The sequence below is a fragment of the Anabaena sp. FACHB-595 genome (assembly GCF_048568275.1).
Lineage (GTDB): Bacteria > Cyanobacteriota > Cyanobacteriia > Cyanobacteriales > Nostocaceae > Trichormus.
The window spans coordinates 3,946,785-4,004,455 of sequence record NZ_CP183473.1 but is presented as its reverse complement, the minus strand read 5'-3'; the positions used below and the strand labels follow the sequence as shown (position 1 = coordinate 4,004,455).

General features: G+C 42.4%; 40 protein-coding genes and 1 pseudogene (2 of these 41 cut by a window edge). 18 read left to right on the top strand and 23 right to left on the bottom strand.

The features are described from left to right. From ACN222_RS16590 to ACN222_RS16580, 3 genes are all read left to right on the top strand, one after another. Positions 1-1,791, top strand: the end of a protein-coding gene (locus ACN222_RS16590; protein ID WP_010997466.1) for a hypothetical protein. The gene continues 2,217 nt to the left of window position 1, outside the view; the window shows 1,791 of its 4,008 coding nt (coding positions 2,218-4,008); the start codon falls outside the window, past its left edge; the stop codon is at positions 1,789-1,791. A 69-nt stretch (positions 1,792-1,860) separates the two neighbouring features. Beyond that, positions 1,861-6,291: a hypothetical protein gene (locus ACN222_RS16585; RefSeq protein ID WP_010997465.1), complete on the top strand. Its 4,431-nt coding sequence runs from the start codon at positions 1,861-1,863 to the stop codon at positions 6,289-6,291. A gap of 14 nt (positions 6,292-6,305) precedes the next feature. After that, positions 6,306-7,988: a contractile injection system tape measure protein gene (locus ACN222_RS16580; RefSeq protein WP_010997464.1), complete on the top strand. Its 1,683-nt coding sequence runs from the start codon at positions 6,306-6,308 to the stop codon at positions 7,986-7,988. Positions 7,989-8,042: 54 nt separating this feature from the next. Here ACN222_RS16580 and ACN222_RS16575 read toward each other — a convergent pair whose 3' ends face one another. Both ACN222_RS16575 and ACN222_RS16570 read right to left on the bottom strand, forming a co-directional pair. Further along, positions 8,043-8,363, bottom strand: a complete 321-nt coding sequence (locus tag ACN222_RS16575; protein ID WP_010997463.1) for a hypothetical protein — start codon at positions 8,361-8,363, stop codon at positions 8,043-8,045. Between the two features lie 42 nt (positions 8,364-8,405). After that, positions 8,406-12,428: an eCIS core domain-containing protein gene (locus tag ACN222_RS16570; RefSeq protein WP_010997462.1), complete on the bottom strand. Its 4,023-nt coding sequence runs from the start codon at positions 12,426-12,428 to the stop codon at positions 8,406-8,408. Positions 12,429-13,076: 648 nt separating this feature from the next. On the opposite strand from ACN222_RS16570, the gene ACN222_RS16565 reads away from it, so the two are divergent. Then, complete coding sequence (locus ACN222_RS16565; RefSeq protein WP_010997461.1) at positions 13,077-15,173, top strand: TonB-dependent receptor plug domain-containing protein; 2,097 nt, start codon at positions 13,077-13,079, stop codon at positions 15,171-15,173. Between the two features lie 280 nt (positions 15,174-15,453). On the opposite strand, the gene ACN222_RS16560 is transcribed toward ACN222_RS16565, so the two are convergent. Beyond that, complete coding sequence (locus tag ACN222_RS16560; RefSeq protein WP_010997459.1) at positions 15,454-15,750, bottom strand: hypothetical protein; 297 nt, start codon at positions 15,748-15,750, stop codon at positions 15,454-15,456. 63 nt (positions 15,751-15,813) lie between these two features. After that, positions 15,814-16,995 (bottom strand): FAD-dependent oxidoreductase, encoded by a 1,182-nt coding sequence (locus ACN222_RS16555; protein ID WP_010997458.1) that lies wholly within the window; start codon positions 16,993-16,995, stop codon positions 15,814-15,816. 333 nt (positions 16,996-17,328) lie between these two features. Here ACN222_RS16555 and ACN222_RS16550 point away from each other — a divergent pair, with 333 nt between their 5' ends. Both ACN222_RS16550 and ACN222_RS16545 read left to right on the top strand, forming a co-directional pair. Then, entirely contained in the window at positions 17,329-18,084 is a 756-nt protein-coding gene (locus tag ACN222_RS16550) for a pentapeptide repeat-containing protein (protein ID WP_049942470.1), read from the top strand. Between the two features lie 246 nt (positions 18,085-18,330). Continuing rightward, the gene (locus ACN222_RS16545; RefSeq protein WP_044521716.1) at positions 18,331-19,800 is read left to right on the top strand and encodes a pentapeptide repeat-containing protein; all 1,470 of its coding nucleotides are present in this window, start codon (positions 18,331-18,333) and stop codon (positions 19,798-19,800) included. Positions 19,801-19,816: 16 nt separating this feature from the next. On the opposite strand, the gene ACN222_RS16540 is transcribed toward ACN222_RS16545, so the two are convergent. The 7 genes from ACN222_RS16540 to ACN222_RS16510 form a co-directional block, all read right to left on the bottom strand. Then, positions 19,817-20,080 (bottom strand): hypothetical protein, encoded by a 264-nt coding sequence (locus tag ACN222_RS16540; RefSeq protein WP_049942468.1) that lies wholly within the window; start codon positions 20,078-20,080, stop codon positions 19,817-19,819. Between the two features lie 665 nt (positions 20,081-20,745). After that, positions 20,746-22,128 carry a hypothetical protein gene (locus ACN222_RS16535; protein ID WP_010997455.1) on the bottom strand — a complete coding sequence of 461 codons (1,383 nt, stop codon included), beginning with the start codon at positions 22,126-22,128 and terminating at the stop codon, positions 20,746-20,748. A gap of 22 nt (positions 22,129-22,150) precedes the next feature. Beyond that, a complete protein-coding gene (locus ACN222_RS16530; protein WP_010997454.1) occupies positions 22,151-23,137 on the bottom strand; it encodes an ATP-grasp domain-containing protein in 987 nt (328 codons plus the stop codon). Next, positions 23,131-23,838 carry a hypothetical protein gene (locus tag ACN222_RS16525; RefSeq protein WP_010997453.1) on the bottom strand — a complete coding sequence of 236 codons (708 nt, stop codon included), beginning with the start codon at positions 23,836-23,838 and terminating at the stop codon, positions 23,131-23,133. Before ACN222_RS16525 ends, ACN222_RS16530 begins: the two co-directional genes overlap by 7 nt. 11 nt (positions 23,839-23,849) lie before the next feature. Continuing rightward, positions 23,850-24,683 (bottom strand): hypothetical protein, encoded by an 834-nt coding sequence (locus tag ACN222_RS16520; RefSeq protein WP_010997452.1) that lies wholly within the window; start codon positions 24,681-24,683, stop codon positions 23,850-23,852. Between the two features lie 203 nt (positions 24,684-24,886). Further along, positions 24,887-25,963 (bottom strand): magnesium-protoporphyrin IX monomethyl ester (oxidative) cyclase, encoded by a 1,077-nt coding sequence (gene acsF, locus ACN222_RS16515; RefSeq protein ID WP_010997451.1) that lies wholly within the window; start codon positions 25,961-25,963, stop codon positions 24,887-24,889. 286 nt (positions 25,964-26,249) lie between these two features. After that, positions 26,250-26,534 carry a hypothetical protein gene (locus ACN222_RS16510; protein ID WP_149028799.1) on the bottom strand — a complete coding sequence of 95 codons (285 nt, stop codon included), beginning with the start codon at positions 26,532-26,534 and terminating at the stop codon, positions 26,250-26,252. Between the two features lie 74 nt (positions 26,535-26,608). Here ACN222_RS16510 and ACN222_RS16505 point away from each other — a divergent pair, with 74 nt between their 5' ends. Beyond that, positions 26,609-27,103: an NINE protein gene (locus ACN222_RS16505; protein WP_010997449.1), complete on the top strand. Its 495-nt coding sequence runs from the start codon at positions 26,609-26,611 to the stop codon at positions 27,101-27,103. 45 nt (positions 27,104-27,148) lie between these two features. On the opposite strand, the gene ACN222_RS16500 is transcribed toward ACN222_RS16505, so the two are convergent. Then, complete coding sequence (locus tag ACN222_RS16500; RefSeq protein ID WP_010997448.1) at positions 27,149-27,778, bottom strand: DUF2996 domain-containing protein; 630 nt, start codon at positions 27,776-27,778, stop codon at positions 27,149-27,151. A 233-nt stretch (positions 27,779-28,011) separates the two neighbouring features. Then, a complete protein-coding gene (locus ACN222_RS16495) occupies positions 28,012-29,049 on the bottom strand; it encodes a low specificity L-threonine aldolase (RefSeq protein WP_010997447.1) in 1,038 nt (345 codons plus the stop codon). Positions 29,050-29,200: 151 nt separating this feature from the next. On the opposite strand from ACN222_RS16495, the gene ACN222_RS16490 reads away from it, so the two are divergent. Continuing rightward, a complete protein-coding gene (locus ACN222_RS16490) occupies positions 29,201-29,545 on the top strand; it encodes a hypothetical protein (protein ID WP_010997446.1) in 345 nt (114 codons plus the stop codon). A gap of 76 nt (positions 29,546-29,621) precedes the next feature. Here the strand turns inward: ACN222_RS16490 and ACN222_RS16485 are convergent, their stop codons facing one another. Together ACN222_RS16485 and thrC are read right to left on the bottom strand one after the other, a co-directional pair. Then, entirely contained in the window at positions 29,622-29,897 is a 276-nt protein-coding gene (locus ACN222_RS16485) for a MoaD/ThiS family protein (RefSeq protein ID WP_010997445.1), read from the bottom strand. A 73-nt stretch (positions 29,898-29,970) separates the two neighbouring features. Continuing rightward, positions 29,971-31,275, bottom strand: a complete 1,305-nt coding sequence (thrC, locus tag ACN222_RS16480; protein ID WP_010997444.1) for a threonine synthase — start codon at positions 31,273-31,275, stop codon at positions 29,971-29,973. 601 nt (positions 31,276-31,876) lie between these two features. Between thrC and ACN222_RS16475 the strand changes: the two genes are divergently transcribed. The 5 genes from ACN222_RS16475 to ACN222_RS16455 all read left to right on the top strand — a co-directional run bounded on the left by ACN222_RS16475 (position 31,877) and on the right by ACN222_RS16455 (position 43,865). Next, positions 31,877-34,456, top strand: coding sequence for a beta strand repeat-containing protein (locus ACN222_RS16475; protein WP_010997443.1), 2,580 nt, complete (start codon positions 31,877-31,879; stop codon positions 34,454-34,456). A gap of 86 nt (positions 34,457-34,542) precedes the next feature. Then, entirely contained in the window at positions 34,543-35,085 is a 543-nt protein-coding gene (locus ACN222_RS16470; protein WP_010997442.1) for a DUF11 domain-containing protein, read from the top strand. Between the two features lie 161 nt (positions 35,086-35,246). After that, positions 35,247-36,776: a DUF11 domain-containing protein gene (locus tag ACN222_RS16465; protein ID WP_010997441.1), complete on the top strand. Its 1,530-nt coding sequence runs from the start codon at positions 35,247-35,249 to the stop codon at positions 36,774-36,776. Continuing rightward, positions 36,773-40,642: a hypothetical protein gene (locus ACN222_RS16460; RefSeq protein ID WP_010997440.1), complete on the top strand. Its 3,870-nt coding sequence runs from the start codon at positions 36,773-36,775 to the stop codon at positions 40,640-40,642. Before ACN222_RS16465 ends, ACN222_RS16460 begins: the two co-directional genes overlap by 4 nt. Before the next feature lie 67 nt (positions 40,643-40,709). Beyond that, on the top strand, positions 40,710-43,865 hold the full coding sequence (locus ACN222_RS16455) for a DUF11 domain-containing protein (RefSeq protein ID WP_010997439.1): 3,156 nt from the start codon (positions 40,710-40,712) through the stop codon (positions 43,863-43,865). Between the two features lie 3 nt (positions 43,866-43,868). On the opposite strand, the gene ACN222_RS16450 is transcribed toward ACN222_RS16455, so the two are convergent. Beyond that, entirely contained in the window at positions 43,869-44,441 is a 573-nt protein-coding gene (locus ACN222_RS16450; protein ID WP_010997438.1) for a nitrate transporter, read from the bottom strand. Positions 44,442-45,108: 667 nt separating this feature from the next. On the opposite strand from ACN222_RS16450, the gene ACN222_RS16445 reads away from it, so the two are divergent. Beyond that, positions 45,109-45,981 (top strand): N-acetylmuramoyl-L-alanine amidase, encoded by an 873-nt coding sequence (locus ACN222_RS16445; protein WP_010997437.1) that lies wholly within the window; start codon positions 45,109-45,111, stop codon positions 45,979-45,981. A gap of 133 nt (positions 45,982-46,114) precedes the next feature. Here ACN222_RS16445 and ACN222_RS16440 read toward each other — a convergent pair whose 3' ends face one another. Then, positions 46,115-47,038, bottom strand: coding sequence for a nucleoside hydrolase (locus ACN222_RS16440; RefSeq protein WP_010997436.1), 924 nt, complete (start codon positions 47,036-47,038; stop codon positions 46,115-46,117). A gap of 16 nt (positions 47,039-47,054) precedes the next feature. On the opposite strand from ACN222_RS16440, the gene ACN222_RS16435 reads away from it, so the two are divergent. Beyond that, entirely contained in the window at positions 47,055-47,486 is a 432-nt protein-coding gene (locus ACN222_RS16435) for a nucleoside deaminase (protein WP_010997435.1), read from the top strand. Positions 47,487-47,689: 203 nt separating this feature from the next. Here the strand turns inward: ACN222_RS16435 and leuS are convergent, their stop codons facing one another. After that, the gene (gene leuS / locus ACN222_RS16430; RefSeq protein WP_010997434.1) at positions 47,690-50,308 is read right to left on the bottom strand and encodes a leucine--tRNA ligase; all 2,619 of its coding nucleotides are present in this window, start codon (positions 50,306-50,308) and stop codon (positions 47,690-47,692) included. Positions 50,309-50,395: 87 nt separating this feature from the next. Here leuS and ACN222_RS16425 point away from each other — a divergent pair, with 87 nt between their 5' ends. Beyond that, a complete protein-coding gene (locus ACN222_RS16425) occupies positions 50,396-50,863 on the top strand; it encodes a gamma-glutamylcyclotransferase family protein (protein WP_010997433.1) in 468 nt (155 codons plus the stop codon). On the opposite strand, the gene ACN222_RS16420 is transcribed toward ACN222_RS16425, so the two are convergent. The 3 genes from ACN222_RS16420 to ACN222_RS16410 form a co-directional block, all read right to left on the bottom strand. Then, positions 50,860-51,465 carry an anti-sigma factor family protein gene (locus ACN222_RS16420; RefSeq protein WP_010997432.1) on the bottom strand — a complete coding sequence of 202 codons (606 nt, stop codon included), beginning with the start codon at positions 51,463-51,465 and terminating at the stop codon, positions 50,860-50,862. The genes ACN222_RS16425 and ACN222_RS16420 overlap by 4 nt on opposite strands. Before the next feature lie 155 nt (positions 51,466-51,620). Then, positions 51,621-52,277, bottom strand: a complete 657-nt coding sequence (locus ACN222_RS16415; RefSeq protein WP_010997431.1) for a sigma-70 family RNA polymerase sigma factor — start codon at positions 52,275-52,277, stop codon at positions 51,621-51,623. A gap of 800 nt (positions 52,278-53,077) precedes the next feature. Continuing rightward, positions 53,078-53,272: a hypothetical protein gene (locus ACN222_RS16410; RefSeq protein WP_010997430.1), complete on the bottom strand. Its 195-nt coding sequence runs from the start codon at positions 53,270-53,272 to the stop codon at positions 53,078-53,080. Positions 53,273-53,502: 230 nt separating this feature from the next. Between ACN222_RS16410 and ACN222_RS16405 the strand changes: the two are divergent. Next, positions 53,503-54,322: pseudogene (locus tag ACN222_RS16405) on the top strand (L,D-transpeptidase). A 70-nt stretch (positions 54,323-54,392) separates the two neighbouring features. Here ACN222_RS16405 and ACN222_RS16400 read toward each other — a convergent pair. Both ACN222_RS16400 and ACN222_RS16395 read right to left on the bottom strand, forming a co-directional pair. Further along, positions 54,393-54,932 (bottom strand): late competence development ComFB family protein, encoded by a 540-nt coding sequence (locus ACN222_RS16400; protein ID WP_010997428.1) that lies wholly within the window; start codon positions 54,930-54,932, stop codon positions 54,393-54,395. 128 nt (positions 54,933-55,060) lie between these two features. Further along, complete coding sequence (locus tag ACN222_RS16395) at positions 55,061-55,999, bottom strand: M23 family metallopeptidase (RefSeq protein ID WP_010997427.1); 939 nt, start codon at positions 55,997-55,999, stop codon at positions 55,061-55,063. A gap of 433 nt (positions 56,000-56,432) precedes the next feature. On the opposite strand from ACN222_RS16395, the gene ACN222_RS16390 reads away from it, so the two are divergent. Next, positions 56,433-57,671, top strand: partial view of an MASE1 domain-containing protein gene (locus tag ACN222_RS16390; protein ID WP_010997426.1) — the beginning only. 1,431 nt of this gene lie beyond the right edge of the window; 1,239 of the gene's 2,670 nt are visible here — the first part of the coding sequence; its start codon is at positions 56,433-56,435; its stop codon lies beyond the right edge, outside the window.

Sequence of the window (57,671 nt, the reverse complement as noted above, 5' to 3'; positions counted from 1 at the left end):
ACAGATGAGGACTTATATTCCTTCCGCTTACAAATTCCCCTCAACTCTGGCGTAATTACCTTTACTGGTGTACAACGCTATTTTTCCCGCACCGAAGCCGTAGACGCTGGGGTTATTAGCTTGAGGCTAATTCAAGACGTGCAGAATTACCGCAATATTACGTTAGGTCAGGATCAAGGGACGACTCCGCAAAAATTCACCTATTACGGCTACGGCTTAGTTGATCATCAAGGCAGTCTCCTTAGTGAATATACTCACCATTTCCCAACTGAGTTAGAAAGAGAACTAAGCTTACAACGCTGGTTAACTCACATTCAAGCGAATCAGAATCAATACAAGTTTGCCATAGAGACTATCACCAATGGTTATGTCTTTGTTATCAACGACATTACTAATAGTCAAACTTTATTACGCGGTATTAGTTCATACGCAACAGAGTATTTGGCTTGGCAAGCTGCTAGTGAGTTCGCCGAAAACCTCCGCTACCTCAACCGCTACCTCAGCCCAGCCAAGGATCACACTGGACAGACCTATAGTTTAGGAATTACCGACAAGACAGGCAAACTTTTAGCAGTAACAACCACAGAAAGCGATCGCTTGCTTACCTTCCAGCGCCTAAATGCTCTTGAACCATTTTTAGTTATAGAAGCAGCAACAACACCCACCTCTGGCTACCGTTATCGCCTCGTAGACCGCCAGGAAACAACTATACTGCAAAGTATCCAAATATATGGTGATGAGACTACAGCCCGCGATCGCTTTTACCAAGATGTTTTAGGTACACTATTTGAAACAGGGGTAATTAATCCTACAACAACTAATAAGGAGTTTGGCTTTCGGATTTTGAGCCGTCCCCGCGATACTAACAGTGTAGCCGCTATCCATACCCAAACCTATACATCAGAAGCAGAAAGGGATGCAGCGATTGAGCATTTATTATTGTTGGTTCGCACGGCTCGTTTAAGGATTAGTACCAATTCATTAGATTCATTAGCATACATAAGTCAAATTTACAACCCAGACAACCAGTTGATTTTGCAAGGAACACAGCGTTACACCAGTGAGGATATCGCATGGGAACAGGGTAACACCTTGATGGAACTGGCTCAGGATGAAGAGAACTTCCGACTGATTGATAGTGATGATGGTGTTTACGGCTGGGAACTGACCAATGAAGGTAAAGACGAAATTTTTGCGGCGCAATATTACAACAGTAGAGAAGAACGCACCGCAGCGATCGCAGAAATTCAAAAATACAGCAATGACGAAGGCTTCCATCTCCTAGAGCATATTCTTTTACGTCCCCGAACCAAGCTCCCCGACTTAACAGCCGGCGATGGCTTTTTACCCATTTTGGTAACGCCGGAGGATGTCAATACAGAACCAGACGACCCCTATCTTTTAGCGAGAACAGATCCTTATTCTTTTTGGGTGACAATCGTTTTACCCTACTGGCCGCAACGCTTTCGTGATATTCCTTTCCGCCGATTTGTTGAACGCACTCTGCGTCTAGAGGCTCCAGCACACATCGCTCTGAAAATTGCCTGGGTGAATGTCCGCCAAATGCGAGATTTTGAGCTTGCTTATCGTCACTGGTTAGAGCAATTGGCGCTGGAGAGTTGCGAAAACGCCGCCTGTGATTTGACAGGGACGCTTAACCGTCTGTTGAAAATCCTGCCTCAACTGCGGAATGTGTACCCCAAAGCTACGTTACATGATTGCGAAGAAAGTAGTGCTGATAATAATCCCGCTATCCTCAATCAGACTGCGTTAGGAACTGCTAATGATTAATAACATTGCTGGGTGGAAGAGTTGAGAAGAGTTGAGAAAAGTTGAATTTTGAATTTGGAGCGAAGCGACGTGACTACTACCATTACCATCCCTAACAGTTATCCTATTTTTACGCCTAATCAGGTTTTGACTAATAAAGACCTGAATCGTGTTGTTACCTATCTTGATGAGCAGAATCGGTTAACTCGTGTTTATCTGATTGGTATGGGAATTGTGGCTGGGATGGAGGTGAGTAGCATCTATCAGCCGGGGGATGTGAACATAGTTGTTGCGCCAGGGTGTGGTATTACTTCTGAGGGATATATAATTTCTCTGGCGGAAACAAAATTAACTCATTATCAAAGTGGAGTGTCTGTACCCTCGGCTTTGTTCGCGCCTAGTGAAGAACAAACAGCCGCATCAACTGATCAACTTGTAGAACTCTTTGAACAGGAAGGGAATAATCGGTTAGCGCTCAAGAATTTACCAGATGAGAATGCTTTTGCTAGGTTTCTGGCTGACCAGACGTTAGTAGTAGTATATGAACTTCAGGATCAGCAACGGGACTCTTGTTTACTCGATTGTGATGATACAGGTAAAGACAGGAATTTCCGCCTACGCTATTTTCTCTTACCCCGTTCTGTACCGGAGAAGTTGAGCGCTGAGGCTTTGCTGCAACAAGGGTTTTCCAGAGAGCCTTTACCCCAACAGTGGCGAGACTTCAGCATTAATGACATATTCCAGGCTCAATCTTCTTTCTTCCAGAATTTCTTTCCCCAAGTGCGACGCTTCGGTTATACCCTGGAGACACCACCTGTCATTCGTTTATCGAATATTGTTGACTACGATGCCTTTCTTAAAGGCTACCAACAAGTATGTCTGCAAGCAATTGATGAGATTGATCGTACATTCCCAAATCTTTTCCGGCTGTTTTCGCCTTTTTTCTCGTCTTTTAATCCTGCACCCTCTGATTTCACCGGGTTGAAAACCCTACTTAATCAACGTCTCAGCGATATTGTGTCTGGCTCGTCGGCAGAAAATAGGCGATCGCCTATTTCCCAAATCGAAGCCCAGTACGCCTTACAATACTTCTATGACTACCTCAGTCAGTTAGTATCTGCTTTTCGGGAATTAGCAGAGTCGGCTTTTGACTTGATGGACGACGCTACACCAGATACCCGACGCTTTCCCAAGTTCCTCATGCTGGGACTAGTCCCACTTCCCAACCAAAAGCCAGAGGTATATGCCCTAAATTCTCCATATCGGAGCAATTTTAGCCAATCCCCCATTTATAACGGCAATCAGTTACGTGTCAAACAAGTACGCTTCCTTTACGATCGCCTCGTACGTCTGTGCGCTGCGGATAGTTTTTATCTGTTACCCTTTTATGACACGCCCCTAAAAATCACCCCCAGTAAAGACCGTGCTGCAACCTTGAGCCAACAGGCAATTCCTTATTACCTCAATTATCCACAGTTGTATCAATACTGGAGTTATGATACTTACCGTAAAGGGCGCAGTCAGTCCCATCCGGCTTACTTTTATCCCAACAACGCCAATATCACCCCCAATTCTGACTTACTGCACCGTTTAGATGACTATTCTTTTTACCGCATTGAAGGACATATTGGGGAAGCCAACGCCACGGCTTTGCAACGGATTCTCGACTATCAGCAGCGCTACAATTTAGCTTTTGATGTCATTACCCTGAAGATTGGCAATCTGCAAAGTTTTCAAGATATCAATATTTCTGGTCAGTTCGATGATTTGAATGCAGACTTTGGACGCATCAAAGATACCTTTGCAAAACTTTGGCAAAGATATGAGGAAAGCTGGTCACGGAATGTTTTTCTTTACACACTCAAACGAGTTTTCTTTGACAAGACTAGTTTGGCGGAAATTAAAAGTGACCAACTATTTAACCCCATTGTGGCTAGAGCCAGCGTTAAAGAAGCTTATGAATTTGTCAAGGAAAGCGGTGACAGCTATCGCCTATATCTGCGTAACGCCGCAGGTATTCGCATTGCGCGTTTTGAGACAGTAATTAACTTTTCTGGGTTATCAGGCGACAGTCTGACCCAAGAACAGGAGCGCATTATTGGAGATTTATTGGCTTGTCTGCCTTTGGGGAAAATTACTTATGGGGTAGAACCTGAGTCAGCCAACAACCCCCTCAGCTATTATCTGCGATTTTCCTTAGCTGATGAACTGGACTTACCAGCAAATAGAGGGACGGCAGACATTAGCTTTATTTCGCTGAATTTCTTTACTGTTAATTTTGAGGGTAATAGCCCCATTATCAACCAACCAGAGTTTCAAGACTTTGAAACCCTCTATAGTTTGCTGCGGGATGTTCCAGAATCCTCCATCCGCGTCAATCGACTGGAGTTGAGGATGGGCGATCGCCTAGCCGCCGATACGCTCAATTATTTTGAACTCAAGGGGCTGATGACAGCTTATCAGCAACGTTTGGCACAGATCATGGAATTGCAACTATTCCATAAATTCGCACAAAATAATCCGGGGATGGAACACTTGGGAGGTGTGCCGAAAGGCGGTACATTCGTTTTGGTCTACGTCGATGGACGGGAATTAGTGAGAAACCTGCTAAGTGCCGATCGCGATCCTACTTATCAAGCCCGCACCGAGGTAATCAAGAAATACGCTTCCTTACCCCCAGGTTCACCCCAGGAACTAGCGACTAGTCGAGAATTACTCAACCGTGAAGATATCGTTGTTGGCGATTTTTGCCTACCCTATCGTTTTAGCAGCAAGACCCCCACTGTTAGTTATGTACTAACTCAGCCTCGCCCCATCGTGTTGCTAGATAGAACTACTTTCTGTGCAGGCGATGAAACTCGCTATGAATTTATTCTTGACCCGACAGGTGGCACACTGAAAGGCGAAGGTAGCTTTTTTGCAGACGGCAAATATTATTTCCAACCCAGCCGCATTACCGACGATATTACTTCGGAAACAGCCATCACTTTTACCTACGTTGTTGAAAGCAGCTACGACACCCTGAGCGTTACCGTCTATCCCTTACCAGATGCCAGTTTCCAAATCAAAACAAATTTCTGTAGTAACGAAAACCCCGTAACCCTCAGAGCCACACAACCAGGCGGCAATTTCCGGGCTTTTGATAGTGAAACAGATATTTCCGCCAGTGTCATTAATAACCAAGAATTTAACCCCAGTGCTGTTAATTTGGGAGGAGCAACAGAAAAAGTTATTACCTTGGTGTATACCATCACCAGTGACCAAGGCTGCACCAATGAGTTAAGCCGAGATATAACGATTTTTGCTGTACCCAATGCTACCTTCCAAGTTGGGCAAGGTAAAACCAGATTCTGTAGTAATGATGAACCCGTAGACCTGATAGCCAGAGTACCGGGCGGGACTTTCCAAGTGCGCGATGGTGCAGAAGATATCTCGGCAGATGTCATTAATCGCCTGACAACACCCCCACAGTTCGACCCAAGTGCAGTTAACTTGGGTGTAGCCAGAGAAAAAGTCATTACATTGGAATACAGTATTAGCAACCAAGGCTGTAGTAATAAGTTCACCCAAGAACTGAGGATTTTTGCTGTACCCAATGCCAACTTCCGATTATCAACAGGAAACCGGGACACCTTCACCAATAATGATCCGCCTGTAGGGCTGATCGCTACACAACTAGGCGGAACTTTCCAAGCCTTTGACGGTGAAGAAGATATCACAGCAGATGTAATTAGCCCTACAACTCCCCCACAATTCAATCCCAGTGCAGTGAACTTGGGTGATGAGGAAGAAAAAGTTATTACACTGAGATATACAATCAGCAATCAAGGCTGTAGCAATAACACGGAACGCCGAGTTACCATCGTCCCACCACCAGAAGTGCCAGTGAGAGACGTTGAAGATACCTCTAACCCTGATAGCGGAGATGCGCCGACAGAAAACCCGATTCCTCATCCTGAAGTTCGTGCAGTAAATTTACTGGCAATTAGTAATAATGAAGTAATAAATAGTACTAATTTGGATGGCGATCGCACCTTCAATCTCTCAGACTTCAATCCTAATAACCAGTACACCTTTGAGGCGATGACTGTGCCAGAAAAGGTTAATAGTGTAATTTTCACCTACACCAAACCCAATGGCAGCCGCCAAGCACTCACCGCCAACACTGCACCTTACCGGATGCCTGATGACTGGCAACCGAGTATAGGTATCCATGAGATTCAAGCACAAGCTATCAGAGAAGTAAATGGCGATCGCCTAGAAGGAGCTACCATCAAAGTTATCATCCGGGTTATCGACGCTGACACCGACACTAGCCCATCCCGTAGCACCAACCCAGATAACCTATTCACACGCATACAAAACCTCTTTCCCCTCAACCGAGGAGAAATCATCACCAAAATCAAACTACCCCAGCTACTAGCCATGAGTACTGCCATTTTCATGTTAATCGTCGGTTGGACTTACTCATCATCTAAACAAGTTGGCTCAACCCCACCTTCTGTAATTAAGCCCCGTTGAAAAAGCAGTAAGCTATGACACAACAACGCCACATCATCGGACGAACCGTACTGGAGCTAAATACTGGGCAACTAGCTGATGTCTGGAGCTTGCAAGAAGATATGAGTCGCTTATTGCAACAACAGGGCATACCAGCAATGGCACAACTTTTTGAACAGTTGGTAGCAGCTGATGAGGTGGTGCGATTGGATCAAGTGGTTGTAGATTTAGGCGTTATTCATCCTCAATTTATTCAAGATGAATTTATACCTAAATTAATCAGTGCTGTGAACCAAACGCTAAGAGATTATCTAGCGAATCGCCTAACTACTAAGACAAATTCCCCAATACTCAGCCAAAATCGGAGTGCGGCAGATTGGGAGATATTGTTATATTTTTTACGGTATGGTCGCTTACCTTGGTGGGTAGAGGCTAATAACTGGCAACAGTGGATACCCCGTTGGCAAGCAGCCATACAAAATGAAACGACATGGCAGCAACCTTTACGAGAATTGCTAGCCACAAATCCGCAAGTCAGACAGCGCTTGGTTTCCCAGTTCCCAGAAAGCTTTTGCCATCAGTTAGTCTTGCAATTGCAACCCACTTGGATTGATTGGTCTACTCTACTCACCCAAGGACAACAAATTATCCAAGCGTTGAGTTTAAATCAAAATGGCGATCGCCTACAGTGGGCTGAATGCCATCGCTTCTATGAGTTCCTCAACACACAAGCTTGGCTGTTACTACTAGCAGAAATCCCTCAAACTAGCTCCTCAACAAGACCCTTACCCAAGACTGTGTGGATACGCAACTGGCTAACTATTCTCGTCCAAACTTGGCAACAGCAAGCCACCATCACACCCGAAGCATCCCCAAACCAATCTCAAATTACTCCTACCACCCCCGAACCCAATGAATCACAAACACAACTACCCGATTCCGGGATATATCAACGGTTGCGAACTATCCTAGCCACAATCCCCACCAACTCCAGAACACCTTGGCTAACAACACTCAACCAAATTCTACCCCCAGCACCTGAAACCACAACCTCAACAAACCTCAACGACCCTTTGCGTAAACCTCAGATCCCCTCTGCGTTGAGAAACTCAATATCCTCTCCCAAAGCCACACCCGAATCAAACAACCAACATCAACAAATCGATTCTCAAAACAACCCGCAAACTTCCATCTTGTCACCAGAAGAAGAAATCACCGGTATCTACATCAATCAAGCTGGCTTAGTCCTACTGCACCCATTTCTGCACATATATCTCAACGATGTCGCACTAGTAGACCAAGAAAGCTTCCGTGACGAATCAGCACAGCAAACGGCAATTTATCTCTTACATTACCTAGCAACTCGCCAAACCGATGCCCCCGAATATGAGTTGGTATTACCGAAATTACTTTGTGGCTGGCCATTAAATCAAGCGATCGCCTGTAACATTGATTTACCCACCACCGCCTTAAATGAAGCTGAACATCTATTACAAACAGCGATCGATTACTGGCAAGCCCTAAAAAATACCAGCCCCGACGGTCTACGCGAAGGCTTTTTACAGCGCGAAGGCAAACTCACCCGTAACGATAATGGTGCGTGGAAACTCCAGATTGAGCGTCAATCCATTGATATCCTTCTCAGTCGTCTACCGTGGGGACTGAACATAGTTAAATTCCCTTGGATGGAAGATATGCTGATAGTAGATTGGATTTGATTTTTTGTGTTTATCTCTCATCCATTTTTGCGATTATCTTAGATAATTTTGTTTTTAACTAGCAACTTGAGTCTGTATTTCTTCAGGTTCTTCTGACTTTTGCAGTATGGATGTTTGCGTCATATCCTCTTCTGTGGCGAGACGCTGTATGTTGGGTTCGCTGACATTATTAGCTACAGCGTTTGCTTCTTGTTCATATACATCATTAGGCTGTCCTACATTTAGCTTGGGTTGTATGGTGACTTTGCTGCTAAAGAAAGGTGATGGAGTTGGGCGATCGCCTCTGGTGGCGCGTAGCTGATCGCCTGGAAAGAATGGTTTTTCTGTTTCCGGGGAGACAGGAGGTTTACGGGGGTGCTTGAATTTAAAAGACATAATTTTTGGTTGTTATATTCGATATTTGCTTTGTCATGATGATTAAACCCTGGTTCTTACTCCACCGCTCCTAGAACTACTACTCGCAGGTGGATGAATAACGACTGCTCTATCATTAGGATTAAATCCTGGTTCATACTCTAATACTCCAGGTAATTCTTGCAAGTTACTGTCCTCGATTCCTTGGATCGGTAACTGATTTTGGGGGGCGTGCAAAGTCCAACCGCTTGCTCGCAATATAGTAATGTCGCTAGCGCTGGTTGGTGACTCACCTAAATGGCGTTTTGTCCAGTAAAGGTGTGCTTCTTCTAGATAAACCTGCCCTGCGGATGTTTGTTTCTCTCTAATTTCTCTTATTAGATGGGCTAATTGATTTGAACAAGCTCCACAAGGACTTTCATTAATATTTTGGATTTCCAGCTTTTTCAGTTTTAGTAAAACGTTTTCTTGACTAGGATTAGTAATCCAATTCATAAATTGACGTTCGGCATGAGTGATATTGTTTCGACGATTTGCTCCAGAGGTATTCCAGGTAACTGCACGAATTTCTGTCGTAAGATTTTCAGGTTGCCACGCTTCACCACCTCTACCAATGTTCTTTTCAGTGGATTCAACCAAAGGAATATTTTGACGATTAAACCCTATAGAATCAACTAACGTTAGACGAATAGCTGAATGCAGCATTTGTTCACTTTCTGCTTGTGTCATATTTGCTTCTTTTTGGAATATGCCTAGTGGATACTTCGGACTTGCTTTTGCATACAGAATAAATCCAGTTCCATTAGAGTTTGGTTCTAAAAAGAGGTCGTCTAATCCTTGTGCCTGGAATTGAGAACGGATTCTAGCGATAATACTCTCTGTCTCTGCACCTGTATGCTCTTCCGCAAAAGCTTGTTGTACTGCGAGAGCAACTTCTTGTTTAAGAGCTTGACTTTCTGGTGTATCTGGCTCACCTGTTGTTTCTTCTAAATTATCTTCTCCAAGTCCGATCGCGTTAAGCAATCCCTGTCCCAGATTCACAGCCCGATCAATCAGCCAATCTAGTGCCTGATCAATCAATCCCTGAATCCCGGCAATAATTTCTTGTAACTTGTCGCCAATATTACCTAAACCCACTTGATTAGCCAAAAAGCCGATCGCCACTGGTAAACTTTGCGCTAGTAGGTTTTCTAAAAACTGTGCGGCTTGATCAATGCTACCACTGGCAATTTCGGCAACCATCCCCACGAAGGAGTCTACGATTTCTAAAATTTCGCGGAAGTACTCAATTGCCGATTGCACTGCGTTAAAGAAGGCAATGAAACTGTTGACGACAGCCATGATACCTGTGGGGTCGAGCATACTGACAATTTTGGCGATGACGCGATCAATGATGCGCGATACAATCCAACTGCGGACTTGCTCTAGTACCATATTCCACAGGTTGCTAATTTGGGTTTGGATGTATTCCCAAATAGCGGCGATACCTCGTTGCTGGACATCGCGGACAAAGTTCCAAATACCTGATAGGCGGTCAATTGCGCCGCGAATCCGGGCAACATTTTCTTGACCGATGCGATCGCCTAGTTTCGACCAGATCCGATCCATCGAAACGCCTAGTACCTGCAATACTAAATTCAAAATTGACTCTAGGGTAATTTCTGTTGGTGGTTCAATCCCGGCTTTGCGTACTTGACCAAAGAGCCAATCGGTAACGCCACTGAGCAAATGCTGAAGGATATTGTCGAAAAAGTTAGTAAAGCCTGTTTTAACTGCTCTGAGCAGGTTGAGTAGAAAGCCTACGGGGTCTTGTTGAATATCATCTAAGGCTTGTAAGGCATTATTCATGATATTACCGATGATATCGCTGGGGAAATTCATTATCTCCAGCAGGAGTTCCAGCACAATCTTGACTACTTCAATGACGAAGGTGAGGAGACGATTCAGGGGTTCGCGGAATTGCTCTAGAACTCTAATAAATGTATCGATGGGGGTGACCATATCTTCAATGGTGAGGGTGTTCCAAATATTCAGGAACAACTCCTGCACAAACGGCCAAGAAATGCCCAATTCACCCATCAGGGCTTCAATACGTTGGGCGGCGCGAGGAATCACTCCAGTTTCCTGCATCTGCTGAAACTTCTGTTCACCGTTTGGTAACAGGCTCATGAAGCCGCGAATGATATTTATCACTGTGCGGGGTACGGATTGCTCAGTAAAAATATCTTTGCCCATAATCACGGTGAGCAAGTGATACCCAGGAATATCGATGGCGAAGGAACTCAACCAACCAAGTAGGGCTTGTTTGATTAGTTCTAGTACTTTGGCTGCTACAGTGATGGCGAAATCCCATACCCGTTGTAGGAAGCCGATAGTCTGGTTGATAATACTTTCTAAGTTAGTCGAGAGATTGGGCAAGTTTTCTGGTTGAATTGCATCCCAAGCGGAGGTAAATAAACTGCCTAATTCACCTAATAATGATATAAATGTGCCAACTTGGGTATCTAACCAAGCTGCTGTTTGTTCCAGGGTTCCCCGTTCCTGCATTTGCTCTAGTTCTTGCTCTTTACCGATGAGGCGGAGAAAGTCTTCCAGGATTTCTACGGTGGTGGCGGCGACTGGTTGATTCCTGAGAGGGTCATGTTTGAGGATTTTTTTAATTAAAGCCCAGGCTTGATTATTAGCTAATAAACCTTCTGCTAAGTTAATGGCTGCATCTTTGATTAATTGAATGATTTGGTTGATGAGCGATCGCGCAAAGGCTTCCACATCTTGATAAAGTTGCTGGAAATTTTGCCGCAATACCGCCAAATTATCATCAAATCCTGCTACCAAGTGGATATCTTCCCAAGCGGCTTCTAAAGTGCGCTCAATCCTACCTACGGATAAATCTAAGCGTCCTAGTTCTCCCTCTACCCAAGTAAATGCTGACTGGAGAATACCCATCTCCCGCAATTTATCGAAAATAAACGTGCCAAAAGGCACTAGTCCCATGAGTCCTTCTAGGAGATTGCTGGCATTGCGTTCTACTGCGTTACCTGTAAGGGGGTTAAAGCCGATAACGACGGTAAACAATGTATATCCAGGAATATACCGAGCATAATCATTGATTTGTCCTATTATAGATTCCGGCAACATTTGGACTGTATGGGAGGTTGATGATACTGCTGGCTGTCGTTGTATAGCTGCATCCTGTTGCAAAGTGTGTGTTAATTCGTGAGCCAGGAGATTTCTGCCAGTCGCGGATGCGGGTTGGTATTGATTTGTGTTGAAGAAAATATGATTGCCAGTGGTGAACGCCACCGCCCCTAGCGATCGCGCCAGAGATGCTGCATCTTGTCCTGTGTGAACCCGTACTTGGCTGAAATCAGCGCCAAAGCCTGCTTCCATGTTCAGGCGGGTTTGGGTATCTAAAGGTGTACCACTGCTTTGGGCTTGTTGCAGCCGACTTTCTAAGTTGGTGGGGATTGGTGAGCCTGGCTGTTCATTATTGGCGCGCTGAAGCTGTGTTACCGCAGGATGAGTAGTTGGTTGCTGGCTTGGTTGTGGTTGGGAAACGACTTGATGAGCGATCGCCTCAGCTTCTTTTTCGTAGCGATCGCCAGGCTCACCTACTGTCAATTTCGCTTGAAAAAATGGGGTTTCCGTATCACTGCGAAACGAATTATCCCCATCCCCAGGAGGAATACTTCCATCCCCTTTTGACTGAATCACCGGAGAAGCCAAATCACCTGATGTTTCCTCCAATTCTGGTGTTGCTTCTTCCTGCGGTTGAAGATAGGTAACAGGTGCAGTATCACTAGTAGTAGCTTGGCGTTGTAAATGAGATTGTGTCTCTACATTCTCACTTTCAAAAATTGGTTGACGTTGAATCTGTGGAAGGGGTTGTCCTTGTTGCTCAATTCCACAATCCCTGCACTGACGCTGAATTCCCAATTCTGAAGATGTATATTGTGGTTGAAAAAATAGTTTTGTCTGTACTATTCCCGCCCCAAAGAACTTCTGCTCATGATTGGCATCAAAAAACGGCTTTGCAGAATTACCTTGATGCTGATGAGAAGTTGTTTTGGTTTCGGCGGTTTTCATGGTTTTATTTCCAGAGCATAATAATTCGTAATATGGGTTCTAGGCTTAAATTTGTTGTCAAATGTTAAGGAGTTAGTATTATTCCCGCCCAGATATTTTTATCTGTTCCTAGAAAATTGAGAATATAAATAAAGTGAGGAATCACAGATAGCTTATGTTAGAAGACTTATTTTGGTTGATTGTTTTCCCTTTCGCGCTAGCCTTTACTATTGGATTTATGAGCTATGGATTAAAGGAAACTACTCAAAAGTAGTGGGGGTAAGGATTAGGTACTAGAAATTATTAACTTACCCAGATATAGAAGATATGGGATTCATGCCATAGCTGCACAGCAGTCTGTAAGAAGAGGCGTTTAAATATTATGTCACAGCACTTAAAAGTTCCGTGACATATTTAATTCCCCGCCTAAGTAGGTCGGTGTAAATAATTATTGTTGGAAGAAGGTAGGGAGCAGGGGGAGGAAAAGCTTGAGCCTTATTTACTTCTCTTCACATAGTTTGGTTTTATTGCACCGACTTACTTAAGAGCCTATTTCTCAAAGCCATTCGCAATAAACTAGGGGAAATACGACAGCGTGTCTTTTGACACAATTTTACAAAAAAAGTAACAATACCACTTAGTGATTGTTATTACTTGGTGTGAGACGAAGTGAGAAAGAGCTTTTTTTGGCTGCCTGTTGCTTTTCCTAGTTTATTTTTAGCATTTCCGGCTTTGGGTAGTGATACGGAAATTACTCAAACAGTAGATAATTCTGATATTCCGTATTTGAGTGAAATTGAGTTACCCACCACCAGTGCTGAATTATTAACTCAATCGACACCAGGGGACTTAAATCCAGAGGGTGAACCTAGCGAACAGCCGGAAATTGAGGAAACTTCTAGTGACGATGCAGATATTACCATAGAAGCGATCGCCGAACCAGAAACCCTGCCAGCATCTACTCCCACTTACGTCATTGACCAAGAAGAAATTCAAAAACAAGGTGCTACCAGTGTCGCTGATGTCTTAAAAAGAATGCCTGGTTTTGCCATTAATGATGTTGGTCATGGTGCAGATATACACACAGGTACTTATTATCGGGGAGCCTCAATTAATCAGTCTGTATTTCTTATAAATGGCAGACGAATTAACAATGATGTCAACACATATCATGGTGCAACTGACCTGAATAGCATTCCTGTAGAATCTATTGAGCGTGTCGAATTATCTAGCGGTGTGACCTCTGCTTTATATGGTTCCTCCGCTTTTGGAGGAGTGGTTAATATCATCACCAAAAAAGGTTATCCACAACCTAAACTGACAAGTAGTTTAGAATTTGGCTCACTCAATCTCAATAATCAACAGTTTAGTTATAGTGGGGCAGTTGGTGCGGCGACTTATAATTTTAGTTTTGAGCGGTACTTTGTTGATAACCGTTATCGTGTGCCTGTAGGTGCAGCAAATCGTGACTCCCAAGGGTTTTTATCAAATGCAGATACATCTACTAGCACCTATTTTGGCAATATTGGTTTAGATTTAGATCAAAGAAACTCTTTAAGTTTAGATATCACTAAACTCAGCAGTCGTAGAGGCTTAGTTTATTTCGGATTTCCCCTACAAAGAGATAGATTAGACCATGATGGTTTAAATATTGGTTTATCTTGGAAAACTCGCCTCGGTAATGGCAATAACTCTAACCTGACAACTACATTTGGTTATAACCAAAATTATTTCAGCACCTACGGCCCTACAGTTTTTGCAGGTAGAGAATTTTATCGCACTGGTGTTTTAGATACACAACAATTCACTGGTAGGATTGATCATGATTGGAGAATTTCTCCAAATAATAAGTTGCGTTGGGGACTAGATTTAAAAAATACTGATTTAAGTGGCGATGTTTTAAGCTCTAGTCCGAATCGGATTGCGTTTAACGAAACTGAAAATAGAAACGTATTAAATACAGCTTTATTTGCTGTGAATACATGGAATCTGAGTAATAGTTTTCAGTTAGATTTAGGACTGAGACAAAGTTTTGATGGTCAGTTTGGCAATTATCTTAATCCTAGTGTGGGGCTACGTTACGACATCACACCATTAATTGCTATGCGTGGTAGTTGGGCTGGAGGACAGCGCAACCCAGGTTTAGATCAGTTATATGTTTATGATACAGTTCATGGTTGGGAAGCAAACCCAGATTTAGAGCCGGAGACAGGTTCCTCTTGGACTGCGGGGGTAGATGTCAAGCTTGCTGATAATTTAACAGGGCAGTTTACCTATTTTGGCAGCAGTCTGAATAATCGCTTAGGAATTGTGGCTGGAAGATGGGCAAATATTGGCTTAGTAGATACCAATGGTTTAGAAGCCGCACTGCAATTAAAAGTTGCCGCTAACTGGTCAACTTTTCTCAACTACACTTATACAGATGCCCAAATTAAGACAGGTTCAGAAAGAGGTTTACAGTTGGGAATGATTCCCTATTCTGTATTACAAACTGGCGTAGGTTATCAAAACTCAGGATGGCAGGCTAATTTGTATGTTACCTACAATAGTGGCGCTCGTAGAGCTTTTTTCACCCGACCAGGTGAGACAACTACCGATTTCGTCCCGTCTTTTGTCAATTTAGATTTGAGTGGTCGTATTCCCTTAACTCGTACTTTAGGACTAACAGTTTACTTGGAAAATTTACTAGGTGAACAATATGAGCGAGTGAATCGAATTTATAGTCCTGGGTTTACTTTTCGCTTGGGTTTAAGTTCGAGTATTTAACCTTTTTTGAATTCAAAATGCAAAATTCAAAATTCAAAATGAAGAATGGAAATAATTTTGAATTAATTCATTCTGGGTACAAGCCCCCGCCATAATCTTTGATTTGGTGAGCCAGCACTGCAAGAAGGTTTCCTTCTGTAGGTGACTGGCGAATCCGTAAGGGCGGTCTTTAATTAGTGGTGAGTACCCTACGGGAAGGCTACGCCAACAAGCTCCCACTAATTGTCTTTAATTTTGAATTTTGAATTTTTAATTTTGAATTGGAGCGAAGCGACTTGACTTATTCCCAGGTAGCGACATCTCGTAATAAATCAGGAATTTCCCCTTGGGATAAAGGAAACTCTAATATCGTTTCTCGATAACCCAAATATCCCGACTCGGAGAAAGACAACAGCATTCGCGCCAGTGCTAGCCACACTTCTGGCTCATATTCCCAGTCCCGATAACGGGAGGCTCTACCAGCAATTGAACGTAGCGCCCAAAAATAAGAATTTCTGACTACAGAACCACCTTTTTTAAACTCTGGTAAGTCTTCATGATGCAGAAATAAAACTTGATTTTCAATTTTGGCTCTCATATCAGCCATTTTAAACCCTGTCTTAATAGATAACTTTGGTGCGTCAGTTGTGGAATTTTCTCATCAAAATTGCTGCATAAAGCGACGGTCAAGCCAGTCCTTCCATTGCCAGCATAATTGATGGGGTGGTAAAGTGATACAACCTTTGGTAGCGATCGCTCTTTTGTCACCTGTACCAATTAAACTTAAATATTGTTGCTGTGGTTTGTAAGGTTTGAGTGCTTGTCCCGTTAATTTCCGCCTGAGGTTGTCGAATAAGGGTTTACCTTGGCGGACAGCAAATACCCCTGCTTTTGGGCGGGGATGATTAATCATTGTGGCGATGTCACCAGATGCAAATACCTCTGGGTGTGTTGGCGATTGTAATGTGTCCTCAACTAAAATAAAGCCTCGCTCATCAGTGGCTAACCCTGTGGCTTTTAACCACTGGGGGGCTGAGGCTTGGGTTACCCAAAAAATTTGATGGCAGTTTACTTTGATGCCAGATTCACATTGAATTTCTAATAGTTCTTCGTCTTGGTTGTCGGTAGATGGTGCAATATGAGAAACTGTTTCCCTCAAGTGAAGCTTGACACCGCGTCTGGTGAGAATTTGTTTGACTTGATGTTGGACTGATGGGTGATGATGGGACATCAGTTGGGCTTGGCGATGAAATAAATGAATTTCCAGATTACTCAGGGGTTGTTGGGCTTGTTTTAAGATGCGGTGCAGATGCGCTTGCATTGATAGGGCTAATTCTACACCACCTGCACCACCGCCTGCGATCGCAATACTCCTTTTGATTTGCGGTTTTTGAACTACACTATCTAGCATCTGATACCAATGTTCTAGTAATTGCGACACTGGTTTAGCCGGCACTGCATATTCTGCTGCACCGGATACAGATATTGTGGCTGGAGTGCTGCCAATATCGATAGACAGCAAGTCGAAATCTACCGCCTGATGGCTCGCACAAATCACTTTGTGGTTTTTCACATCCAGGTCAACTACTGTATCAATAGACAATTGCGCTTGAGCAAAGTTAGCTAATCTTTGCAAGTTAATATGGCATTCATCACGGTTGTAAACACCGGAAATATGTCCTGGTAACATTCCAGAGTATGGTGTTTCAACATCTGGGGTGATTAAAGTTAAACGTACTCCAGATAGAGGTTTCATGCCAAACATTCTGAGTACAATAGCATGAGTGTGACCTCCACCAACTAGTACTAAATTATGCGTAAGCGGCTGTAAATTTTGCAGCATTTATGAAAGTAAAAAAACATATTAGTACATATTTAATTTATAGTAACAGATGGTTTTATAATTGATCTCTTCTGCCAGAATAAGTAACATTTGTTCTGTATTTTCGATAATTATAATTATATTTACGAATATTAAAAATAAAAAAAAATATATGCAAAATAGCAGGTAGTTTCTAACTTAAAAAAGGCAGGTGGCAGTAGCCGTAAAGCTTTGCAGCTAGCGAAGCAAGCTACGGGTAATCTTCCCGCATGGAACTTAGGGAAATAATTACAGGTTTTTTCATCTATCCTGGTGTCCGCCGTTCATGATGGATATTAAATATTATCTTTAATGATGTTAGCCATGATTTTTAATGTTTATCGTACAGTTGCAGGAAAGATACAACACAACAATTTAATAGAGAATCTCATTGATGAGATAGTTTTCTCTAGTCAAAAAAAGATTGCCCCCGGTGGGCGAAATAGCATCACCCAACGCTTACAAGTAGCTATAGGAGACCTGCAACACAATCAAACAATAGAAACCAGGCTCAAAGCCATTTATGAGTTAAAGCAAATAGCCCATGATTATCCAAAATATCACTGGCTAATCATGGAAGTTCTCAGTGATTTTATCCGCAATTGTGTTAATAATATTTCGTCCGCACAGCTAACATCATCAATTAGTGCAGAAATTCAAGCTGCTTTAACTGTGATTGTTCAAAGGGATACAAAGCAAGACCCAGAAAATCAACAATTAGATTGGAGCCATATCGATATACAGGGGGCGAATCTCAGCCAAGCCAATCTAGAAAACGCCAATCTCTATCGTGTTAATCTCGCTGGGGCAAATTTATTACAAGCCAATCTCTGTGGGGCAATTTTGACCGCCGCTAACCTTTCTGGCGCTAACCTAGCTGGGGCAAATTTATCTGGCTCCATCCTCAGTGCTGCAAACCTAGTTGGGGCAAATCTCACGGGGACAAATTTGGCAGGAGCAAATTTATATTTAGCTAATTTGCAGGAAGTAATTTTAAATGAGACAATATTTGATGGGGCAAATCTACGAGAAGTAAAATTTACTACGGCTGACACTTCTAATAGAGAGTAATCCTGTAAAAATTATCCATTTAAAATCTATATATCAGAATGAATCAGACATAAATTTTTTACTTTCTCATTCTCAACGGGATTCTGACTTCTAAAATCTTAAATAATTCTTAAATTGCCTATTCCTCTAGTTATCAACGCATCAATTAATGCAATCAGTACCATATTTAAATTTAGATTTAAATAGTGTATTATTTTCTGGAAAACACATGAGAATTAATTGTGTGTGGTAAGGAATTATACGATTATGCCTGCTAATAAGACAGACAAATTATGGCGTTGGTTGATTGGCATAACCGTGATATTTGCCGTTACTATAGCTGTGATTTTATTTGCATCTTCCAACCCTCAAGGGTTGACCATACAACAAAAATTACAATCTAGAAATCAAGCACTAACAATTACTGCCATTATTTTTTTGGGATTGGGGGTAATGATTAATGCTTACTACGCAGCCAAGCGCGTAGATGTCATTAGTAAAAGTGCTTTGGCTGCCGAAAAAAACTTAGAAATTAGCATTCAAAATGCCAAACTATCTGAAGATAGATTAATTTCGGAACGTCTGATGACTGCGGTTACCCAACTTGGACATGACAAAATTGAAACCCGCACAGGGGCAATTTATGTGTTAGAAAAAGTTGCCCAAGATTTTCCCCAAGAACACTGGACAGTTATCGAAATCCTGACAGCTTTTATTCGAGAGAATGCTGCTGTTCGAGAAGTAGAAGAGCAGAAGGAAGATGAATCACAGCCAACATCCCTGAGTAGGTATAAGCAAGGTGAGCGTCGAACACCACAGTTGCCCTTGAATGTTCATGAGGAATCACCAAAAATTCGTAGGGATATTCAAGTAGCTTTGACGGTTGTTGGTAGACGTAACTACTTACAAGAGGAGGCAGATAAACGACTTGATTTGCGTAATATTAATCTCAGGCGAGTAGAACTATTGGGAGCAAATTTACAACGAGCAGATTTGCGGGGTTGTGATTTTCGCGGAGCAGATTTGCGGGGTTGTGATTTCAGTGGAGCAAATCTTGAGGGTGCAGAATTAGCTGGCTCTATTCTGTTTGAGGCTAATTTCTTGAAAGCAAATTTGCAAGGAGCAAATATACAAGGCGCAAATTTAAATCGTGCAGAACTTGGTGGTGCAAATTTACGCAGTGCTAATCTTATGGGTGCAAGTCTGCGTGCAGCGAATTTGCCTGGTGCTAATCTTTATAAAGTCAATTTGCAACACGCAATATTGAAATTGGCTAATCTTTGCGGTGCAAAGCTGTTCTTAGCTAACCTACAAGGAGCAAAACTTGGTAAAGCTAATCTATCTCTTTGTGGTCTCATTGGCGCAAATTTACAAGGTGCTAATCTCAACGGGGCGAATCTTGCTGAAGCGAATTTAAATGCAGCCAAGTTACAACAAGCGGAGATGTTATTTGTTGACTTCACGGAGGCCAGTTTGACGGAAGCAGACTTGTGTAAAGCCAATTTGATGGGAGCAAATTTACAAAGAGCCAGCCTCTATCAAGCAAATCTTTTTCAGTGCAATCTCGTAGGGGCTAACCTATCTGATACTAACTTTTGTGATGTTAAATTAGCCGGAGCAATTCTCACAGGAGTCAAAAATTTAAAACCTCAACAAGTTAGCATTGCCATAGGCGATCGCACGACTCGCTTACCTGATAATGTGGAAATACCAATACATTGGCGACAATCTAGTTAACTATAGAGCCAGGTATTTAAAACCAAGGACTTTGTTCTTTATCCCAACACTGATTTTCATTCCAAGTTCTACCTGTATATTCACATTCATACTGGCTATCTATCCAAGGAACTGAAGTAGGATAACTAGACTTGGTGATAGAACTAAAGTAGAAAAACAGGGATTTAACAATTACGATACTAGCCGTGAATAGTATTGTTGAACAGGTACCATATATCATTAATTTCAGGAGGATTTTCCAGTAGAACTTGCCTTTTTCATTATGCAAGTGGTCTCTCATAATATTTTCTCAGTATTTGAGCATGAGTAGATTACGAAATTTCAGTACTGATCAATCCTTCACACTTACGTAGTGATAAGAATTATTTCCTATGTAATGGAACACCACAATCAATTTATCTAAAAGAGTTGCACCTCAGTAAGTCTACCATCCTTAATATAAGAATCAGTATACAAATATAAACTCTTCATAGTATCCTGTTTATGGATTACGAAATTCTTATCCGACTTCTTTTCAAAAGCCAGTGACTTTCCCATAAAAATAGGTCAGATAAATCTATGATTTTTCTCCTCAGCTAATGAAGGTTACACGGAGAGGAATGAATATTTTACAGGTTAGGTAATATTATCTGTACATAGAATTTATCAATGCGGTTTGGTTAAATTTTATCCAGACTAAGTGTAATCCCTCTAATAAGCAGCTACTTTGTTTTTCAGGTGAAGAATAGCCATTTTTTTGGTTGTTTCTGTAAAGAAATCATAAAGTTCAGGGAAATTACTTAATGAAGCAAGTATCTAATATGATTTGCTTACACCACGAATGAGAGAAAAAAACCTCTTTCCCTCTTCGTTGTTACTTGTGACCGGAAGAGGCAGGGGGAAACTTCTCCCCATCTCCCTGCCCCCTGCACCTTTTCCTATTCTTCAGGAGTATCCCTTTCCGCTTTATATTCCTCGACGAATTGACCCCTGCCAATTAATAGTCTGCTTGGCAGAACGTCCTCCCAAAGAACGGGTAGCTAATATTTCAATGTCAACATTTACGCCAGGACTTAGGGCATCAGATGGAATTTTTAACTTACCTAAAGCCAAAGTAAAACGGTTATAGTCACGGTTGACAAGTTCCTTGGGGATATCACCTTCATATACAGTTTTGTAGTCAGAGAAGCCACCGGAATTATCTTTTGTCCGGAATTTGACGCGAAACTGAGTCTGAAGCGCATCAGATTTCGCAGCTAAATCAACTATTTTTAAGTTCAGCTTTTCTCCCGCATCGGCAAATTCCGCCACAGCTAACCGCGTTACATCTTGTTTGGGAATAGCATGGTCGACAGTAAATGTTGTTAAGTTAGCCTGGCTACTGGTGCTACCAGCAAGCCATAAATCTTCAGGAAAATTGACTTCTACTTGCTTATCATCATTCAAACTTACAGTCAGGCTTTGATTAGCAAAACTACTGATGGGTTGTTTCTCCTGCCAGACTATTTGAAAAGATTCTTCTAAACGCTGGGCAAATTCTCGGTACTCATCGCCAATCACAGAACCAGGCGAAAGTAAAGAAGTTGCCCCTGGTCGCAGATTCCATTTGTTCTTCGATAGATTTAACTTTTTCCCCGCAATTTCAGCCAAATTCACTGTCAAGGTGGGAGTGTCAGCGACTAAGGGTTCTTTGCTATTAACAATACTGAGAATTCCTAAACGCCCTCTTTCACCATTCTGTCCGTCGCTACCATCACGCCCATCTTTGCCGTCGTAACACCTGTAACGTTTTTTTGTACATTTATAATCAGCAGTACCCGGAGTACCTTTACAGGTTTCTATCTCCCAATAGCGTCGCCGACAATTACAACCGACTGTACCATTACCACCCCGACCGCCTCGCCCACCGTCTCCAGGAGTTGCACGCACGAAAATTTTTCGCAAGTCAGCCGAATTTGCGTAGTAAACAGTCAGTAAACCGCCGTTACCGCCATTCCCACCGTTACCGCCGTTCCCACCTGCACCACCATTACCTGCATGAAGGTCATGGTTGGGGTTGTTGGGTTGCTTCCTGCAATCAGGTCTGTCACCTCGTTCGCCATCTTCACCGTCTTCACCATCTTCACCAGATAGGTCAAGATTTACTGGTGAACCATCAACAAAGATAGTTTGATTGTCACCATCACGGCCATTTCTACCCTTCCGCCCATCAGTACCTTTACTACCTGCTGTTTCATATCTCTCATAGGCAACAGCAGAACATAAAACTGAGCCAGAAGCAGGTAGCAGACTTGTAAATAAGCAGAATGTTAACAGCAGTGGTAGTTGGCTTCTCAAACCTTTGAGCATCGGGGTTACATCTGGATGGTTTTTAAGTGTTACTGACGCTAATTTTTGGTAATTTGCTCCCGTGCGTTTCAGTAATTGCCGTATCTATTTTACCTGCTGCGAGTAAATGAGCGATCGCTCTACTAATCGGTTGACTGGTAGCATATTCATAGTAGGTAAACCCAGGAGAAGGATTGACTTCAAAGCAGTACCATGCACCGTCTGGTGTTTGGCGTAAATCTATACCGCAAAGGGGTAAGTTGATGGCTTGAGCCAATATCTGACATTTTGCTTCTACCTCTTGGGGAATTTCACAAGCGCGGATAGCTGTAGACTCTTCATCTTGGGCTACATAACGGTAATCATCGGCTGAGGAAATCACTTCACTAGCAAAAACTTCTGTACCTACTACATGAACTCGATAATCTTTACCTGGGATATACTGCTGGAACTGAGTCGGACACCAGGATACATTGGCAAGCCGTTCTAGATGTTCTGGGTTGAGGCGGGATACTTTACTGCGAATACCACTGATGGATTTGTAAATAATATTGCCATGTTGTTGCCAAAAAGCTTGCACAGCGTTGGGGTCTGTAGTCACTAAAGTGTCCGGAATCCGAAAGCCTAACTGACGAATCTGCTCTAGTTGGTAGGGTTTGGAACCGTTAGGAGCCATCGCGGCGGGACGGTTAATTACCAAGGCTGGGGTAATTTCCGACCAACATAATAAAGTATCATCGATCGCGATCGCCTGCTGCCAAGCTAAACTATTTATACCAGCTTGTTCTATTTGGGGTAGGCGACGCGAGTCGTAGGGGCGAATGTAAGCAGCCGTGACTGCACTCAGGTCAATTGTTTGCTGTGGAGTCCGAAGGACACCTTGCACTGATTCCCCCACAAATAATTCAATTTCTGTTGCTAAAATATCTCGTTGGTTCAGCAGTATGGTGGGAATGCCTAGACTTATCAATTCTGAATACACGGCGGCTAAAGGTGAATCCTCAGGAAGTCCCCACAACAAAATCAACATTTGCCATCCCCTCCACTCAAATGTTCTAAAATGGCATCAGCTATTTCTGGGTGAGAAATATCAGCCCACAACTCAGCATTTAAAAACTCTGCGTTAGCGTCACTGCTGGTAAACTGCACTGTCAACAGGTCAACATTCGCCGCACAAGCGAGGCGTTTGGCATGAGTCGCCAGGTTATCATCTACTTGACCAAGACAACGATTACCTACAACGGTCACAGTTACAGGTGGTTTTTCTAAAACCTGAGCCTGGATAGGTGTAGATAATGCCACTTGTCGTCTGACCGGACGCACAGGTATACCAATTTGAGCGGCTGCATAAACCCATTGCTGTGGCCGCCAATTAGGCCCCAGTAAATCTGTTGGTGTTGGTCGATTTAAAACGGGACATTGTAACCCGGATAACCAGGAAACGAGGAAAGCATTCATTTCTGCTGCCACATAGGTGCGGTCTTCTGGGGCAATATGCAGCAATTCATGTTCAGGAAGGTAAGGTAGGCGGGTGAGAACGCCAGTAATTTTGGCAACTGCGATCGCCTGCCCACCAATTACAGCAGTAGAATCAAGGGGAGAATCTAAGTAATGTCGCCATCCCGCTACCGACAAATCTTCAACTGTTAAAAGTTTGGCATCATAAGCCATCCAACGAGCAGCCAGTGCCTCGGCGGCTTTATCGTGGCGACTGGCGACAATTACTATCATGAATACTGCCCCTATTGATTAACTACGTGGTGACCAACGCTGGGGCGTTCCTCTACTTGGATGAAAGCGCGTCCATTGCCGTTACTAACAGTGCGCTGTTCTAACTCATCCAAACGTTGAGCCATCAGACCAATAACTCGCTGTAGGTCATTTGGTATTTGTGTTTGGGGTGTTAGTGGTAATATTTCTGCCAGTTTGTTTTCAACTAGTTTCTCAATCTCTTTAATTTCTAACTTGAGTTCCTTGTTGGGTTTGGCTGGCCCTGTCAGCGTAAACTCACTTTGTCCGGTGGATGTAGGCAAAGCATACACTAGTTGGTCAAAATCAGGAGCGCGAACAGTATCAAAGCTCTGTGGTACAAATGTACCACGATGTTCTGGTGTCAGCAGCAACCTCACAGAACTAGATGGAGATGTTAAAGCGATTTCTACATAGCCCCGCACTTCCAGAGAGTTAGCTTTGATGACCTCTGGCTTGCTGACATCAGGCAATAGGGTAAATAAAGCTGTGTCGTTAGCACCAATACTTAAATTAAAGATAAATCTTTTAGGATCACCAACAATGGGGGTGAGGTCAGAAAAGTCATTCACACCTTGAACATCGGTGATAGTGACAGTATTAGTTAAATCTAATTCTGGTGTTGTGGCAGTAAATTGCAACCGTACTTTGATATCTGAGTTACTGGTGTTGGCAATTGTTAAAAAGTAACCTTGGATAACTGTACGCGCTACGACATTAGGGCCAGAACCCACAGGAGCAATTGGTTTAACTAACAGTTCAAAAGTTGAAAGTAAAGTTGGTCTTGGTCTAACAATAATTTGAGATGGGTCAATTAGGTCTGTCATACACTTGTTTACTGGGAAACTACATAACTAACCTAACGGCTGATCCCCATATACTGACAGTACCCTTGAGGGTGATATTGATGAGATAGGGTATAGGGGTGTAGGGGTGTAAGTCTTCAAGGTAAACAAGTGGTAGATTTTTTACATAAAAAAAGCGGCTCTGTGTAAAACAGAACCACTGAGCATTGAAAAAATGTTACAACTTAACGCGCTGCGCCTTGGGCGGAAACAGCATCAATTGGTTTCATCAAGTACAGGCGTAATAATTGCCAGCCAGTAGAGGCTAATACTGGTAATTTCTGGAAGAATTGCAAGAACTTGGGAGTATTAGAGCTAGCGATCGCACTCAATTTTTCGCTATTCTCAACACATATATCCAAGCGTTCGTAAAATTCTGGGCTATCCACATCCAGAATTATTGGAAATACTCTACCTGCGGTTTCGTTGGTCTTCTTAATCACGTAGATGTCGTAATCTCGTGCATCTAGACCAATGGTGGCATAGAAATCTTTACGTTGAATATCATTGAGATACATCGTCGCAAACACCGACAACAGGAAGAAACGGCTCCAAAGTTTCGCCTTCCAGTCGTTCAACATTTGTGGTTGAGATTTCATGATTGCATCAAAGAAATCTCCGTGACGGTTTTCATCCTGACACCAGTTCTCAAAGAACCGGAAAATCGGATAAATTCTGTCTTCTGGATGTGCTTCCAAGTGACGATAAATGGTGATATAGCGCCAGTAACCAATCTTTTCCGAAAGGTAGGTAGCGTAGAAAATGAATTTTGGCTTAAAGAAGGTATAGTTGCGGCTCTTAGTTAAAAACCCTAAGTCGAGAGACAGGTTAAAGTCTGACATCGCTTTGTTCAAAAAGCCTGCATGACGCGCTTCATCCCGTGACATGAGGTTAAAGCACTCTGCCAAAACTGGGCTTTTGTCTTTCAAACGGCGACCAAGTTCTTTGTAAAGCAAAAAGCCGGAGAATTCTGCTGTACAAGACCGTTCGAGAAATTCTACGAACAAGCGGCGAGTATCCCCGTCAATGTGATCCCAGGATTTTTCAAACTCGGCATCCCGAACAAAGTGATGGCGGTTATAGTCAGTCCGGAATTCTTCCAGAATAGCTAGTAACTCGTCTTCATTGACGGAGATGTCCATCCGTGCCATCTCATCAAAATCAGTGGTATAAAACCGGGGTGTTAATAGAGTTTCTTTTGCCGGGACTTTAACGCCCGGACGGATTTCTTCAAAGCCTGGTTTTTTTAGGGAATCTACCATGTCCTAATTGCTCTTTTGTCTTGATTATCTTGAGTACACCCGAAGAACCAAGGTTTAGGCTCTCACAAAGCGCAACAGCCGACAATAATTAGTTTGTATAAAATTCAGTCTACCAAGGTGCAGAGGTAAACTGGTAGGCAAAACGTTAAGAGTTGCAACAATAGTTCAACATTTGCGGAATCGATTCTGGGAAATTAGTGGTTAACGTATCGGGCAAATCCTCACTCTCAGCATTCGCTTTACGTCTTTACCAGAGCAGGGAACAAACGCGAGTTGGCGTACTTAACTACAATTGAGTTATACCAATTCGGCATCTCTTACGAGAGGCTAACGCCAACGCGTAGCGTCTCGTAGAGAAGGCTTGCGCCAACAAAATACCCTTTTCCTTTGGAGACGCTACGCGTAGCTTGCTTCCCCGCAGGGGTACGGGTTCTCCAAAGGAGTACAAAATCAAGACAGGACAAGCGTTTGGGTCTGTATATCTGTCGCATTCTTTTTTCAATTTGGAGTTAGTAGAATTATCAAATATTTCTGTGCATCTGGCGATGGTTTCTGACCGATGGTCGGTCATCACCGACAGTGGGCAAAACAGCAACGAAACACTGTCCCAGAAAACAAGCGTAAATCCAAGGGGTTGACCACAACATGACTGTTAATCATCAGCAGAAAGACCGTGTGCTTGTCTCTTACATTTTGAGTGCGGCCTGGTTTCTTGGTTTAGGAGGACTACATCGGCTCTACAACGGCAAAATTGGTACTGGTTTGTTGTGGCTATGCACAGGGGGAGTATTTGGCATTGGGCAGTTTGTGGATTTGTTTCTCATGCCTGGTATGGTTGACGAATATGAACAGCAACTGAGACTGAAAGCTGGTGTTTCTCCCTTAGGTGTACCCCTAAATCAGCCCATCACTACATCCCAAACCCAGGGTTTAACCAAAGACCAACTCATAGTCAAACTAATTGAAGCCGCAGAAACCAAAGGCGGTGGTTTAACTGTGACTCAAGGAGTCAAAGCCACGGGAGCCAGCTTTACAGAAGTGGAAGCCACACTCAAGGAAATGCTGAAATCAGGTTACGTCAAAATAGATAACGACCCCATTACTGGAGCCGTCACCTATCACTTTTATGAACTTAACTAGGGTCAGATTCTCGATTTCTGGAAGAAGTCGGGAATCTAACAAAACCTAGTTTCTACCCAGCCACTTCTGACCGTTTAAGCGATACACCAGACGAGATACCAACATATCCAGTGTAATTTTGCGTTCATCGATTAAAAATGACTCCAGGGTGCTAGGTCTTCTGCCCTCATTGCAAGAAAAACCTTTTTTGCCCTGGATATCTTCATCGGGGAAATACACATTAAACTGGCGCTGACCGTTTTGCCAACTACCAATTACTTGCCAGTATTCTTCCGCCGATGACAAACCAGCAATGGGGAGCTTTTGCTTGGCGAAAGAAAGCTGTAAATCTTTCACTCCTTCCGCAGTAATTGCCTTTTGCAAAGCCGGCAAGTAGTCTTGCTCCATGAACTCTACGAATGGCTTGTCTTCCACAGATGGGGCTTTCTCTTTTTTCGCGGCTTTAGCGGCTGCGGCTGGTTTTTCTTCCTTAGGAGCAGCAGCAGTTGGTTTAGCAGTATTGGGGTTAGTCTTCGGGTTCGCTGCTTCGGGGTCTGGCGTGTTGGCAGTAGGAAGGTTTGTCGCTACTGGTTCGCTAGTGCTGGGGGCGTTTTCTTCAGCGACAGTGGGGGCTTTCTGGTCAACAGTGCTGGGAACTGTGTCTCCCGGTTGATTTTGATTGGTTGGATCTGCCATTGCTCAGGTTATCCTTTGTCTAGCTTGTAGAGCGATCGCTTACCTTTAGGTAATAAATTACCTTCATTTTGACATAGGATAGCCAGTCAATAGTTATTAGTTATTTAATCATGAGATAAATAGATAATAATCAATACACAGTAATCGAAAAATCTTATGTATTTGTCTTACTTAGTATGATTTATATAATTAGTTTAGCTTCTCATAAATTGACTGCTACTCTTACCCACAATTTAGCCCAATCCTGTTTTAATATCTCCAACTAATTCATCAATTCTGCTTTTGGTGGTATTCCAAGAACACATAAAGCGTACACCACCTACCCCAATAAAAGTATAAAACAACCAATTGTTTGCTTTTAAGCCATTGATAACTTGCTCTGGCAGTTTGACAAAAACTGCATTTACTTCACGGGGAAACATAATTTCCACACCTTCTATTTTTAACAATTCATTCTCTAAATAAGCCGCACATTGATTCGCGTGTTGAGCATTTTTCAACCACGCACCAGTTTCTAACAAACCTAACCACGGCGCAGAAATAAACCGCATTTTTGATGCTAATTGTCCTGCTTGTTTACAACGATAATCAAAATCTTCTGCCAATGCTCGATTAAAAAATATAATGGCTTCCCCTAATGCCATACCATTTTTTGTCCCACAAAAACACAATACATCCACGCCACTTTTCCAACTCATCTCTGCCGGACTTTTATTCATGGCTGCAACTGCATTGGCAAAGCGTGCGCCGTCCATGTGAATTTTTAATTGATACTTTTGGGCAACTTTTTTAATATCTAAAAGTTCTTCTATAGAATATAAAGTCCCTAATTCTGTAGCTTGAGTAATACTAATTACTTTTGGTTTAGGATAATGAATATCAACTCGCTTCGTGATTACAGACTCTATCTCTTGTGGTGTTAACTTACCATTTTCTCCTTTAGCAAGTAACAACTTAGAACCATTAGACGCAAACTCTGGTGCGCCACATTCATCTGTTTCTATATGTGCTGTTTCATGACAAATAACGCTGTGATATGACTGACAAAGTGCAGCTAAAGATAATGAATTTGCTGCTGTACCGTTAAAAGTAAAAAATACTTCGCAATCAATTTCAAAAAGTTCTCGAAAATAGTCTGTTGCTTTTTGCGTCCATTCATCATTTCCATAAGCTGGCGCACTACCTTGATTAGCTTGAATCATATAGTTCATTGCTTCTGGACAAATACCAGCGTAGTTGTCACTGGCAAACTGTTCTAAGTTGCTATTAATCATTTTTAAATTCATTTATCTACTACGACTACCAACTTTGGCCAATCAGATTATATTCAATCAAATTTCGTGAATAATTTCATTGAATATATCCTCAAGCAAGGGTCTTTGGATAACAATAGAAGTAAAAATAGTGAGGAAGAGGTTGGAAATGCAGTTGAATATAGTTGAGGACAAATTACAACTAGAATTTACATGGCAAGAGCAATTGCTGGCTGTTCGTTTCCAAAAACTTTGGCTAATACCGTTAGCGCATATCAAACAAACGACAATCACCAAACCTCAAAGTAGTTGGAAAGAACTACGCGCACCAGGTAGCTTTATTCCTGGGATAATTAAAGCAGGTACTTATTATACTGAGCGAGGTAAAGAGTTCTGGTACGTAAATCGAGATAATAGCTATTTAAATATTGAGCTACAGGATGAATCTTACGAAAGAATTATTCTCACCATTGATAATAGTAATTACTGGCTACAAAAACTTACTCAAGTTTAATTAATAATATATAACTTTCTCCCCCACAATTAGGGGAAAAAGTATGAATAACCGGATGAACTTAAATTTTGCAGTCTCAACCACCTGCAACAGCAGGGACAATACTGACTTCATCACCATCTTTCAAAGGTGTAGCCGTCCCATCCAAAAAGCGGATGTCTTCGCTGTTTACATATAAATTCAAAAAACGCCGTGGCTGTCCATTATCATCGCACAACCGCGCTTTAATACCGGGAAAGCTTTTTTCTAAAGAATCTAAGAGTTCTGCAATACTGCTACCACTAGATTCTAAAGCAGCTTGATTATTTGTGAAATTTTGCAGAGCGGTAGGGACTAAAACTTTTACAGCCATAGTTAATTAATTATTGGTCAGTTGACAGTTGACAGTGGTCGGTTGTTAGTTTCTAATGACCACTGACTAATTACTAAACGAGGACTTGTTGCCATTCCAAGCGGTCGAGGGTACGTGAACGCTCTAAAGCACGCTCAAAACTATCTAATTTGGCATCAATTGTCAAAGGTTCGCCAACGTAGCCTTGTACGGCTTCTTGGGTTTTCAAACCATTGCCAGTGATGTAAACCACGGTGGTTTCGTCTGGATCAATTTTGCCAGCTTCTACCAATTTTTTCAGCACAGCAACAGTTGTACCACCAGCTGTTTCTGTAAAGATGCCTTCGGTTTCTGCCAGTAGCTTGATACCTTCGATAATTTCTGCATCATTCACTGATTCAATATTACCGCCAGTTTTCTTGGCAATATCAACAGCATAAACACCATCTGCTGGATTACCGATCGCAATTGATTTGGCAATTGTATTCGGTTTCACTGGTTTAATAAAGTCTCTGTCTTCTTTAAAGGCTTGGGCGATGGGTGAACAACCTTCCGCCTGTGCGCCACTGAAACGGACTTTCTTCCCTTCCACCAAACCAACTTCCACGAATTCCTGGAAGCCTTTATAGATTTTGGTGAACAGTGAACCAGAAGCCAAAGGTGCAACTATATGATCTGGTAGTTCCCAGCCTAGTTGTTCGGCAACTTCAAAGCCCAAAGTCTTGGAACCTTCGGAATAGTAGGGGCGTAAGTTAATATTGACAAAGCCCCAACCGTGTGTATTAGCTACTTCCGAACAAAGGCGATTGACTTGATCATAGTTGCCTTTCACCGCCATGAGGGTAGGACTGTAGATTAAGCTACCCAGAATTTTGCCAGCTTCTAAATCTGCGGGGATGAACACACAGCAATCTAAACCGGCATGGGCGGCGATCGCTGCTGTAGAATTTGCTAAGTTACCAGTGCTAGCGCAAGAAACTGTGGTGAATCCCAACTCTCTAGCGCGAGACAGGGCGACGGATACCACCCGATCCTTAAAGCTGAGGGTGGGCATATTCACTGCATCATTTTTAATGTAAAGCTTGTTTAGACCCAGGCGACGGGCAAGACGATGGGAACGCACCAGGGGAGTCATACCTGTTCCCACATCAATTACATTGTCAGTTGTGACAGGCAGAAAAGGGCGATAACGCCAAATTGAGTTTGGCCCAGCTTGAATTTTTTCGCGGGTAACAGAGAGACGTAAGGCATTGTAGTCATACTTCACTTCCAACGGGCCAAAACAATACTCACACACATGAGTAGCTTTCAGTTCATATTCTGCGCCACATTCCTTACACTTCAACGCTGAAAGGGTGGCATTGGTCGTTTGGGTGGGTGTAGATGTTGCCTGCGTCATAATAACTAGCTTTCCCTGTTTGTCCGTCAACTGTCGTTGATAGTAACACGGGTAAAAACACTAGTCAAACATACCCGATAATTTTTGTCGGGTATTTCCTTGGACTTATGTTCCCAAAAAAGCCGCTACTATATTTTTTGAGTCAAAAATGCTACTAAATAAGACCACTTTATTGGTTATAAATACACGAATATCCTTACGTAATTACTTAAGTAAAAAAACTGGCTTTTAGAAATTTATATTATTTAATACCAGTAGTTTAACTGTTTTAAAACCTGAGGTGATTGTCTTAAGTTTTTACTATTGAGCGATCGCTCTGTGCCTTTCAGTCAACTCTCATTCAGTCAATAGAACTAAATTTAAGTAGAACTAGTTACAGTTAACTCCCTACAGAAGACTTCCGTTTACATCTGTAAACACACTTTCTTATAGGAACTAGACTAGAAGGATTTTAGTAATCTTTATTACTTTGAGATTAGTTCGATGTTTCAGGGAAACGTGCGACACAAATTACACCAATAGGTTCTCTATCTCAGGCATACTTTACACCACTTTTTCTCGAAATCTACCAGGCAGCACTCTAACCAAGTAACTACACCAAATGAATTTCCACCAAAAAGCTCACAAGACTGGGAAGTCTCGAATTTACCGTGCTTTAGTCGCCACAGCATTTTTAGCAAGCGGCATTTTCCCATTTACTACGCCTGCACTAGCAGAAGGAACTAAAGCGGGTCAATCTATCACCAACGAAGCAACTGCTACTTACGAAGACCCCAACAATCCCAACGTACCCCTGAATACAACTTCCAACACTGTCACAGTAACAGTGGCAGAAGTTGCAGGTATTACAGTAGACTACACAGGTTTAGTGGACGATGACGGCGGTACGATTGAAATAAATGATCTCTTAATCTTCAATTACACCATCACCAACGTCGGTAACGACCCCACCCAGTTCCGTATACCTAATTTGGCAACAACAACAGGGCCTGCAACAGTTTCTGGGACATTACCAAACAACGGTACACTCAATAATCTGCAATATAGTACTGACAACGGCGTAACTTGGGTTAACATCACTGGTTCTGAGGCCATTGTTCCCAACATTGCTGTCGGCGGTCAGGTATTAGTTAGAGTCCCTGTTACTGTACAGCCAGGCGCTCAAAGCGGTGACATCATTACGGTTAGGTTAGGTAATACCCCAGCCAATGCTCAAAACGTCTTGCGTAGTCCTGATGGTGGTGACGTTTATACTGTAGATAACCTCAATGGTAGTGTGACGGATGAAGTTGATGGCGCTCCTGTTAACGGCACTAGAGAAGCTAGTGATACATCTATTGATGTTCAAGTAGGTGGAGGCGTTAAAACCTACTCTTTAGCCACAGTTCTCAAGACACGTACTGCTTACAGCAATGCGGGAACAACTAATTCCATTACAGATGACACACTTAGTTATGGTCTGAGTTTGCGAGTTGAAGGTAATGACCCCACAGGACAGGGTATCACTCCAGCAGCCTTGGAAGGTAGGGGTATCAATCTTAATGGAACATCTAATGTCCCGCACATCTTAGTTTCCGATGCCATTCCCACTGGCACAGATTTAGTATCAGTAACAGCTCCCAACGGATGGACAGCAGTATATACGATATCACCAATTGGGACAGATGCTAATGCTGCGGCGTGGACAACAACACCACCAGGTGACTTGAGTACAGTCACCCGTGTTGGTTTTATCAACAACACAGCTATAGTTACATCTGTTGCACCCAACCAAACAGTTAATGGTTTTACTATTAACTTAAGAGTCGAATCCAGCTTTGCCGGCACATCTTTAAATGTTGCCAACATTGCTCAGTTGTTTGGTCAAACCCCTGGTAATAACTTCCCTGTCTATGATGAGTCTGGAGACCAAAACCCCAGTAACTTCAATGGTCAATTTGGGAATATGACACCAAATCTACCTGCTCTTACAGATCTCAATAATGATGGTGTGCCTGATAGTTTACCTGATACCAGTGTTGATGATGGTTTCGTTGATAATCCAGCTGCCCCAGAAACAGGAGTTGACGGCAATAATGATAATACTGGTGTAGGCGACGGTGGTGAAGCCAACATCTTCACGCTAGAAGTTCCTGTAGCTTCAGCCATTCTCAATGGCCCAGTCAATGCTCCTAATGCCATTGGCCCATCTGGTGGTACAAACGATGACTTCACTAACAAATCTTCTTTAGTACCTTTCGGCACACAACCAAACTCTACACTAAATCCACAACCAGTAGCCTTTACCAACACTATCAGAAATAGCGGTAGCGCTGCTAGTGACTACTCTTTAGTACCCATCCCACCAGCAAGTAATACACCTGCTGGAAACAATGCTGATTTACCTGTAGGTACTTTAGTAACGATTACTTATGCTTCTGAATCTAGATCCTATGTCTGGACTGGATCTGAGTTCCTTTTTGATCTAGATCGCAATCCGGCTACAACAGGTGATCAATCCACCATTAATCTCACAAGTGAATACATCACTATTCCTAGTGTAGCACCAGGTACAAACATCAACTACGGTGTGGAAATTGACTTACCTGATGGTACTCAATTATCTACAGATATTGATAAAGGTTTCCCCGTTCCTGTGACAGCCTTTGTGGATGATGGGACTGCTGGCTTAAATGGAGAAGCTGTACAAAATACTACAATTAACCGTGTATATACTGGCTTCCTGAAACTGCGGAAACTTTCCAGAATCTTAGATCAAAATGGGCAACCTGTAGCCGGGGCTGATGGCATACTTAGCGATACTGACAAGAGTCCTGTACCTGGTAACATTATTGAGTACCAGATTCAATACAGCAACATCTCTGAGCCACAATCTGGTAACGGTAACATCATCCTGAACGCCAGCAATGTTGTCATCAATGAAAATGGGGTAACTGCGCCTAATAACTGGGCGTTAGACAATGATAGTAATGGTCAGATTGATACCAGCAACATTATTGGTTCAGCTACTGACCCCAATGGTACTATCCAATTCTTCAATGGTAATCCTGCTACTACCTCAGGTAGTGATCAGACTGGAACTACCGTCAACACTGATGTGACTCGGTATGTCAACAGTGTGACTGGTCAAGTAGCACCAGGTCAACAAAGAACGTTTACTTTCCGACGCAAGGTTAACTAAAGTTCTGCACAGTTTGCAGTCAGGACTTAAGTCCTGACTGCAAACATGGGAATCATATATCTAATAGTTTTTTGGGGTTATTTGTCATGAAGGGTGTTCTTATCGCTGGTGTGGGTGCATTTGCGCTGATTGCTACCGCACCATTTATCAATCACATCCCAGGAAGTGTAGTTGCTCAAAGCATTCAAAATCAACCACAATTGCAATTGCGCTTAGGGGCGGAAAAACAGGTTATTAGCAAGGATCAGCAGGGGAAACAGAAGGTTGCTTGGCAAGCATTACAAGGTCAAGCTGTGGTCAAGCCTGGGGATGTGTTGCGTTATACCTTAAATGGCGAAAATAAAAGCGATCGCTCAATCAAAAATTTGACTCTCAATCAACCAATCCCTAAAGGCATGGTATATGTGCTGAAATCAGTTGATATTGCCAATAAAGCAGCCAAAATTACTTACAGCATTGACGGCGGGCGCAGTTTTGTTGAGAATCCCACAGTTAAAGTTACCCTCCCTGGGGGTAAGGTCGAAATTAAACCAGCACCAGCTACAGCTTATACCAATATTCGTTTGCAACTGCCATTAGTAGCAGCTAAAACTACAGTCAAAGCGACCTATTTAACCCAGGTGCGTTAATTAATACTAATTCTTAACTGCGAATTACGAATTAGCACTACTAGAAAACATCTAATCAATAGTTAGCCGTTGTTCCAAGTTTCGATAACGACGGCTCATATTTGTATCAATCAAATGCCTTTATTCATAAATAACAGGGCGCTTCTGAGAGGAAAAATTCAGTGATTCGTCCTTGTAAACCAACATCGATTTACTTCCGCAGTAACTGGCATCAAAGGTTAACTGCCACTCTTCTTTTCGGCAGCTTATTGCATACTACCATACCAACACCAGTGAACGCGCAAAATACTCCCGTCGTCAATATCACAAACCAAGCTACATATACTTATCAAGATAGAGCTAGTAATAATCGATATCAAGGATTAACTATTAAAACTAATGTCAATCCTAGTCCTTTGGTTGATCCATTAGGCAGGATTTTAGGTTGTGCTGGAACGCTCTTACCAGACTATACTGGTTTTTCTGTTAGCGTATATGAACCTAATCCCAGTGACCCCACTGGCACAGAATTAGGGCAGTTAGTTTCTCTCACCCCTACAGAAGTTCCTGATATTCCTAATAACAATGTTCCTGGTGGGTTAAGACCAAATTCTGAGAACAGTAATCCTTATTTCATTACTAATAATCCGGCTGGTGTCTATAATTTTCTTCTCGACCCTAATCGTGGTCAAATCGAACCGGGTAGAACCTATATTTTTGTAGTTAATCCTCCAGCTAATTCTGTTTATCGGCAACGGCGGATTAAAATTGAAATTCTCAATAGTACAGGCGCAATTAATAACAGTGTTGTCCGCTATATTGCGACTTCTTTAGATGGTCAACCAATCGGTTTGAGTGGTGAATCTAGGGTAGAAAGCACCGTAGTTTTAGTTCCTAATGCCGAAGTTGTGGGACTAGATTTATTGGCTTTTGAGTTCACCACAAATATGTGTCAGGCAACTCAAGCACAGCTGATTAAAACAGGCGATCGCGCTGCGGCTGAACCTGGAGATACTGTGATCTATCGTTTGTCGGTACGAAATTTATCTGATGCGGCTTTAAGCAATGTGGAAATTACGGATACTTTACCTTTAGGTTTTAACTTTATTCCTAAGTCTGTGCGGGGTGAAATTGATGGGGAGTCGGTAACTGTCACTCCCGTTAGTAATGGTAATACTATTACATTTCGCCCTAACGCCAATGTTCCTGTTGGTAAAGTCATTAACATTGCTTATGCGGCTCAACTCACGACTGATTCCTTGCGTGGTAGTGGTCGTAATAGTGCGATCGTGAATGCTGAACGGGCTGATAACAGATTTAGGATTAAGGATGGCCCAGCAACGCACCAGCTGAAGATTCGTCCAGGTATAGTTTCTGATTGCGGCACTATTATTGGTCGGGTCTTTGATGACAAAAACTTTGACGGTGAACAACAACCGGGAGAAGCGGGAATTGCCAATGCTGTAATTTTCCTCCAAGACGGTAACCGCATCACCACAGATCCCAACGGTTTATTCTCCCTCGCCAACGTTTTACCCGGAAGTCACACGGGAGTATTAGACCTAAGTAGTGTCCCTGGTTACAAACTAGCTCCCAACGAGAAATTCCGCGAACGCAATAGCCAATCCCGTCTAGTACGCCTCGAACCTGGTGGTTTGGTAAGGATGAACTTTGCGGTTACTCCCACCCCAGAGGAGGTAGTCAAGCCATGAAACCTGTAAGTATTCTCAATTTGCGGTTGATGGGAGCAATGGCTGGGGCTTTAAGCTTTGTCTTGTATCCAGCAATAGTTCACGCTGAAGCTCAGGAAAATCCTGGATTTTCCCCTGATTTAGAAAACCCCTCTCCCGACATCTCCCCTATGAGGAGAGAGGCTTTGAATATTCCCCCTTCTCTGGCAGGTATGAGGGGATTAGGTCGCACAACTGAACTAACCACTCAGCTAACCCAAGATGAAATAGAAAACCCCTCTCCCGACCTCTTCCCTACAAGGAGAGAGGCTTGGAATATTTCCCCTGCCCTACTAAAGAAGGAGGTTAGAGGATTAGATCAAACAACTCAAACCAACGAAGTACAAGAGGAAACACCTACATCGAACGCACCAACAGATTTACAACCTTCTGCAAATGCTATCTCACCATTCCAACCAGCAGATGATATCCCATTACCCAAAGGTCTAAGTAGGCTTGCAGAACCCGCGCCAACCACTCCAAAGGAAATTCCCACTTTTCAACCAGCAACAGATACACCCATACCTAGAAGTTTACGCAAATTAGTTGCAGAAACAGATGAGGGTAATGGACGGAGGGAAAATACTCCAACAACTACAACAGTACTGAAAATCTTGACTCCCACGCCTGATGGTGTGATTGATGTGTCGGCAACTACCGTAGCAGTGCAATTCCCATCTGGTAGTCAAGTAGAGTTGCGGGTAAATGGGGTATTGGTAGACTCTTCTTTGTTGGGACGTACCGAAACTGATGCTGATACTAACTTAGTAACGCAGACATGGTATGGAGTTGGTCTCAAAGAAGGGGAAAATACTCTAGCTGCACAAATAGTAGGAGGAACAGAAGCACCTGTAACCCTGCGGGTAGTGGTGAGGGGAACAGCCAAAAAACTAACTGTAGAAACCGTTGAGTCTCGTGTCCCGGCTGATGGACGTTCAACAGCGACAATTCGCGGTCAACTCCTTGATGAAAATGGCAATCGTTCAAATCAAGATGCCGTTATTACCTTAATCCCCACGGTAGGAGAGTTGGTAGGAACTGACCTGAAACCAGAACAACCAGGGTTTCAGATAGAGGCGAAAAAGGGAGAATTTACTGCGGTGTGGCGATCGCCTCTCCAAGCCCAAACAGCCAGGATTCGAGCTGTAGCTAACGATTTAGAAGCTTTTACCCAAATCGAATTTGCGACAGCACTGCGTCCTAGTTTGGTGACTGGGGTGATAGATGTGCGGTTGGGAGCAAGAGGGACAAATTATTACAGCAGTTTTCGTGATTTCCTGCCCCCTAATAGAGATAATGGTACCCAATTAGAGTTTAACTCAGCCATATTTGCCACGGGTGCGATCGGTGAGTGGTTGTTTACTGGTGCATACAATAGTTCTCGTAGTCTCAATGAAGATTGTAACTGCGACAATCGTCTGTTTAGGTCATACCAATCTAGCGAACAAAACTATCCTGTTTATGGCGATAGCTCTAAAGTAGACGTAGTTACACCCTCCATTGACAGTGTATATCTGCGTTTTGAACGTTCTACAGGTATTCCGGGTACTGCACCTGATTATGCTATGTGGGGCGACTACAACACAGAAGAATTTGCTCGGTCTTCTCAGCAATTCACCGCCGTTACCCGCCAACTCCACGGCTTTAAAGCCAACTACAACTTCGGGAATTTACAAATTACAGGCTTCTATGGCAATAATTTAGAAGCCTTTCAACGAGACACCGTTGCACCTGATGGAACCAGTGGTTATTACTTCCTTTCCCGGCGGTTAGTAATTCCTGGTAGTGAAAACGTCTTTATTGAATTAGAAGAACTCAATCGTCCTGGTACAGTACTGGAACGTAAACAACTAAGTCGTGGCCCAGATTACGAAATAGACTACGATCGCGGTACTGTAATTTTCCGTGAACCAGTTCTGCGTACTGATATTGATGCAACAGGACAGGTTCTGGTGCGGCGGATTGTTGTCAGCTATCAATATGACAGCAACAACTCTGATAGCAATATCTATGCAGGTCGTTTGCAATACAACTTTTCCCGCACTCTCAATCAAGAGAGTTGGATAGCCGCAACCTATGTCAGAGAGAATCAAGGACTACGTGGTTTTGAACTCTATGGTGCAGATGCCAAGATTTCTCTCGGTTCTCAGAGCCAGTTAATTGCCGAATATGCCCATTCTCGTAATGATTCTGACATTCTGGGGCGGGTACGTGGCGAAGCCTACCGTCTAGAAGCTCAAGGAGAGATTTTTCGAGGTTTACAAGGTCGGGCTTATTATCGTTATGCTGATACAGGTTTTGCCAATAACGCCACCATTAGTTTTGTCCCTGGTCAAACTCGCTATGGCGGACAGTTAACAGGGCAACTTTCCCAAACCACAAATATTCGTGTGCAGTACGACCACGAAGACAACTTTGGTATTGCACCTCAACCACTAGATACATTTGAAGAATTATTTTCTCCACGTTCACAAGCAATTCCAGGTAGCCAAGTCGATAATTCCCTAACAACCATCTCGGCGGGGATTCAACAACGTTTTGGGAAAGCCACTGTAGATGTGGATTGGATTCATCGTAATCGGGAAGACAGGATAGCGACAAATGGTCTAGAAAGTACATCGGATCAATTGCGTTCCCGTTTAACATATCCTCTGACAAACAACCTGACATTCCAAGCCCAAAACGAACTCACCCTATCTTCCCAAAAAGATACTGTCTACCCAGACCGCACTATCTTCGGTCTCAATTGGGCCGTTGTTCCTGGTGTGAATATCAGTCTGGCTCAACAGTTTTACAGTAGCGGTCAGTCTTCCAGTAACTCTATCACCAGCTTAAGTGTTAACGGTGAGCATAAACTCGGTTCTGATACTACCCTCTCTGGTCGTTACTCAATTATCGGTGGGGCTAACGAACTGACTACTCAAGGTGCTATTGGGTTAAATAACCGTTGGATGATTGCTCCTGGTTTGCGGTTGAATTTGGCTTATGAACACGTCTTTGGCAGCTTCTTCAACCGTACCGCCGCAGGTCAACAATTTGCCCAACCCTTTGCTGTTGGTCAAAGTGCTTCTTCTATTGGGTTTAATGGGGGAGATAGTTACAGCATAGGTTTGGAATACTCTGATAATCCTCAATTCCAAGCCAGCGCCCGTTATGAACATCGGACTTCTTCCGGTGGTTCTAATACGGTAATTACAGCCGCCGCCTTAGGGAAAATTTCGCCTGCACTCACAGCTTTGGTGAGATATCAACAAGCCAACTCTTCCAATCAAAAACTCTCAGGACTAGGAGATACAGCCAATTTGAAGCTGGGTTTAGCTTACCGCGACCCCAACAACGATAAATTTAACGCCTTGTTGCGTTATGAGTATCGCCAAAATCCGGCGACTATTCCTGACACAATTCTCTTAGGTAGTGGTACAGGTTCTCAAGACCATACCTTTGCAATGGAAGCCATTTATGCACCCAATTGGCAATGGGAATTTTATGGTAAATATGCACTGCGTAATAGCACTTCTTATTTAGCAAATGACCTGGTAGGTACTAGTACGGTCAACTTGGGACAATTACGTGCTACTTATCGCCTGGGATATAGTTGGGATTTAGTTGGTGAGGCACGGGTGATTGGTCAAGCCAACTATACTGAGACGGGTTTTGTCGTGGAGGCTGGGTATTATTTGAGTCCTAATCTGCGGCTTTCGGCTGGTTATGCCTTTGGTAAGATCGATGACCAAGATTTTTCCGGTACTCGTTCTGCGGGGGGATTATATTTGGGTTTGACGCTAAAACTTAACGAATTATTTGATGGCTTTGGCTTACAAAAACCCGTAACAGCAGCCAAAAAATAATACAGCAAAATTATATCTTTATCTGGGTTATAACAAACAGCAATTAACAATTAAAAGCTATCAAATTATGAATCGCAGCCCAACTAATCAGAAAACATCCAAAAACATCCAAAATATCAAATCTTTTAGTAGAATTGCAGCTCTTTGTGTAGGTATTGTAGCTATTGGTATCCAACCCGTCCAAGCCGAAGGCAGCCGCAATTTATATCCTGCTTCTTCCCCTGGGACTGCATATCGAGCTAACTTAGAATGGCGGACAGAACAGACAGGTAACTTAATTACAAGAAGAACACTATTAAAAGTTTATGCCCAGGCTGGTGAATACATCCTACTAGGTTCTAGTGCTGTGGGTGTCACTCGCACTAGTAATAATGTCACAACCACTGGTGATATCTATGTTTATAACCCTAATTTAGTCACAGGTCAGGTAGGTAGTGAAACTTTTCCTAGTACACCAAGTTTTCAATGTACTTCTCAAACCGGAGGAAAAATTAATAGTAGAACCGAGGAATTAGCCGGGCCAAGAAGTATTAATGGTACAGGGAATACTAGCGGATATACACCTTGTTACTATCAAGCTCCCTCTACTGGCATTTATGATGTTGTTATCTTTGGCCCCGCAGGATTTAATGCTAGTGGTGATGGTGGGATAACAGCAGAGATAAATTTAACTAGTAGTACTAATTTTGACTCTAGCCAAGGAAGTAGTGTAGCAGCTTGGGATGTAACTGTTCGTAGTAGTACCAGTTCCACTACAGACTCAACCGGACGTTTATTTTCTTATTATTTAGCATTATTTACAGGAGGTAATGGCAGACCAGTCTATTCAAATGTTTATCCTGTCACTACAGACGGTTATAGATATAGAACAGAGATTAGAGGTTTAGATCCCAACGGTTTTGTTCTTTATGGTAACGAAGTCGGTTTTTTTGATAGTGACGGTGTCTCAACTCTATACCGTAACGTTGTTGGTACTAACGGTAACGTATCTAATATCCAAGGTGGTGCATCCTTAGCACGTCCGCAGTTTCCCACATTTTTTAATCTGCTTGATCCTAACGCTTTAGCTTTTATAAATCGTTATGACCGCTTTGGCAGTTTCCAAGGTGTGGGTATTACCACTAATCCAATTCCTCCCAGTGTAACTAATCCTAATTTTACGGGTAATCTTTCCGGCAACAATAGTAAAGTTGGCAATGGAGGGACTTTTAGCTTTAATAGCACTGTCACTGGAACTTATGAAATTGTAATCAGAGGTGATGGTAGCACGGATTTTGACCCGAAAAACCCGCAGAACCGAGTTTTAAGGGGTTATATGAACTCATCAGGAACACAAAATGTCAGTTGGGATGGTAGAAATAATGCTGGTAATTTCTTTCCTGTTGGTACTAATTATCTGTTCAATATTAGAATTAATGCCGGAGAGTATCATTTTCCGGTATTAGATGCAGAAAATAACTTCTCCGGTGGCCCAACAGTCACTTTACTCAACCCTCCAGCTTCATATCCTACCGACTTACCAGGTTTTGGCCCAACAACAGGTTTTTATGATGACCGGGTGTATCGAACTAAAAATGGCACAATAGTTCACGTAGGAGCAACACAAGCTAATATTGATAACAATGCGCCTCTTTGCGGTGTTGGCCCCACTGTACCTGCGTTCAGTAATCAAATTACAGGCTTTGACACTAGAACAAATCAGCGCGCCTTTGGGCAAGCTAGTGGAGGTAATACTAACACAGTCTGTACGGGTTCTTTTGGCGATACGAAAGGTCTAGACCAATGGACATTCTTTCCTAGTAATGCGGCTAATAATTTCTTAAATATTGTCAGTCCTGATTTAACAGTTAGTAAAACTCACACGCCGACTGATTTTGTCAGAGGTAGTACAGGTACTTATGTGATTAATGTACCTAATTCTGGTGGTGATGTTACTGATGGTACTCCAGTTACAGTTACAGATATTCTCCCAACTGGAATTATTCCTACAGCCGCAACAGGTAATGGTTGGACTTGTACAATTTCAGGACAAACGGTAACTTGTAGTCGCAGCGATGTACTTAATCCAGGTGCGAATTATCCTAATATAAACATTAATGTAACGATTGATTCTGGCATTACTGCTACTAGTGTGACTAACACAGCAACTGTCTCTGGTGGTGGTGATGGTGATAATACAAATAATACCAGTCCCCCCGATATTGCAAATATTATTACTCCTCCAGATTTGAGTATGAATAAAACCCACACAGGTAATTTTAATCAGGGGGATACAGGGCAAATTTATACTCTTATTGTTAGTAATGCTAGTGGGGCTGGTGCAACTGATGGGAATACTGTTACCGTAACGGATAACTTACCTACAGGTTTAACTCCCACGGCAGTTAGTGGTACGGGTTGGAATTGTAGTATTTCCGGACAAACCGTAACTTGTAGCCGCAGCGATGTACTCAATCCAGGTGGGAGTTACCCGGCAATTACCTTAACAGTGGATGTGGCTAATAATGCACCATCTACTTTAATTAACATTGCTATTGTTAATGGTGGTGGGGATATTACTCCTGGAAATAATACTGATGATGACCAGACAAATATTACTGGTAATAACAATACGCCGAATCTCATTTTGGTGAAACGCATTACTCGTGTTAATAACCAAGATTTAACTGATATTGTAGATGGGATGAGTAATGTGGCTACGACAGCTACTAATTATGTAGCTGCACCGAGAGACACGGATGATAATGATGCTAAATGGCCAGTTGGGTATTTACGAGGATTAATTAATGCTGGGACTGTCAAACTCGGAGATGAGTTAGAGTACACTATTTACTTCCTTTCCAATGGCCAAGATAATGCTACTAAGGTGCAATTGTGTGATTTAGTGCCTAATAATGTAGATTTTCTTGCTGCTGCTTTTAATGGTTTGAGTCCTAATGATGGTGGTTTAACAGGTTCAGATCAAGGTATTGCTATGGCTGTGGGTTCTACTATTCCTACGGTATATTTTAGTAATGTAGCAGATAGCGATCGCGCCACTTTTTACCCAGCTAATGATCCTAATACACCAAGCGTTTGCAACAACACTGGTAGCAATACTAATGGAGCCTTAGTAGTGGAGATTACACGTAATCTTATCTTACCCAACCTACCCCCTGCAACTAGTAGTGGGAATCCAGCCGAGTCTTACGGCTTTGTGCGCTTCCGAGGCAAAGTAAAGTAAGGATCAGGAAGATTTCTTGCTATCTGTTACCATTTGGGCTAAAAGATAACCTGTGTAATCTATAAACTGATCTAGTAAAAACCCGATAATACCAATGTAGAGTATGCCCTCAATTATGTAGTTGCTATTACCTGATTTATAACTATTCCACAACAAAGCACCAAGTCCTTTAGATGCGAGTAACATTTCTACAGCGATAACAGTAAACCATGCTACCCAAATCCCCACTTTCAGTGCATGAGATGTATGAAAGATAACCGCGCGAAAGTTATTATTTTGTCTACGGAAATGTTGAATCCCCACAGCAGTATTAATAATAATCGTCCAGAGGCTAGCCATAAAGATTACCACCGCTACAGCTGATTCACTCTCTTGGAAAATAACCAGTGTCAAGGGGAGAATGGCAATGGGCGGAATACTATTAGGGATCTGAAAAATCCGCCGCATCAATTGATATACAGCAACATTTATACCTATAAGATATCCAATGAAACTGCCGAATATAGCTGCGGGAATGTAACCTACAAATAATTTTTGCAAGCTAGTTAAAACATCTAAAAATATACTTTGATCCATGCCTCAGTGCTTATTTGAAATGTCTGAAAAATACTGCGGCAAGCAAAAAATGGCTAACAGATGAACAATCAAGATAAATTAAAGTGTTGATTCAAATATATCAGTAAATTCAATGAAGGCTTCAAAAAATACATAAAATCTCAAGAATTTATTTTTCGGGGCAGACATTATATTTAGGATTGTAATTTTTGTTAGCTAACATACAATAATTTGCCTTTTTCAAAACTCTATTTCCTGTAAGTTAAGGGTTGTATCCAAAATAGGAAATTCACTTCGGGCCATTTTGAAAAAATTTTCGCTTTTGTCGCCAAGGACACAAAGAGAAGATGTGCTAAAAGTTATAGAGAAAGATATACATTGAATTACTGTTGAGTGAGCAATACCTTCGACAACTAACAAAACTGGAGCAAGCTGAAATAGCTATTTACCGTCTCATTTGGTAATTTTTCTTTCATTAGTAATGAGCCTATCGTCAAGAGATTTGATGTAGGATGTAAATAAATCGGCAATTCAAAATACAAAACTTACAATTAAACAATATTAAATATCCGTATTTATCTCCCTGGAGAAATACTTTTTATTGCCAAAAAAAATCTACTCATAACCTATTCTGTAACAAGAAAAGTATATTAAGATTAATTAAGGCAGCATTATTAATTATAAAAAAATGAATTTTCGTGACTGGGCTACCAGGGTTACGCTAATTTTTCTGATGTTAGCCGCTTTGATATTGGCATTATTAGCAGGAAAATCTACACAAGTACAACAAAATACAGCAATACCATCAAACTCAGATATAGCAACTTGGAGACAATATCCTCAGATACAAATCCAGTCCGAAATAAACCAAGGTAACAAAGCCCAAGATATTGGCAATTTTCCAGTTATAACTAATCAGTCTTCTGGTAGATATATAACTACTCAAACATTTGCTAAGTACAAGCCAAAATTAGAAATCGCGGCTGTACATCCAAGTAATTATGGTGAACGTTATACCCAAGATATTAATGGCTTACCGATAAAAAATCAACCAATTATTGTTCTGCATGAAACTAGTAACTCTGCTTCCAGCGCAGTTAACTTTTTCCAAACACCCCATACAGATGAAACGGTTCAGGCAAGTTACCACGCCATAATTAAATTAGATGGAACTGTTTTATATTTAGTCCCTCCAGAAAAGCGAGCCTTTGGCGCTGCTAACTCAGTTTTTGATGGCACAGACGGTATTGAAACTGTGCAAACTAATCCTAACTTACCACCATCTGTGAATAATTTTGCCTATCATGTTTCCTTAGAAACACCACCAGATGGACGTGGCAATAATTTTCTAAAATCTCATAGTGGTTATACACCAGAGCAGTATAACTCTTTAGCTTGGTTAATTGCTCAAAGCCAAGTACCAGAAGAGCGCATCACCACACACAAAGCAGTAGACCGTTCCAGCCAGAGAGTTGACCCCTTAAGTTTTGATTTTGATAAATTCTTAGAATTACTCAACACTTATCGTCAAATAAGTCCAGTTTATAGAGCGCAAAAATAGTTTCAAACAACTCAATTACAATTCCTTAAATCCGCTTGATCGGACTTTGTGGAGGATGTCAAGTCCTCAAATTTCCATTTTTTTGAATTTTGAATTTTGTAGCTTTAGCTTCCCTTAGGGTATTTTGAATTGTTTACCTTGCCCACTGTTGCAAAATGTAAGCATAAAAAGCATCCTTATCCACTTTATCCATAGCTAAAATCTTGCGCCCACCAGTGACAACTTTAGTCCGTCCCTGACTCAAACCACTAGTAATAATTTCTGTCTCCCATTCGCGGAGTTGATAAAATTCTGGGTGTCCTAAATAAGCCGTTGCTAACACATCCCAGAAATAATAATCTTGTGGGATAACTAAGGCATAACATTGTCCAGCTAAATCAGATACGGGATAATGTCTTTGTCGCCCCATTTTGTATACTAACTCAGATGTCACTGGTACATCGTTAGTCAAATCTAAGGGACACATAATAATCTTAATTTCCCTTTGCCATACTCGTGCAGCTGAAACTGCATCCCAATAGACATTCCATTCGGCAGACCCATCTTGTCCAGCCTCTAAACTTTTTTCCACATTACCAGGAACATTCAAAGCGCCACCCATCCAGACAATCTTGTCAATCTTGGCTTCAATGTCTGGTGCTTGGTCTAAAGCAACTGCAACCGTTGTGAGTGGGCCTGTAACCATTAATGTTACGGGTTCTAGTGCTTCTTGCAATACTCTGACCATAAAATCTTGACCAGTTTCCTCAACCAAAGGTGTATGAATCAATTCGGTTTGATTGAGAATAGGCAGATGGTCAACAATAAACGAATCACGCCGATACAGCCGAGGAAACGGATTAATCCCGCGTACAGTACTTTCTGCCACTGGGATATGAGAAAATCCCATCAAATCAATAATTTTACGCGTAGCACTCACCGCAGGCTGGACATAACAATCAGCAGGAGTAACAACAACACCCATGAGTTGCACATTATCCATCGTCAACAGCAGCATAGTTGCTAGATAATCATCTACACCACCATCATGATCCATTAACACTAGTTGTTTTGTCATATAAGGAGGATAAAAAATGGATGAGTTTATGCAGGCCGCCATTCAAGAAGCAAAACAAGGTAGACAAGAAGGAGGTATTCCCATTGGTTCCGTGCTTGTCAAAGATGGCAAAATTCTCGGCAGAGGACATAACAAACGTGTACAAGACCGTGACCCTGTTACTCATGCCGAAATCGATTGTCTCCGTAATGCCGGTAGAATTGGCAGTTACAGAGGTACCACATTATATTCAACCTTAATGCCGTGTTATTTATGCGCTGGGGCTGTGGTGCAATTTGGTATTAAGAAAGTCATTGTCGGTGAATCTAGGACTTTTCCTGGTGCTAAAGATTTTATGGTGTCCCACGGTGTGGAAGTTATTGATTTAAATTTAGATGAATGCGAACAGATGATGAGTGAGTTTGTTCAAACCAATCCTGAACTATGGAATGAGGATATAGGCAATTAGATGTTTTTCATAACTACGAAACACAAAGCTTTCACCAAACCTCTGTGTCCCTCCGCATAAACTTTGAACCTCCTCTGTGTTCAAAAATAGAAAAATGCCGCAATACCTTGGTGGATATTACGGCAGTCATTATCAATTGACTCAGGGAAAGACAGCTTTGGTACGCCGACCTTTAACGCTTTTCTCAAAAAACACAAAAATATTTAACCAACGACAAAATTAACTAACTTTCCAGGCACGACAATTACCTTTTTAATTTCCTTGCCTTCAAGGTGACGTTGCACAACTTCTGATTCGCGGGCGTATTTCTCTAACTCAGCTTTATCAGCTTGTGACGGAACTTGAATGTCAGCACGCTTCTTACCATTAACTTGAATCACTAAAGTGATTTCATCGGCAACCAAAGCAGCTGGGTCAAAAGCAGGCCAGGTTTGAGTATGCACTGACTCGCTATTACCCAATAATCGCCACAATTCCTCAGCAATGTGTGGTGCAAAAGGAGCCAGCAAAACCACCAATGTCTTAATACCCTCAGCATAAACCCGTGAATCTTTGCCGTTAGCATCAGTAAGGGCGTTACTTAACTTCATCAATTCGGAAATAGCAGTATTAAACTGATAATCATCCTCTAAATCTTCCGTCACCGACTGAATAGCAGTGTGAATTGCCCGCCGTAAGTCTTTTTCTGACTTGCTCAATTCGCCAGATTTATTTTTAGGGTTTACCCCAGATGCTACATAATCTGTCACCAAACGCCAAACCCGATTTAAAAAGCGGAATTGTCCTTCTACATCAGCTTCATCCCATTCCAAATCTTTTTCTGGCGGCGCTTTAAATAAGATGAACATCCGCGCCGTATCTACACCATATTTAGCAATCACATCTTCCGGTGCGACACCGTTGCCTTTAGATTTGGACATGGTGGCGTAAAGCCGTTGCAGTGGTTCGCCTGTTTGGGGGTCACGAGGGTCATTGGGGTTAACTAAATGGGAAGGAACCCACTTATCTTTACCACCCTTGTTCGGATTGAAGTAAGTTAAACCTTGTACCATCCCTTGAGTTAACAAACGCTCAAAAGGTTCATCAAAATTCAACAAGCCGCGATCGCGCAATACTTTCGTGAAGAAGCGGGAATATAACAAGTGCAAAATTGCGTGTTCAATACCGCCTACATATTGGTCTACGGGCATCCAGTCATTGGTTTTTGCTGATTCAAATACCTGTGCTTCGTTCCTAGCATCAGTAAACCGCAAGAAATACCACGAGGAATCAATGAAGGTGTCCATCGTATCGGTTTCCCGTTTGGCAGGAGTACCACAGGTAGGACAAGGGACATTTACCCAGCTTTCCAACTGTGCCAACGGTGAACCACCTCGTCCAGTAAATTCCACTTCTTCTGGTAAAATGACGGGCAAATCTTTGTCAGGTACTGGTACTATCCCACAATTGGGGCAATGAATGACGGGAATTGGTGCGCCCCAATAGCGTTGCCGAGAAATCAACCAGTCCCGCAAGCGATATTGAATACGTTCTTTGCCAAAACCTTTTTCTGTGGCATATTTCACAATCGCCTGTTTGGCATCTGTGGAAGTCATACCAGTAAAAGCCCCAGAATTAATTAAGATTCCTGGTTCTGTGTAGGCTTGGTTATATTCTATCTGCACGACTTGAGTGACTTCTTCTGTCTCTGATGTCGGGCTTAAGTCAAAACCTGCTACATCATCAGGGGCCGCAATGACAAAATCAATGGGTAAGTCATATCTCTGAGCAAATTTAAAATCCCGTACATCGTGGGCAGGTACACCCATTACAGCCCCAGTACCATACTCATACAGTACATAGTCGGCAATCCAAATGGGTACTTCTTCCCCTGTAAACGGGTTAATTGCCTTACCACCAGTGGCTATACCTCGTTTAGGTTTGTCTTCGGCGGTACGTTCCAATTCGCTTTGATTTGTCACCTCTTGAATAAAGGTGTCTACTGCTGCTTGTTGTGTTTTGGTTGTAACTTGCTTGGTGAGGGGATGTTCTGGTGCCAATACTACATAGCTGACCCCGTAAACTGTATCAGGGCGGGTAGTATACACAGCTATTTTTTCATTGCTGCCGACAATGGGAAATTCTAAATAGGCTCCTGAGGATTTCCCTATCCAGTTCGCCTGCATCAATTTGACACGTTCTGGCCAACCAGTCAATTTATCTAGGTCATTTAATAATTCTTCGGCGTAGTCGGTAATCTTCAAAAACCACTGCCTGAGTAATTTACGCTCAACAATAGCGCCGCTACGCCAAGAACGACCTTCGTTATCAACTTGTTCGTTTGCTAATACAGTTTGGTCAATGGGGTCCCAGTTGACGGCTGCTTCTTTTTGGTAAGCTAACCCCGCCTGTAAGAACTGTAAGAAAATCCACTGTGTCCATTTGTAATAATCTGGCGAACAGGTGGCAACTTCGCTATCCCAGTCAATGGATAAACCAAGACGCTGCAATTGTTGCCGCATTTGGGTAATGTTTTGATAAGTCCATTTGGCAGGGGGTACACCACGGTCAATGGCGGCGTTTTCTGCTGGTAAGCCAAAGGCATCCCATCCCATTGGATGCAGTACCCGATACCCTTGCATTCGTTTGAGGCGGGCAATCACATCTGTAATTGTGTAATTACGGACGTGACCCATGTGTAGGCTGCCCGATGGATAGGGAAACATGGATAGAGCGTAGAATTTTGGTTTGTTGCTTTGTGTTTGGGTCTTATCTAAACCAAGTTCTACCCATGTTTTTTGCCATTTTTCCTCAAGTGTTGCGGGGTTGTATCGGGAGTCCACCAAAAATTCTCCTACTGGCTCTGTAATCTTGTTTGCCTACATATTGTAGATGATGGTAGGCAAAGGAATCAGTCGGTTAAAAAAGGGATGACACAATTAAAGACAAAATTTTCTGGCGGAGTGCGGATTTTTGTGTACGGCACTCTCAAACCAGGTGAAGAAAATTATCAAAGATATTGTGCTGGCAAGGTAGTATTAGCCCAAAAAGCAACTACACTAGGTCAGTTATTTGCTTTGCCAATAGGCTACCCAGCCATGACGATTGGGGAAAGTACCGTTCATGGATATTTACTTTCTTTTGCTGATTTAGGAATTCTAGATGCTTTAGACGAGCTAGAAGATTATCAGCCTGAGGGAGAAATGTCAGAGAATCTTTACAATCGCCTGGAGGTTGAAGTAAAAAATCCCCTGGGTTTGTCTCTCGGTTGGGCGTGGGTATATTTGATGAACCCAGCGAAAGTGGAGATGCTAAAAGGTGTTCACCTACCTGATGGTTGGTGGAATAGCGACAATAAATCTCATCACCAAACTGCTGACTACGTACTTGATGATTAGTTGATATCTGGGGGAATCTCTCCTAGTTGTGGCTGCGGCTGTATAAATTTGGTAGGTGAGGCTACAGCCGCTTTAGGAATTTCAATTACTGGGTTGTTCAAGGCTATCATGGGCAGTGCATCTGGCGTGGTGACAGCTTGAGTAGGCTGTTCTTGGGGTTGTTGGGCTAGTTGGGGTATGCCAGTTTGCCGCCCTGGTAGCCAGTTAGTAACAGCACCAATCACACAAGCTGCAACAGCCGCACCACCTAATTTCCAAGCTAATCGAGAACGGCGGTTAACTTTGGCAAATACTTGCTCTGCTGTTGTTTCTGGTGATTGTTGGGCTGTTGGTATGGGCATAGTTCGTATGCCTTGCCTTAGCTTTAATAGTCGGGAATAGAGGCGCTGTACTGCCACATCGTTGGCTAACCAGTCTTCGACTTGCCGACGTTCTGCGGCTGTCACCTCTCCATCAAGGTAAGCACTCAATAATTCAAAGCGATCGCGCTTCACCATATCCATAGCACCCGTTGCTTCATTGGTATGCCTAGCCATCTTTTGTGGTAAATCTCTCGAAAATTGCCGCCGACAAGGGTCATTAAAATTAGAATCAGTAGTCATACTAACATTATTACCAATTCATCCACGGGCAGAAGGGGGACAACCTTGAGAGGTTTATTTATTCTTTTATTGATGGCAGAGGCACGATGCAGGTTCCTCACAATTCTTAATCAATAGTTAAATTCTCCCACAGGATAGATTAAAGATATTGTAAATTAGGCATCAAGATAAGTTTGCAATTGAGTTTGCAATCTGGATCTAGCTCTAGCAATTCTCGACTTGACTGTTCCCAAGGATACACCTGTGATTTCGGCAATTTCTTCGTATGCCATACCTTCGATTTCCCTCAGAACAATGGTAGTCCGGAATACTTCTGGTAAATCAGCGATCGCCTCTCGCAGTTGTTCGTAAAATTCTCTAGTTGTCAGTTCTTCCTCTGGCCCTGGCGTATCTCCAGCAATTTCCCAATCCATTTCGCCATCATCTACAGAACGGGGCGCATCTAATGACAAAGGACTTACAACCCGCTTGCGTTTACGCAATTCGTCATAAAACAAGTTGGTAGCAATCCGGCTCAACCAGCCCCTAAACTTAGATGGCTCTTGCAATCGGTTAATATTCCGATACACGCGAATCCAAACTTCTTGAGCCAAGTCGGCTCTGTCTGACCAATCAGGGGCTAGGTGATACAAAACTCTATCAACCTGGGTTTGATAGCGGCGCAATAGCTCGGCAAACGCAACACGATCAGGACGCAGCCCTACTTGACAGCGCAAGATTAAATCGTGGTTCGAGAGTTTGTCAACTTGCACCGATGCTTCTGGACACCTCGCATCAACCGTTGACCAGGATACAGTAATCGATTGACTCATAGATCGTACTGGCGTTAATTCATCCCTATCTATTAGACCTGCTAATGGGCCACTTGTTCCTGAATTACGTGACGGATTTAAGACTGTAACACTGACTTCTTGGATATTGGGTGCATTTGTTCTGACGCACAACGTCAATCTTGTTCTTGGGGATTCTTTTTGTTCATCTGCCAAGTCAAGGCTATATTACAGATGGTTGTGGAGCTAATGCCAAGTGACTAACTATGGTTGACAAAATCATAAATATATGGTTGAAAGCTATTTTATCAATACGCAGATTGTTATTTACTAATTAAGTGACTCTGCAACTGGTTTTCATAGAAAATTATCTATGTATAAGAAAAATAAAAAGGGAGGAAAGTAATTTTTATATAATTTTCGTGTAAATTTTACCAGATTGATTTTACTATTTCTAAAGCATCTTAATGTAGTAAAAACTAAGTCATAATTCCAGCACTTTCAACCCCAATATAAATATGAATTCATAACATAATAAATTGTCCGAGTCTGTCTTCTAGAGTCTACATAATATGTCCAAATTTCCTGCTTGAATTACGAGATATGTTGATCCTGATGAAATAGAAAACTTAGTTATTTGGCTGACAGAAACTAGCTCTATTAGACTCTATTATTAGTAATAATACCAACCTGAAAAATAATAAGGCAGAGTGATGTACATCATCTAGACCCAGAAAGTAATTCTCAACTCAAATTCAAAAACTGCTTCGCTAATGCTTTTAAGTCGGATACCAGGAAAATTTAGGATCAGAAATTTCTGGGTCTGTAGTAACTGGGAAGTGTCATTTTTCCGGTATTTTGACCAAAATTGTTGTTGATGTATCTATATTTTGTTGATAAATGGCACCAGAATTGGTTTGATCATGGACGTGAACCTGAAAAAATAAATTGAGGGCAAATGTAATCGTGACTGCTAGCCATAGTTTTTCTAACATGGTCTTTCTCCCACCCACACCACTAAAGAATGATTGCGGCACTGGGAAAGTGCCGCCAGTAAGTTCGATGTTAAAATTTTTCTCCTCGACACTTCAGCAAAACAAATTTCTGCTCCAGAATTTGTCTATCAGTAATGCCCATATACCCTTAGTCTGCCCAAGTGTATAGGCATAGTTATGAGGGAACAGATAAGAATTTATAAATTCTTGATAATTAGAGAATAAAAATGTTCAATTGGTCGGCTGAATATGTCAGGGATAAACAATAGGCGATGGCAATGGTAAGAAATGAATCTGTAGGGCGTATGGTAATGTTTCTCTGCTTTGGCACAGCCATATTATCGTTAGCTGTGCATTGGCGCATTACTACAGCGCAGGGTCAGTTTAAAAAGCCAGTCCCCACCACAGCAAGCCGCCCTGGAGAGGTTTATACGGGGGGTTTAGGCGAAACCGCTTTTGGCGCACCTGCACCCTTTGGTGCCACTACTCCAGATAAACTATCTCAACCGCAGTCTTCGGCTATTAAATCTCATAATAAGTCGGATACTGTTAGCCAAAATGTAGCTTTAGCGACTAACTCACCTAAAAAAACACAGTTACTAACACCAGAATCAAGAAAAAACGCTGATTTATCAGATCAAAGTCAGTTACGATTATCTCAACCTGCGGCACATAAAAAAAACATCTAATAAGCTAGGAAATACCAAGAAGGAAGTGGTGGTTGATTTAAGCGATCGCCGCACTTACGTTTATGCTGGAGATATAGTTATAGCTAGTTACCCAATTGCTATCGGTAAGAGGGGTTGGGAAACACCTACGGGTACTTTCAATGTGTCACACATGGAACACGATCCCATCTGGCGACACCCCATCACAGGCAAAATATTCCCTGCCGGTGTTGATAGTCCTTTAGGGGAAAGATGGATTGGTTTTTGGTCTGATGGACGTAATAAAATCGGCTTTCACGGTACACCAGACACTCATCTTCTGGGAACAGCGATTTCTCACGGCTGTCTGAGGATGCGTAATTCTGATGTCCGTTTGCTTTATGACCAAGTAGAATTAGGTACACCTGTGATAGTGCAGGATTAGTCAGTTGTAAGTAGTCATTGGTCAGTGGTAAAACCGAAAAAGTAACGACTAACAACTGACAACTGACTAATTATGAAGACTTCTGCTCAAAACTAGGGGCGTAGACCTGTAATAAACTGCTAACTTGACGTAAGACTTCATTGCCAGTGGTTTTTGTTGACACAGGTGTTCTGTTGTCGTTTGGCTGATCAAGATTAAGGTTGATTGCCTCACTTACCTGCTGGGCAATTAATTCCTGAAGTTCTGCTTTGGCGCGTATGCGCTGGTAGCTAGCACCTTCTTCAGTGGTGGCGTATAAGGGGGGTAAGCGGTTGAGGGCATAAGCGGCAATATCCCCGACATCGATGGAACTCTCGCTAGTAGCTTCAATTTCTGCTACTCTGGCGATCGCTTCGGTTAATACCAACTCTTCCATCACGTTAATGAACTGCTTGCGAGGAACCGCCACTACCTCACCAGTCAATAACGCTCCCATCAACCTATCCAACGCCATATACTCTTCTATTGAGAGTTCTGAGGCGTTATCACAGATGCGTCCAACTTCTGCTTCCATTGCTGGCGTAAGATAACCATCCTGGAGAGCTTGTTCTACAATTTTCTCGATACTCATAACGCTCATCTTAAATTTAAGCCACCCAAGCAAGGTAAGGACGGAACCGATTCAAACTTATTTTGTCTAACTCATTATCGACAAAAAATATACAAAGTCAACAACAGAAACGATTAATTACGCCTCTATTATTCAAAAGTTTTGTTTTTCCATGAGGTTGGGTCAATAGATAGACCGTTAACATACAAACCCCAGTGTAGGTGCGGCCCGGTAGAAGCCCCTGTAGAACCAACTGTGCCAATTAATTGTCCAGCTTTCACCAAATCGCCTTCTTTGACATTAATTCGATTCAGGTGCAGGAAAATACTGACAACTCCTTGACCGTGGTCAATGCCTACTGTATTACCATGAACCCGAAATCCTTGGGCTACAGTACCGACTAAAGCTACTTTTCCAGCAGCTGGGGCGACTACACGCGAACCTGCTGCACCAGCGTAGTCTAGACCACGATGGTAATAGTCATTGGCAAATTTACCATTATAGTAGCGACGTACACCATAAATAGTGCTGATACGACCGTTATTTGGTCTGAGGAATTTACCATTCCAGTACTTTTGTGGTGTTTGTAACGCTTTGAAAGCAGCTGCACGATTAAGTTCGTGTTGAGTAGCACCATCAGCAGATTTACCCGGTGGCAAAGTAATGCGTTGTACAGGAAACCTACGAGTAACTACTGGCACTGATAACTCTTGAACTTGGCCATTACCAGATACTCTAATTTTTCTAGTGCCTGGCTTTTCTAAGGGGGTTGTGGGTATGAATGCCCGATACTTATTGGGGGATACTGCAAAAACTGGGTACGTTTTCTCTCCAACAGACACGGTTGGGTTATTGGTGTTGTCTGGATTATCTAAATTGATCACTACAGAAACTGTATCCCCCAGGCGGGGATTTTTAGGATTTATCTGTACTTGCAAAGCTTCTACCGGTAATGCCAAGGTAATAGGCAAGGCAGCACAGAAACCTATAAATAAATTAACTGGCAGAAAATAATTGTGTTTCTCTCCTCTAATATCAAAACTGCATTTGTTTTTTTGATAATTACTATTGGGAATCTTGGTAATCATATAACTCAATAAAGAATAAAGATTTTTTACTTCTGTTGAGAAGAAGACTAGCTGAGAGTTGCTAGAGTTTCCTGGCAGAGGCAAATTTTTCGACCATAAGGTACGGTCTTTAGAAATTCTCTATGGACTAAACTATACTAAGCGTAATGTATAAAATTGCAAATGATAATTATCTTAACTATCAAGCAGTTGCAAAATGCAAAAATTGGATGAGAATATTAGTGGTTTGACAGTATGCGATTGTCTTTGACCAACTAGAACTGATCTCCTACGCTAGTCTGATATGGCTGCATATTGTATTACTCTCCAGTTTGAATGGAAAATGATGAGAAAAAGTGTTTTCATTTGTACTGGTGTAGCAGTTCATAATGCTTACTGGTAAAGTGTTGACTGCATGAGCTGAAGCACAAAGCACCCTTCGATGATGTAACCCATGACAGACTCAATGAAAATTGCCATCATGCGTAGATGGCTGATGATTTCACTGTTGGGCTTATTCGCTCTGGTTATTGCTCATGGGATGGCGCTGATTTACCGCATTCAGCCGGGAGTGTCTTTGTGGTTTCCTCCATCAGGTGTGGCGATCGCTTTAACTTTTTGGTTCGGCCCTTGTGGTATTATCCTGACTGGATTGGCTTCTTTTCTTATGTCTCCTTTTTGGGGTTTACATGGTTGGGAGCGATTAATAGCTCTTGTCGATATCATCGAGCCTCTGAGCGCTTGGTTACTGTACCGCCGTCTCTGGAAAGGTTCTCGAACCATTAATACCCTTAAAGATGCCACTCTTTTTACTGTTAGCGCCCCCCTCGTCGCCTGCGCTACTTTGGCGATAATTGGAAGTGTATGTCTTGTCGCTATAGGCAAAATGCCTCTCGCTAGTTTGAGTTCCAACATACCCCATTGGTGGTTAGGTAATGCAATTGGAGTTATGGCGATTGCGCCTACTGCCTTGTTAGTTTTTACACCCTATTTTCAATCTCAAGGCTGGTTACACCCTACCGAATCACTAAATTCTGGATTTGTTTCTCAGAATTTCCATCCTTCTCGGTGCCTCTTATTAGAATTCAGCGCCATATTACTACTTTGTTTAGCTATAGCAACCTTAACCGTGGCTGAAACTAATCAAAACGGATTTAAGTTGCAACAGTTGTCTTTTTTAGGCTTTGTTCCAGTTTTATGGGCTGCAACCCGCTTTGGCGTAACTAGTGGGATGTTAACCTCAAGTTTCTGTGTATTAGTAACGCTATTTGCTTACTTAGTTGCTTACCCTAAAGCAATGTATTTAGCCACTTTTCCAGTACAAGCGGAAGTTTTACACGTCCACAAATTGAGCCTATTGGTACAGTGTGCTGTAAGTTTATTTGTGGGCATTGCTATTACTGAAAGGTCGAGTATTCAAGTAGAGTTAGCAGTAGAAAAAGTGCGTCGTGGGGAATACCAAACCCGCGCAGAATTATCAGAAAAACTTATCCAACTCAACGAGTCGCTGGTGGCAATCAATGATTGTTTAGAAGAATCCCATCGAGAAAAAGATGAATTACTTCAGCGTGAACAAGCACTCCGCAGTCGGTTGAGCAATATTTTGTCAAGTATGACGGATGCTTTTATAGCAGTGAATCGAGATTGGGATATTACATATTGCAATCACCAAGCGGCAAAAATTCAAGATTTA

Excerpts from the sequence above, each read along its gene's own strand:
- ACN222_RS16580 (WP_010997464.1), top strand. The coding sequence starts at position 6,306 with ATGACACAACAACGCCACATCATCGGACGAACCGTACTGGAGCTAAAT.
- ACN222_RS16575 (WP_010997463.1), bottom strand. The coding sequence starts at position 8,363 with ATGTCTTTTAAATTCAAGCACCCCCGTAAACCTCCTGTCTCCCCGGAA.
- ACN222_RS16570 (WP_010997462.1), bottom strand. The coding sequence starts at position 12,428 with ATGAAAACCGCCGAAACCAAAACAACTTCTCATCAGCATCAAGGTAAT.
- ACN222_RS16560 (WP_010997459.1), bottom strand. The coding sequence starts at position 15,750 with ATGAGAGCCAAAATTGAAAATCAAGTTTTATTTCTGCATCATGAAGAC.
- ACN222_RS16555 (WP_010997458.1), bottom strand. The coding sequence starts at position 16,995 with ATGCTGCAAAATTTACAGCCGCTTACGCATAATTTAGTACTAGTTGGT.
- ACN222_RS16550 (WP_049942470.1), top strand. The coding sequence starts at position 17,329 with ATGTTAGCCATGATTTTTAATGTTTATCGTACAGTTGCAGGAAAGATA.
- ACN222_RS16545 (WP_044521716.1), top strand. The coding sequence starts at position 18,331 with ATGCCTGCTAATAAGACAGACAAATTATGGCGTTGGTTGATTGGCATA.
- ACN222_RS16540 (WP_049942468.1), bottom strand. The coding sequence starts at position 20,080 with ATGAGAGACCACTTGCATAATGAAAAAGGCAAGTTCTACTGGAAAATC.
- ACN222_RS16535 (WP_010997455.1), bottom strand. The coding sequence starts at position 22,128 with ATGCTCAAAGGTTTGAGAAGCCAACTACCACTGCTGTTAACATTCTGC.
- ACN222_RS16530 (WP_010997454.1), bottom strand. The coding sequence starts at position 23,137 with ATGTTGATTTTGTTGTGGGGACTTCCTGAGGATTCACCTTTAGCCGCC.
- ACN222_RS16525 (WP_010997453.1), bottom strand. The coding sequence starts at position 23,838 with ATGATAGTAATTGTCGCCAGTCGCCACGATAAAGCCGCCGAGGCACTG.
- ACN222_RS16520 (WP_010997452.1), bottom strand. The coding sequence starts at position 24,683 with ATGACAGACCTAATTGACCCATCTCAAATTATTGTTAGACCAAGACCA.
- acsF (WP_010997451.1), bottom strand. The coding sequence starts at position 25,963 with ATGGTAGATTCCCTAAAAAAACCAGGCTTTGAAGAAATCCGTCCGGGC.
- ACN222_RS16510 (WP_149028799.1), bottom strand. The coding sequence starts at position 26,534 with ATGACCGACCATCGGTCAGAAACCATCGCCAGATGCACAGAAATATTT.
- ACN222_RS16505 (WP_010997449.1), top strand. The coding sequence starts at position 26,609 with ATGACTGTTAATCATCAGCAGAAAGACCGTGTGCTTGTCTCTTACATT.
- ACN222_RS16500 (WP_010997448.1), bottom strand. The coding sequence starts at position 27,778 with ATGGCAGATCCAACCAATCAAAATCAACCGGGAGACACAGTTCCCAGC.
- ACN222_RS16490 (WP_010997446.1), top strand. The coding sequence starts at position 29,201 with ATGCAGTTGAATATAGTTGAGGACAAATTACAACTAGAATTTACATGG.
- ACN222_RS16485 (WP_010997445.1), bottom strand. The coding sequence starts at position 29,897 with ATGGCTGTAAAAGTTTTAGTCCCTACCGCTCTGCAAAATTTCACAAAT.
- thrC (WP_010997444.1), bottom strand. The coding sequence starts at position 31,275 with ATGACGCAGGCAACATCTACACCCACCCAAACGACCAATGCCACCCTT.
- ACN222_RS16475 (WP_010997443.1), top strand. The coding sequence starts at position 31,877 with ATGAATTTCCACCAAAAAGCTCACAAGACTGGGAAGTCTCGAATTTAC.
- ACN222_RS16470 (WP_010997442.1), top strand. The coding sequence starts at position 34,543 with ATGAAGGGTGTTCTTATCGCTGGTGTGGGTGCATTTGCGCTGATTGCT.
- ACN222_RS16460 (WP_010997440.1), top strand. The coding sequence starts at position 36,773 with ATGAAACCTGTAAGTATTCTCAATTTGCGGTTGATGGGAGCAATGGCT.
- ACN222_RS16455 (WP_010997439.1), top strand. The coding sequence starts at position 40,710 with ATGAATCGCAGCCCAACTAATCAGAAAACATCCAAAAACATCCAAAAT.
- ACN222_RS16450 (WP_010997438.1), bottom strand. The coding sequence starts at position 44,441 with ATGGATCAAAGTATATTTTTAGATGTTTTAACTAGCTTGCAAAAATTA.
- ACN222_RS16445 (WP_010997437.1), top strand. The coding sequence starts at position 45,109 with ATGAATTTTCGTGACTGGGCTACCAGGGTTACGCTAATTTTTCTGATG.
- ACN222_RS16440 (WP_010997436.1), bottom strand. The coding sequence starts at position 47,038 with ATGACAAAACAACTAGTGTTAATGGATCATGATGGTGGTGTAGATGAT.
- ACN222_RS16435 (WP_010997435.1), top strand. The coding sequence starts at position 47,055 with ATGGATGAGTTTATGCAGGCCGCCATTCAAGAAGCAAAACAAGGTAGA.
- ACN222_RS16425 (WP_010997433.1), top strand. The coding sequence starts at position 50,396 with ATGACACAATTAAAGACAAAATTTTCTGGCGGAGTGCGGATTTTTGTG.
- ACN222_RS16420 (WP_010997432.1), bottom strand. The coding sequence starts at position 51,465 with ATGACTACTGATTCTAATTTTAATGACCCTTGTCGGCGGCAATTTTCG.
- ACN222_RS16415 (WP_010997431.1), bottom strand. The coding sequence starts at position 52,277 with ATGAGTCAATCGATTACTGTATCCTGGTCAACGGTTGATGCGAGGTGT.
- ACN222_RS16400 (WP_010997428.1), bottom strand. The coding sequence starts at position 54,932 with ATGAGTATCGAGAAAATTGTAGAACAAGCTCTCCAGGATGGTTATCTT.
- ACN222_RS16395 (WP_010997427.1), bottom strand. The coding sequence starts at position 55,999 with ATGATTACCAAGATTCCCAATAGTAATTATCAAAAAAACAAATGCAGT.